This is a genomic window from Streptomyces mayonensis (genome assembly GCF_018982965.1).
Classification (GTDB): Bacteria; Actinomycetota; Actinomycetes; order Streptomycetales; family Streptomycetaceae; genus Streptomyces; species Streptomyces mayonensis.
The window spans coordinates 1-55,571 of record NZ_JACBYP010000039.1 but is presented as its reverse complement, the minus strand read 5'-3'; the positions used below and the strand labels follow the sequence as shown (position 1 = coordinate 55,571).

Below are 55,571 nucleotides of genomic sequence, written 5' to 3'. Positions count from 1 at the left end.
GATGTCCTGGCCCGACGTGGTGGCGCTCCAGGCGTAGTCCTGGCCGCGGCCGAGTTCGACGTACATGCTCAGTCCGGCGAAGGAGGCGCCGCGGGCGCTGATGCCGGGGCCCTGGATCTCCTGGAGCATGAGCAGTTGCGGGGCGAAGTAGCCGGTCTGCGGTCCGAAGACGGCGACCGGGTGGCCGCTGTCCGTGTGCGCGCCGCTGACGACGAGGGCGTTGGACATGCCGCGCCGTGCCGAGGCCGTGGCGGTCTGCGCCGCGGTGCTGGAGGCGCCGGTCGCGTCCGCGTCGGCGGCGCTGCCGGTACGGTCGTACACCAGCGGCTCCGCCTCGACGGACCCGGCGTCGGGCAGGGCGCGGCCCTGCGGGTCGTCCGGCGTGGGCAGGTACGGGAAGCTGCCGTCCTGCTGGGTGAGGACGGCCTCGGGGTCGTTGCGCTGGCGGAAGGACTCCCAGACCTCGGTGCCCTCGGCGACGCCGTACTTCTCCTGGGCGGCGAGCAGGGAGAGCGCGTTGTCGACCTCGCCGCCGCCTCCGGCGCCGAAGAGGGAGCCGATGACCGAGGCCAGCGCGATCAGGTCGGCGCGTTCGAAGTGCTCGATGGTGCCGGCGTTGGTGATCGCGTCCTTGTGGCCGGTCAGGACGTACTCGCCGGGGAAGTAGCGGCCCCGGTCGGAGGCGTCGATGTAGGCGTTGACGCCGGCGAGGTAGGCGTCCACGTCGGCGAGGGCCAGGTCGCCGCGCTCGCCGGCCTTGGCGGCGGCGCTCTCGATCTGGGCCTCCAGGTCGGCCTCGGTGTAGGGGGCGCCGCGCCAGAACTGCTGCTCCAGGCCCTGGTTGGCGGGGGCGCCGCCGGCGAAGGGGGTCAACTGGCCGCGGCCGACGTGCCGGAAGAGGTCCATGAGCCACAGCCGGTCCTGGGCCGCGGCATAGCCCGCGCCGAACTCGGTGCCGTAGCGGGTGGTGCCGGTGATGTGGGGCACGCCGGTCTTCTTGTCGCGGACGATGGTGACGTCGTCGCGGCCGTCGGGGCGGACGGTGGAGGCGGCCTGGCCGTCGGGGACGCCGAAGGAGGCGTCGTTGAAGAAGGTGTTGATCTTGTCGTTGGTGAGGCCGGGGTGGCCGGTGGCGAGGTTCGCGTAGGGGCCGAGCTGGTCCTCGGCGTGCGCGGGCTGGGCGCCGAAGGCCTGGTTGAGGAGGATCTGCGCGAGGGTGGCGTTGCCGTTCTGGCCGGGCGGCAGGATGTCCGAACACTGGCCGCCGCAGTGGTCGTTGGCGGCGGCCCCGGCGGCGGTGACCTCGGCGGACTCCTCGGCGGCGGTCCCGGTGGCCGGCGTCGCGGCGGCCGCCGCCGGGGAAAGCGGTGACAAAAGTCCGGTAAGGAGCGCGCATACGGATGCGGTCTTCAGGAACCCGTGGAGGCCGCGGGGAGTTCTCAGTCTGTCGAGGGCGTTGCGTGGGTTGCGCCGTGGCATGGCAGCTCCTCCCGACGGGGATGTGGCGGGACGTTACCGCCGGTATCCCCGAGTTGGAAGATGAACATGCGTCACTTTCCGGAGTGGGTGGATCGGCTTATGGGGGGCATCGGAAATCGGATGGAGCCGAATCGGTTGTCGATACGTCTATTCGGCGACGTCCGTACGACGACGCCGAAGTGACCGAAGTACAGGTGCAGGTGTGACGGAGGTGCAGGGCTATGGCCGGTTTCCGAAGTCTGGCGAGACAGGTCCGCGATCCACGGTGCGACCTGGCGCTGCGGCGCTATTCGCTGCGCAAGTGCCTTGAGCGTTTCGCCCCTTACGGGCACAGGGCGACCTGGGACCATCTCTGCTCCCGGGCCGGGTTCGGTCCCGAGGACCGCTCCCCCGATCCGGTGCGGCTCGTGGCCGCACTGGAGGAGCTGGAGGAGGCGCGTTCGGTGTGGCTGGCCTACGAGGTCGCCTTCGCCGAGCGGCGCAGGAAGGAGAAGCACGACGGGCTGCGCAGGCCGGGCAGCGTGGACGACTGGCACCGGCTGACCTGGGGCGGGTTCGGCGTGGCCTGGTGCGACGACCCCAGGGTCCATCCCGACGGACCACTGGCGGAGGTGCTGCGCCGGCTGATCTCGGCGCTGGAGCGTGAGCCGGGGTCCGTGTGCCCGGTGTGTGCCGGGGAGCGCCTGATCTGGACGTACGACTTGGACCACGAGCCCTCGACGGGGCCGGTCTGCGCGGACTGCGGCATCCTCGTGCCGCGGCCCGTCCTCACCCCCGACGCGCTGGCGGACGCCCGCCGGGGGCGACTGCTGATGTCGGCGTAGCCGACCGCGGGGGTGCGCCGGGGATGCCGCGCCCCCGACGGCGGTGGCCCGTCAGTCGTCGCAGCACTGGATGTCCCGGTCGCCGCGGGCGCGTTCCGGCGGCGGGCCGCCGCGGGACCCGGCGTCCCGGTGTTCCACCATGAGGCGCGACCCGGCGGCGCGTTGGCCGAAGGCGTCGTCGGGGTTGGACAGGACGCAGGTGTCCAGGGACAGGCAGCCGCAGCCGATGCAGTCGGTGAGGTGGTCGCGCAGCCGGTTGAGCTGCTTGATCCGCTCGTCCAGTTCGGAGCGCCAGGAGCGGGAGAGCCTGGCCCAGTCCCCCTCGGTGGGCGTGCGCTCCTCCGGCAGTTCGGCGAGCGCCTCGCGGATCGTGGCGAGCGGGATGCCGACGCGTTGCGCCGCGCGCACGAAGGCGACCCGGCGCAGCGTGTCCCGGGTGAAGCGGCGCTGGTTGCCCGAGGTGCGGCGGCTGGAGATCAGACCCTTCGACTCGTAGAAGTGCAGGGCGGAGACGGCGGCGCCGCTGCGCGCGGCGAGCTGGCCGACGGTGAGTTCATGGACCTTCTCCGGGATCTGGGGCACCCCACCGACCCTACCGACCCGGCCGCCCGGCCGGTCCGTTGACAGGGGCCCCGCGGACCACCATGCTAAGCAGTCGCTTAGCATGGTCGGACTCGCCGGTCCCGGCGCGCCCCGGGACCGGTACGGCCTGGTACGCCTTGACAGGACTTGGTACGACTTGGGAGGCCGGGACAGCATGGCAGAGCCGAGGATCTTCGCGTCCGCCGACGAGGTGAAGGCGGCGGTGGGAGAGCAACTGGGGTACACCGACTGGCTGGAGGTCGACCAGAAGCGGATCGACCTGTTCGCCGAGGCGACCGGCGACCACCAGTGGATCCACGTGGACCCGGAGAGGGCCGCCGCCGGACCGTTCGGCACCACGATCGCGCACGGCTATCTGACCCTGTCGCTCCTCCCTCTCTTCGGCCCGCAGCTGATCCGGGTCGAGGGCGTGAGGATGGGCGTCAACTACGGAACCAACAAGGTCCGTTTCCCCTCCCCCGTCCCGGTCGGCTCGCGGCTGCGCGCCACGGCCACGATCACCGGCGCCGAGGATGTCGCGGGGGGCGTCCAGGTGAGCGTCGCCTTCACCGTGGAACGCGAGGGCGGCGACAAGCCGGTGTGCGTCGCCGAGTCCGTCTCGCGCTACTACGTCTGAGCGGTGCCGGACCGCTGCCTCGCGGCGTGGGAGGCGTCGGCCCCCACCATCCGCAGCACGAGCACGGCGTAGAGGGCGCCGATCTCGTCGGGCGTCCGGGCACCGTTCACGTTGAACCAGCGGGCCACGTCGATGCAGAGCGACAGGATGGCGAGCGTGGTGCCCTTCACGTCCGGCACGTCGAACTCCCCGGACGCCACGCCGTCCTCGACGATGCCGCGGATCTCGGCGTCGACCTGGCGGCGCAGGGCGAGGATCTCGGCGCGCGCCTCGGGCCCGAGCGCGTCCAGTTCGTACTGGACGACGCGCGCGGTGGTGCGCCGGCCCGCGTGCCAGCGCACGAAGGAGCTGACAGCGTCGGCGAGGCGCTGGGCGGCGCCTCCCTCGCCCTGGGCCGCGGTCCGCAGGATGGCGAGCACCCGGTCGTGGCCGATGCGGCTGATGCGGTGGAGCAGCTCTTCCTTGGTCTTGTAGTGGATGTAGAGCGCGGCGGGACTCATGCCGGCCCGGCCGGCGATGTCGCGGGTCGTGGTCGCGTGGTACCCGCGCTCGGCGAAGGCCTCCACGGCCGCGACCAGGAGCCGCCTGGCCGCGTCGGGCGTGACCTCGTCCCACGGCTCGGTTTCGCCGCCCGCCGTCTCGGCCGCCGTACTCATCGCTCGTTCGCCCCTCTCGGTGACAGGGCCACCACCATACCGGGGAAACTGAGCGAGCGCTTAGGGGCGCGGTCCGGCAGGGGCGCCGCCCGGCTTCTGGAAGGGGTCGTGCTCGACGAGGATCTTGTCCAGCCGCGCCTGGTCGACCCGGCTCACGATCTGGCCGACCTCCTGGCGGTCCCGGATGATCTTGGCCAGCGTGAAGGCCGAGGTGACCAGGTACAGGACGGCGATGGCGAGGAAGGCACGGACCCAGGGGTCGGCCTCGAGCTGGTAGATGCCGATGGCGGTGGCGGCCATGGCGACCGCGAACGACGCGACGGCCTGGCCGTAGAAGGCCGCCGTGTTCTGCTGCTTGACCGCTGTCTCACTCATGGGGACAAGGATCGGCGGATGTGTTCCGGGCCACATCCGCCCGCGTACTCAGTTCCGCTACTCAGGGCCCGGCGCCCGGGTCTGCCGCTCGGGGCGCGGCGTTCGGGTCTGTCACTCGGGGGCCGGCGTTCAGGTCCGCTACTCGGAACCCGGCGTTCAGAAGGCCGAAACGCCGGTGAGCGCACGGCCGATGACCAGCTTCTGGATCTGGCTGGTGCCCTCGTAGAGGGTCATCACGCGGGCGTCGCGCAGCAGTTTGCCCACCGGGTACTCGTCGATGTAGCCGTAGCCGCCGAAGACCTGGAGGGCGTTGTTGGCCGCGCGCACGGCCGCCTCCGAGGCGAACAGCTTGGCCTTGGAGGACTCGACGGCGAAGGGCTGCCCCCGGTCGACCAGGTCGGCGACCCGCCAGGTCAGCAGCCGGGCGGCGTCCACGTCGAGGGCGATGTCGCTGATCAGCTCCTGGACCAGCTGGTGGTGGGCGATGGTCTTCCCGAACTGCTCGCGCTCGCCCGCGTACCGCACGGCCGCGTCCAGCGCGGCCTGGGCTATGCCGACGCAGCCGGCCGCGACCGACATCCGGCCCTTGGCGAGGGCCGACATGGCGACCGAGAAGCCCTTGCCCTCGGGGGCGAGCAGGGCGGAGGCGGGGACGCGGACGTCCTCCAGGACCAGTTCGGCGGTGGCCTGACCGCGCAGCCCCAGCTTGCCGTGGACGGTGCGGCGGGTGAGGCCGGGGGTGTCGGTGGGCACCAGGAAGGCGGAGACGCCCTTGTGGCCGGGGGCGTCGGTGGACCGGGCGAAGAGCAGGACGACGTCGGCCCAGGTCCCGTTGGTGATGAACATCTTGGTGCCGTTGATCACGTAGTCCCCGCCGTCGCGCACCGCGCGGGTGGTGAGGTGGCCCGCGTCCGACCCGGTGCCGGGCTCGGTGAGGCCGAAGCAGCCGAGGTACTCGCCGGAGGTGAGGCCGGGCAGCCAGCGCCGCTTCTGCTCCTCGCTGCCCCAGGCGGCGACTGTCTTGGCGACGAGGCCCAGGGAGACGGAGACGATCCCGCGCACGGAGCTGTCGCCGCGCCCCAGCTCCTCGGTGACCAGGCAGTACGAGAGGTGGTCGCCGCCGGAGCCGCCGTACTCCTCGTCGACGGTGAGCCCGAGGAAGCCGACCTCGCCGAGCTTCTTCACGATCGACCGGTCCACGTTCTCGGCGCGGTCCCAGGCGACGACGTGCGGGGTGATCTCGCGCGCCACGAAGTCCCGCGCGAGCTGCCGCACCGCGCTCTGCTCCTCGCCGAGCTCCAGATTCATGCCGAGTCACCCCACAGCGGACGGACCTTCACCGGTGGATCACCGGACGCACCGGACGGTGCCTTTAAATTAGCACTGCTAGTTAAATGTTCCAGCCCTACTATGTGCGCCATGGCCCGACCGCGCAAGCCCCTGCTCAGCACCGACCGGATCGTCGAGACGGCCCGCGCGCTGGTGGACGCGGAGGGCCTCGCGGCCGTCTCCACGCGCCGGCTCGCCGCGGAGCTGGGAGTGAGCGGACCCTCGCTGTACAACCACTTCCGCACCAAGGACGAGATCCTGGAGGCCGTCGCCGACTCGGTGAGCGCACAGGTCGACCTGTCGATGTTCCAGGACGGGCGGGAGTGGCGGACCGCGCTGCACGACTGGGCCGTCTCCTACCGGGCGGCCCTGCGCGACCATCCCAACATCGTCCCGGTCCTGGCCCACGGTCCCGGCCGCCGCCCGGCCGCCCTGCACCTCGCCGACGCCGTCTACGGCGCGATGGTCGCGGCCGGCTGGCCCCCGGCCCAGGCCACGTCCGTCGGCGCGCTGATGCGGTACTTCGTGATGGGCTCCGCGCTCGGTTCCTTCGCCGGGGGTTTCGTCGACGACGCCGGTGCGTACGACCCCTCCGACTACCCGCACCTCCAGCAGGCCCACCTCCTGGCCGAACAGCAGGAGAAGATCGACGAGCGGGCCTTCGAGACCGGGCTCACCGCCCTCCTCGACGGGCTGGCACAGCAGTACGAGCGGGTACGGCAGGAGCCGTGAGCACGCGAGGCGTACGGGGACGCTTCGGCGCCCGCCGAACCGTGCGGGGCGCATCCTGGAAGGCATGACCGAGAAGGACGCCGAGGCGCCCGGCCTCGCCCGGCTGGCCGCACTGATCGCGGACGAGACGCGCGCCGCCTGTCTGCTGGCGCTGCTCGACGGGCGGGCGTGGACCGGCGGTGAGCTGGCCCGGCACGCCGGGGTGGCCGCCTCGACGGTGAGCGAGCACCTGGGCAAGCTGGTCGCGGGCGGGCTGCTGGCCGAGGAGCGGCAGGGGCGGCACCGGTACGTGCGGCTGGCCGACGACCGGGTGGCGCAGCTGGTGGAGGACCTGGCCGCGCAGGTCGCACCCGGGGCCGGAGCACACCGGCCGCGCACCCTGCGGGCGTCGAGTGCCGGATCCGCGCTGGCCCGCGGACGTACCTGCTACGACCATCTCGCCGGGCGGCTCGGCATCGCGCTCACCGACGCGCTGACCGGCCGCGGGCTGCTGCGCCAGGACACCGGCTTCGCGCTCACCGACGCGGGCCTCGGCTGGTTCGAGTACGCCGGGATCGCCCTGCGGCCCACCGGTCGCCGGCCGCTGGCCCGGGCCTGCCTCGACTGGACCGAACGGCGCCCCCATCTCGCGGGCCTCGCGGGTGCGGCCCTGTGCCGGCACGCCCTGGACGCCGGGTGGTGCGTGCGGATCGGCTCGGGGCGGGCGGTGAAGGTCACGGCGGCGGGCGAGCGGGCGCTGTCCGAACTGCTGGGCACCGAAGCGGCGGAGCTGCGCTGAGCACCGGGCTGTCCGGCTCGCGGACTCCGCGTCCGAAATCCGCCGGTCGTCGCGTTCTTCCCCTCCTAGCCTGAGGAGCATGATGAGCACCGCCCCGTCCGACCCCCCGTACGACTCCGCCCCGTCCGGCCCCGCCTCGTCCGGCCCCGCCCCGTCGCGCCGTCCGGAGCTGCTCGCGACCGCGGCGGCCGCGGTCACCGTCGTCCTGTGGGCCTCCGCGTTCGTCTCCATCCGCAGCGCGGGCGAGGCGTACTCACCCGGAGCGCTGGCACTCGGCCGCCTGCTCTCGGGGTCCCTGGTCCTCGGGGCGATCTGGCTGGTGCGCCGGGAGGGGCTGCCGCCGCGGGCGGCGTGGCGCGGGATCGCGGTCTCCGGGCTGCTGTGGTTCGGCCTCTACATGGTGGTGCTGAACTGGGGCGAGCAGCAGGTGGACGCCGGTACGGCCGCCCTCGTGGTGAACGTCGGTCCGATCCTCATCGCCCTGCTCGGCGCCCGGCTGCTCGGGGACGCGCTGCCGCCGCGTCTGCTGACCGGCATGGCGGTGTCCTTCGCCGGTGCGGTGACCGTGGGCCTGTCGATGTCCGGTGCGGGCGGGTCCTCACTGCTCGGGGTGGTGCTGTGCCTGCTGGCCGCCGTGGCGTACGCGGGCGGCGTGGTGGCGCAGAAGCCCGCGCTGGGGCACGCGAGCGCGCTGCAGGTGACGACGTTCGGGTGCCTGGCCGGGGCCGTGCTGTGTCTGCCGTTCACGGGGCAGCTGGTGCGGGAGGCGGCCGCGGCGCCCGCGACGGCCACGCTCAACATGGTGTTCCTGGGCGTGTTCCCGACCGCTCTGGCGTTCACGACCTGGGCGTACGCGCTGGCCCGTACGACCGCCGGGCGCATGGGCGCGACCACGTACGCCGTGCCCGCGCTCGTCGTCCTGATGTCCTGGCTGGCGCTCGGCGAGGTGCCGGGGCTGCTCACGCTCGCGGGCGGCGCGCTGTGCCTGGCGGGCGTGGCGGTGTCGCGTTCCGGCCGGCGCACGACCCCGGCACCGGGGGCACCCGGATCCGCGACGCCCCCGGAGCCGCTGGCCGAGGACGCACGGGGCCGTTAGAACACCACCAGCGCCCGGCCGCCCCTGCCCGCCAGCATGTTGTCGAAGGCGGCAGGAATGCCGTCCAGGCCGATGCGTTCCGTCACCAGCGTGCCGAGGTCGAGGCGGCCCGCGCGGACGTGCTCGGCCAGGACCGGCAGGTCGCGGGCCGGGTCGGCGTTGCCGTAGACGCAGCCCGAGAGGGTGCGGCCCCAGTGGAAGAGTTCGAGGGCGTTGAAGGTGACCTGCTGGTCCTTGCCGCCGATGCCGACGACCGTGGTGCGCCCGCCGCGCCGGGTGGACTCCCAGGCGGTGCGGATGGTGACCGCGCGGCCGACGCACTCCACGGCGACGTCGACGCCCTGCTTGCCGGTGAGGGCGCGGATCTCGCGGGCGGTGGTGTCGGAGGCCAGGACGTAGTCGGTGGCGCCGGCCGTGCGGGCCAGCTCCTCCTTCTCCGGTGAGACGTCGACGGCGACGATCTTCGAGGCGCCCGCGATCCGGGCCGCCTGGAGGGCAGCGAGGCCCACTCCCCCGACGCCGAAGACCGCGACCGTCTCGCCCTCGCGCACCCGCGCCGAGTGGTGGACGGCGCCGTACCCGGTGAGGACGGCGCAGCCGAGGAGCGCCGCCTCGGTGAGCGGGATGCCCTCGGGGGCGGGCAGGACACAGCCCGCGGCCACCACCGTCTCCTCGGCGAACGCGGCGACGTTCAGGCCGGGGTACAGATCGGCGCCGTCGTCGGCGCGGCGGGCGTGCACCTCGGCGGCGCCGGCCAGGGCGTTCGCGCACAGCCACACCTCGCCGAGCGAGCAGGCGTGGCAGGCACCGCAGGACGGGGCCCAGTTGAGGACGACCTCGTCGCCGGGCGCGACACGGGTGACGCCCTCGCCGACGGCGACGACGGTGCCGGCGCCCTCGTGGCCGAGGACGGCGGGCAGCGGTACGCGCATGGTGCCGTTGGACAGGGACAGGTCGGAGTGGCAGACCCCGGCGGCGGCGAGCCGCACCCGGACCCGGCCGGGGCCGGGCTCGGGCAGCTCGATGTCGGTGACCACCAGCGGGTCGCCGGTGGCGGGTACGACGGCGGCGCGGACTGCGGTACGGACGGCCATGGCGTGGACGGCTCCCCTGCGGGCTGGACCTGTGGACGGGACCTGCGGGCCGACGGGCCGGGCCGGCGGGCTGGACCTGTGGGCCGGCGGGCTCGACGTGTGGGCTGGAAACGGAACGGGCTAGAACTGGAGGGACTTGGTCTGCAGGTACTCCGTGAGGCCGTGCGTGCCCAGTTCGCGGCCGACGCCGGACTGCTTGTAGCCGCCGAAGGGTGCCAGCGGGTTGAACCGGCCGCCGTTGATGTCGACCTGCCCGGTCTCCATCCGGCGTGCGAAGGCCACCGCCTCCGCCTCGTCACCCGCCCAGACGGCTCCGGCGAGGCCGTAGACCGTGCCGTTGGCGATCCGCAGGGCGTCCTCCTCGTCCTCGTAGCGGAGGACGGACAGGACGGGGCCGAAGATCTCCTCCTGGGCGACGGTCATCTCGTCCGTCACCTCGGCGAGGACCGTGGGGCTGACGAAGTACCCCTGCTCGCGCGGGGCTTCGGGGCCGCCCGCGACGAGGCGGGCGCCCTCGGCGACGCCCTTCTCGATGTAACCGCGCACCCGTTCCTGCTGCTTGGCGTTGACGAGGGGGCCGATCCGGTCGCCGTACTTCGCGGCGGCCGCGGCGGCCAGCTCCACCGCCTCGTCGTACTGGTCGCGGTGGACGAGCATGCGCGTCCAGGCGCTGCACGTCTGGCCGGAGTTGGACATGACGTTGGCGACGCCGACGTTCACGGCCCTGGTCAGGTCGGCGCTCGGGAGGATGACGTTGGCGGACTTGCCGCCGAGTTCGAGGGCGACCCGCTTGACGGCGGCGCCCGCGGCGGCGCCGATCCGGCGGCCCACGGCGGTGGAGCCGGTGAAGGAGACCAGGTCGGTGCCGGGGTGTTCGGCGAGGGCCTGGCCCGCGACCGGGCCGAGGCCGGTGACCAGGTTGAAGACACCGGCCGGTACGCCCGCCTCGTGCACCGCCTCGGCGAAGAGCTGAGCGGTGAGCGGGGTGTCCTCGGCGGGCTTCAGCACCATCGTGCAGCCGGCCGCCAGCGCCGGGGCGGCCTTGGCGACGATCTGGTGGAGCGGGTAGTTCCAGGGGGTGATGGCCCCGACGACCCCGACCGGCTCGTGGTGGACGACGGAGTTGCCGACCTTCTCCTCGAAGGCGTACGTGGCCGCCAGTTCGGCGTAGGACCCGGCGACCGCGATGGGGGCGGCGGCGTGCACGGCCTGCGAGAACTTCAGCGGGGAGCCCAGTTCCGCGGTGACCGTCGCGGCGATCTCGTCCTTGCGGGCCACCAGGACGTCCCGCAGGGCGGCCAGGCGGGCGGCGCGCTCGGCGGGCGGGGTGGCGGCCCAGCCGGGCAGGGCTGCGCGGGCGGCCCGTACGGCGGTGTCGACGTCCAGGGCGTTGCCGGCGGGGACGCGGCCGATCACCTCTCCGTCGGCCGGATTCACGACCTCGATCGGGTCCCGCCCGTCGGCGGGCCGCCAGGCTCCGTCGATGTACATGCCGTCGTGTGCCTTCATCGCATCCCTCCGGGCGGGCCTCGTCGTCCGACCCTCAAACTAGCGCCGATAGTTTTACGGCGCCAGGGGCCTCCCGGCCTCCCCGACGGTGGCGTGGCTCACCTTCCCGGGGAGTGCGGTGCCGGCAGGGCCACTCGCCGTGCGGGGCCGGAACACCGTCGCGCAGCCGGCTCACGCTGCGGGACGTCAGCCGTCCGAACCGCCGCCCGTGGAGGTGTCGCCGCCGCTGTTCCGGCCGCCGTTCGAGGGGCGGACGCGGACCAGTTCGCCCGCCGCCATCGTCATGCCGGCGACCACACGGGTCCAGGGCGGACCGCCGCGGGCGGCCCACACGACGCAGGCGCAGCCGCCCACGACGAGGACGAGGATCACGGACAGAATGATCAGGAGCATGCTCAGCCCTTCGTCTCCCGGCACGGCCGGCCGCCGCCGGCCCGGTCCGGGACATCCTGCCCGACCGCCGCGCGCCGCGGGTCGGCGGCGCCCACCGCGGGGGCCCGCAGGGCGACTCCGGAGGAGCCCAGGAGGAGCGCCCCCAGCATCACGAACGGTGCCGCCACCCCGGCGACGCCCGCGATCAGGCCCGCGGCGGCGGGCGCGGCGACCTGGCCGAGGCGGTTGCCGGTCAGGCGCAGGGCGAGGGCCGTCGAACGCGCCCCGTCGGGGGCGGCCTGGACGACCGTCGTCATGGAGAGCGGCTGGCCGACGCCCAGGCAGAAGCCGAGGACGACCAGCATCACGGCGAGCGCCCACACGGGCACGGGCAGCGCGACCCCGGCGCACAGCAGGGCGGCCAGCAGGCAGGTGGACGTCAGCAGGGCCGTGCGGCCGAGCAGCCGCAGCAGCGGCGTCAGCACCAGGCGGCAGGCGATCGTGGCCGCCGCGCGCAGGCTGAGCAGTACGCCGATCACGGCCGGGGAGATGCCCCGGTGCTCACCGACCACCGGCAGGTACGCGGTGAGGATGTCGGTCGCGGACAGCACGGAGAGGCTGATCAGGATGCCCGCGGGTACGCCCCGGGCCCGCAGGATGGTACCGACCGGGACCCGCGCACCCTGCCCGGTACGGGACGCGGCGGCCCCCGGGCGCTCTATGCGCCACAGGGACGTGAAGGCGACGGCCGCGCCCGCACCCGCCACCACCAGCGCGAGGGCGCTGCTGCGCGCCATGTCGGGGCCGCCGATCAGCGCGCCCGCCGCGATGGGACCGACGAGCTGGCCGAGCGAGGCGCCGATGGTGAAGTGGCCGAAGTTGCGGTCCTGTTCGTGCGGCGCCGACTGGCGGGCCACCAGTGACTGGGCGCCGATGACGAAGCAGAGGTGCCCGAGGCCCATGACGCCGCTCCACAGGGCCATCGTCCACAGGGACCCGGCGGCGCCGCTCAGCGCACAGCCGCCGGCGATGAGCACCACGCCCACCGGCAGCAACGGCGCACAGCGGCCGTGGTCGGTGCGCCGGCCCAACGGGACGGCGGCGAACAGCGGCAGCAGGGCGTACACACCGGCGATGACACCGACCGCCCGCTCGTCGGCGCCCAGCGCGAGGGCCCGGTAGGAGACTGCGGGCCGGGCCATCGACACCGCCCCCTGCGCGAAGCCGAAGGCGATGACGAGGCGGAGCAGCCAGCCGCGGTTCCCACCGGGCGTCATGATCTTGTCCTTCCGATCATCAGATGATGCCGAACAGGATGCCCGATGCAAGAATCACCAGACTCGTCAGGACCGCCCACTTCACGACGAACCGCGTGTGGTCGCCGAACTCGACCCTGGCCATGCCGACCAGGACGTACACGGCCGGGACGAGCGGACTGGACATGTGCAGCGGCTGCCCCACGATCGAGGCGCGGGCGATCTCCAGCGTCGACACCCCGTGCGCCTGTCCGGCCTCGGCGAGCACTGGCAGGACACCGAAGTAGAAGCCGTCGTTCGACATGAAGTAGGTGAGCGGCAGGCTCAGCAGGCCGGTGACCAGGCCCATGTGCGGGCCCATGCCGTCGGGGATCGTGTCCACGAGCCAGGTGGCCATGTGGTCGACCATGCCGGTGCCGGTGAGGACGCCCGTGAAGACGGCCGCGGCGAAGACCATGCCGGAGACGTTGAGGACGTTGTCGGCGTGGGCCGCGATGCGGGCCTTCTGGTCGGGGATGTGCGGGAAGTTCACGGTGAGCGCGAGCGCGGCGCCGAGCAGGAAGAGCACCGGGATCGGCATCAGTTCCGTGATCATGCAGGTGAGCAGCGCGACCGTGAGCAGCGCGTTGAACCAGTACAGCTTGGGACGGAGGGTCGGCCGGTCCGGGTCGAGGCCCTGGAAGTCGTCGGCGGCGGCCGCGCCGTCCCGGTCCGCGGGACCGCCCGGCGCGCCCGCGCCGCCCGACTCGCTCGCGCCCTCGGTGCCCTTTGTGCCGTCCGTGCCTCCGCTCCCGGCCTTGCCCGCACGAGCACCGGCACCGGCACCCGCACCCGCACCGACCAGCACGGTCTCGGTCTCCTGCTCCGGCTCACGCACCAGTGCCTCGTCCAGCGACAGCGTGCCCAGCCGCCTGCGCTCGCGCAGACCGAGCACGTACGCGAGGACGACGACCGCGAGCAGTCCGACGGCCAGGGCGGGGATCATCGGGACGAAGATGTCGGTGGCGTCGACCTTCAGCGCGGTGGCGGCACGGGCGGTGGGGCCGCCCCAGGGCAGCGTGTTCATCACGCCGTTGGCCATCGCGGCGACGCCGGTCATCACGACGAGGCTCATCTTCAGCCGCTTGTACAGCGGGTACATGGCCGAGACCGTGATCATGAAGGTGGTGGAGCCGTCGCCGTCCAGGGAGACGATCGCGGCGAGCAGGGCCGTGCCGACGACGATGCGCATCGGGTCGGCCCTGCAGAACCTCAGGATGGCCCGGACGATCGGGTCGAAGAGCCCGACGTCGATCATCACCCCGAAGTAGACGATCGCGAACATGAGCATCGCCGCGGTGGGGGCGAGGCTGGACACGCCGTCGATGACGTAGTCGCCGAGGTGGGCGCCCTTGCCGACGAACACGCAGAACAGCGCGGGGATCAGCACGAGCGCCGCGATCGGCGACATCTTCTTCATCATGATCAGGACCAGGAAGGTCGCGATCATGGCGAAGCCGAGGATGGTCAGCATGAGTGAGTACCTAACGTTCGCCCTTGAACATTCCACCGTGGGCAGGCGGTGCGAGCGACGTTAGGGGCCGTGAAGTCGCGTTAACAAGACGTTGACATGCGAGCAATAAGCGCAAAACTCCAGGTCACAGCGTTGGGACTGCAGGTGTCGCCGCTGTACGCCGCTCCGTGCCGGTCAGTGGGGTCAGCTCGACGGGTACGCCGTTGAGGACCGCGTTGCCCGAGAGCGGGTCGAGCGCGCTGCCGTCGAGGAGCTGGTTGACGTTGACGCCGGGGTCGGCGGCGGCGTGGCGGGTGCGGGTGCCGGGGCGGTCGTGGCCCCAGCCGTGCGGGAGGCTGACCACGCCGGGCCGGACGGAGTCGGTGACCTCGGCGGGGACGGTCACCTCTCCCCCGGGCCCCTTGACGCGCACGGGCCGGGCGTCGCGCAGGCCGAGGCGGTCGGCGTCGTCGGGGTGGACGTGCAGGGTGCAGCGGTTGGAGCCGCCGGTGAGGGCCGGGATGTTGTGCATCCAGCTGTTGTTGGAGCGCAGGTGGCGGCGGCCGACGAGGACGAGTCCGGCGGGGCGCTCGTCCCGGGCCCGTGCGAGGCGGGGCAGATCGGCGGCGACGGGCTCCGGGAGCAGCTCCACCTTGCCGCTGCGGGTCCGCAGCGGCTGAGGCAGGCGGGGGCGCAGCGGGCCGAGGTCGATGCCGTGCGGGTGGGCGAGGAGGCGCTGGAGGGTCAACCCGTCCGGCCGTGCGCCGAAGCCGTCGCCGTAGGGGCCCAGGCGCAGCATCAGGTCGAGCCGCCGCTCGGGGCCGTCCTCGCCGGTGAGCAGGGCTGCCAGGTCGGCCGGGTCGCGGCCGTGCACGGGCGAGTGCGGCTCCCGTACGGCCCTGCCGAGGGTCTGCTCGATCACCATGGTGTCGACGGCGGCCGGATCGGCGCCGTGCCTGCCGGTGACGGCGAGGGTCAGCCGGGCCAGGATCTCCGTCTCGGCCATCCTGCCGGGCTGGAGTGGGACGGCGGGGCGGGTGTAGCGGACCTGGTTGCGCACGGCGAGGGTGTTGAAGGCGAAGTCGTGGTGCGGGCTCTGCGCGGGCGGGGGCGGGGGGAGGACGACGTGCGCGTGGCGCGAGGTCTCGTTCAGGTAGGGATCGACGCTGACCATGAAGTCGAGCGAGTCCAGGGCCTTGTCGAGCCGGTCGCCGTCGGGCGCGGACAGGACGGGGTTGGCGGCCACGGTGAGCAGCGCGCGGACGGGTTCGCCGGTGCCGGTGGCGGTGTCGATCTCCTCGGCGAGGGCGGACAGGGGCAGTTCGCCCTTGGCCTCGGGGTGGGCGCTCACCCGGGAGTGCCAGCGGCCGAGCCGGAATCCGCGGCCGGGTCCGGCGGGGCGCGGCGTGCGGTCGGTGGCGGCCTGCGGGAAGAGGGCGCCGCCCGGCCGGTCGAGGTTGCCGGTGAGGATGTTGAGGACGTCCACGAGCCAGCTGGCGAGGGTGCCGTGCGGGACGGTGCAGCTGCCGATGCGGGCGTAGACGGCGGCGGTGGGGGCGGCGGCGAGTTCGCGGGCGAGGGCGCGGGTCGCGCCGGCGTCCACGTCGCAGGCGGCGGCGACGGATTCCGGGGTGAAGTGCCGCAGGGCGTCCCGTACTTCGTCGGCACCGGCCACGTGCGGGGCGAGGGCGCCGAGGTCGGTCAGGTCCTCTTCGTACAGCACGTGGACCATCGCGGCCAGCAGCAGCGCGTCGGTGCCGGGGCGGATCGCCACGTGCCGGTCGGCGAGTCTCGCGGTGCGGGTGCGGCGCGGGTCGACGACGGTGAGGGTGCCGCCGCGGGCCCTGAGCGCCCTGAGCCGGCCGGGGAAGTCGGGAGCGGTGCACAGACTGCCGTTGGACTCCAGCGGGTTGGCACCGATGAGCAGGAGGTGGTCGGTGCGGTCGAGGTCGGGCACGGGGATGGCGTTCGCGTCGCCGAAGAGCAGTCCGCTGGAGACGTGCTTGGGCATCTGGTCGAGCGTGGAGGCGGTGAAGAGGCTGCGGGTGCCGAGGGCGCCGAGCAGCACGGGCGGGTAGAGGGCGCCGGCCACCGTGTGGACGTTGGGGTTGCCGAGGACGATGCCGACGGCGTGCGGGCCGTACCGCTCGGCGACGGGGCGCACGCCGGCGGCGACCGCGTCGAAGGCCTCCTCCCAGGTGGCCTCGCGCAGTGCGCCGTCCCGCCGCACCAGGGGGGTGCGCAGCCGGTCGGGGTCGGAGTCCAGGGCCCCGAAGGAGGCGCCCTTGGGGCAGACGAAGCCGCGGCTGAAGACGTCGTCGCGGTCGCCCCGGGCGGCGGTGACGGCGGTGCCGTCGACGGTGAGGGTCAGGCCGCAAGTGGCCTCGCACAGGGGGCAGATGCGCAGGGCGGTACGGGACACGGGTCCTCCCGGAAGGCGGCGGTGGCGCTCTCTGGCCGCGAGCATACCGACCGGTAGGCATGCTGGGGAGGGGTACGGGAACGAGAAGCGGCTGCCGCCCGGGCGGACACCGGGCGTCCGGCTCGGCGGGGTGCGGCTCGGTCGTGTACGGACCAGTCGTGTACGGCCCCGTCGCGCACGGACCAGTCGAGTACGGCTCAGTCGAGTACGCGCCCCAGGTAGGCCCGCAGCAGTTCCCGGGCCTCCTCGATGATCTTCTCGTCACCGTCCGGCGCGACCCGGAAGGCGAGCTGGACGAGCGTGTCGGCGGTCTCCACGGCGACGAGGAAGACGCGGCGCAGTCCGTCGTCGGGGCGGCGGCCCAGGTAGCCGGAGAGCAGTTCGGTGAGCCGTTCGGCGACGCGGTGGTTGGGGACGGAGCGGCGGTCGCCGACGGGGATCTGGTTGCCGAAGTCGATCAGGGAGAAGCCGGGCGCGGTCCGCTTCATCGCCAGGTACTCGTCCAGCACCGCGTCCAGCGCGTCGCGCCAGCCGCCGTCACCGGCCTCCGTGAGGCGTTCGGTGACGCGTTCCGCGTAGCGCTCGAGGTTGCGCTGGGCCAGCGCGTCGGCCATCTGCCGCTTGTTGCCGAAGAAGCGGTACACCGACCCGATGGGCACGTCCGCGCGCAGCGCCACGGCCCGGGTGCTCAGCGCGTCGTAGCCGACCTCGTCGAGCAGGTCGGCGCAGGCGTCGAGGATGCGGGTCAGCCGTTCGGCGCTGCGTCGCTGCACGGGGGCCCGGCGCAGCGGGGTCGGGTGGGGCACGGCGCTCATGATGCCCTTCCTCCACGCCCGGGGGAACCGTAGGTTCCGGTACGGCCCGGGGCGCGGCGCCGCGGGGAACGGGCGGCAGCCGCGCTCACGGCGTCGCCGCGGGTCCGCCGGCCGTCCGGACCGTCCCGCCCGGCTGGTTCGTCCCGCCCGGCTGGTTCGTCCCGCCCGGCTGGTTCGTCCCGCCCGGCTGGTTCGTCCCGCCCGGTTGGTTCGTCCGCCCCGTCGCGTGCGTCCGGCTCGTCGCGCTCGTCATCCCCGTCGCGTGCGTCCGGCCCGCCGCACTCGTCCCCGCCGCGTGCGTCCAGCCCATCGCGCTCGTCGTCCCCGTCGCGTGCGTCCGGCCCGCCGCACTCGACATCCCGGTCGCGCCCGCCGCACGCGTCACGCCCACCGCGCCCGTCGCCCTTGTCGCGGCCATCGCACTCGACATGCCCGCCGCAACACCCGTCGCGTTGGCCGGGTCCGCGGCCCCCGCCGCCCCGTTCGCCGGCTCCGCGGCCCCCTCCGTCGCGGCCCCGGACTCGGGCGCCCGCGGCATGCTGCCGGGCTCCGTCGCCCCCGTCGGCTCCGCGTCCGAGGCCGTGATGTCCGCCGTGCTCTCGACGGGCTCGCCGTCGACGGCCCAGACGGTGTCGTCGTCGGCGTACAGCCGGACGGTGACCTGGTGGGTGCCGCGCGGGACGAGGTCGGCGGCCAGGTGGTACCGGGGGCCGCGCAGGTGCGTGAGGAGGTCGCCGTCGAGGAAGAGGCGGGCGGTTCCGCGGCCGGCCACCGCGTCGGTCCCGGTGCCGGACGGGGAGAACCGGAAGCCGCTCAGGGTCAGGCGGACGTCCCAGCTGTCGTCGCTGTCGGGCTGCACCTCGATCCCGACGTCGGGCGCCCGCTCGGCGTCCACCTCGCGGTAGCGCCGGCCCTCGGCGTCGGTGGCGTCGAGCAGCCTGCCCACCGGTGCGGCCGAGGTCCCGGCCTCCGGTTCACCGTCATCACTGGAGCCGCAGCCCGCGGATCCGGTCAACAGCAGGACACAGACCGCGAGCACGGCGGGCACTCTCCGCGTCCACGACATGACGTGAGACTAGAACACGGGTCCGACGATCCGGATCCCCCGGGGGCCTGGTTCCGGTCATCCTCAGGGAGGAGGGCGCAGGGGGGGCGGAGCACGACGGGAGGCGGACGTGACGGGCGGCCGCACGCCCTCTTGCGCGCGGGAAACCGCAATCCTACGGTGTCCCATAGGAATCGGGTGGCGATCGGGTTGCGAGGGAGCGAGCGATGAGCGGGGAAGCGCGGAAGACCGCGGAGGGGCTGGCCTACCTGTCCGGCTTCGGCAACGAGCACAGCTCGGAGGCGGTCCCGGGCGCCCTGCCCGAGGGCCGGAACTCGCCGCAGCGGGCGCCGCTCGGGCTGTACGCGGAGCAGTTGAGCGGCACGGCGTTCACCGAACCCAGGGCGCACAACCGGCGCTCGTGGCTGTACCGGATCCGCCCCTCGGCCGCCCACCCGGCGTTCACCCGTACGGGGAACGGCACGATCGGCACGGCCCCCTTCACCCCCTCGGTGCCCGATCCGAACCGGCTGCGCTGGAACCCGCTGCCGGAGCCCGGGGCCGGGACGGACTTCGTGGCCGGCCTGTGGACACTCGGCGGCAACGGCGACGCGACCCAGCGCACCGGCATGGCCGTGCACCTGTACCACGCGACGGCCTCCATGGAGCGCGTCTTCAGCGACGCGGACGGCGAGCTGCTGATCGTCCCGGAGCGCGGTGGGCTGCTGCTGCGCACGGAGTTCGGGCTGCTGCACGCCGAGCCGGGCCACGTGGCGCTGATTCCGCGCGGGGTCCGCTTCCGCGTCGAACTCCTCGACGACGACGCCCGCGGGTACGTCTGCGAGAACTACGGCGCCCCCTTCCAGCTCCCCGACCTGGGCCCGATCGGCGCCAACGGCCTGGCCAACGCCCGGGACTTCCGGGCGCCGGTCGCCGCGTACGAGGACGACGGGGGGACGGCGGGCCCGGTGGAGGTGGTCAACAAGTTCTGCGGCAACCTCTGGACCGCCGCGTACGACCACTCCCCGCTCGACGTGGTCGCCTGGCACGGCAACCACGTGCCGTACGTCTACGACCTGCGCCGCTTCAACGTCATCGGCACCATCTCGTACGACCACCCGGACCCGTCGATCTTCACGGTGCTGACCTCCCCGTCGGACACCCCGGGGCTCGCGGGCGTCGACTTCGTGGTCTTCGCGCCGCGCTGGCTGGTGGGCGAGGACACCTTCCGGCCGCCGTACTTCCACCGGAACGTGATGAGCGAGTACATGGGCCTGATCGAGGGCGCCTACGACGCGAAGGCGGAAGGCTTCGTACCGGGCGGCGGCTCGCTGCACAACATGATGTCGGCGCACGGACCGGACCGGGAGACCTTCGAGCGGGCGAGCAGCGCCGAGCTGAGGCCGCAGCGGATCGACGACGGGCTGGCGTTCATGTTCGAGACCCGGTGGCCGGTGACCCTCACCCCGCACGCGGCCCGCGCCGAGCACCTGCAGCCGCGGTACGACGACGTCTGGCAGGGCCTGGAGCGGCACTTCGACCCCTCGTCCCGACGCCCCTTGCACTGAGGATTCCCGACCGGTACGGATGGCCCGTGACCTCCTTCGCCCCGGACTCCATCGTCCTGAACCGGAAGCTGCCGCTGTGGTACCAGGTGTCGCAGTCGCTGCGCGCCTCGATACTCGGCCGCTCGCCCCGGGACCCGCTGCGCCTGCCCACCGAGGAGCAGTTGGCCGGCCATTACGGGGTGAGCGTGCTGACCATGCGGCAGGCGCTTAAGGAGCTGGAGGACGAGGGCCTGATCACCCGCCACCGGCGGCGCGGCACGTTCATCGAGCCGGACGCCCGCCGGGGGGCGCCGGTGCGGCTGCTGGGCTCGGTGGACGCCATCGTGGCCCAGCAGTCCGGCATGAAGGCCGAGCTGCTGGACCACGGCAGCGTGCCCGTGCCGCCCGGACTGGCCGACAGCTTCCCGGGGTTGTCCGAGGTCGCGGCGTACCACCGGCTGCGCTGCGACGAGGAGACCGGCGAGCCCACCAACCACGCCCGCAACTACGTCCTTCCCGAACTGGCCGCCCGTATCGACCCGGACGACCTGTCCCGCCGGCCGATGACCAAGGTGCTGCGGGACGTGGTGGGCGTCGCCATCAGCCGGATCACGGACACGGTGGAGGCCAGGCTCGCCGACCCGGAGACGGCACGGCTGCTCGAAGTCCCGCTGCTCAGCCCGATCCTGCACTACACGGGCACCACCTACGACACCACGGGCCGGGTCCTCGACGTGGCCGTCATCCACTACCGGGGCGACCGGTTCTCGTTCACGGTCACCCTGGACGCCACGTGAGGCCGCGGCGCCCCGTCGTACGATGCCCGGCGTGACGCACGACGACGCTCCGCACCTGGCGGACCTCCTGCCGTGGTCCGTCGCACCGCCGCGGCTCGGCCGGGGGTGGCCGACGGCCCCCGACGCGGCGTCCCTGAAGGCCCGCTGGGACACCCTGCTGAAGGCCGAGGGACCCGACCGGGCGACCCTGTTCGAGCCGACCCGTTCGCGCACCCCGCACACGGCGGTCGGACGACTGCCGGGCGGCACCGGCGGCACCGGGCGGCTGGCCCGCGCCGCAGGGCCGTGCCCGGAGCCGGTGCGGGTGCTGCGCGCGCCGTTCGACGAGCAGTGGCTGATCCCGGACCACCGGCTGATCGACGCAGCCCGCCCGGAGCTGTGGCGGGTGGCGGACGAGCGGCAGGTGTTCGTCCTGGAGACCCCCGACGCCACCGGCCCTCCCCTGCTCGTTGCGACCTCGCTGCTGCCGCTGTACGGACCCACCCGCGTCCGGCCGCTGTTCCGCCGCCCCGGCGGCAGCGAGCCCAACCTCGCTCCCGGTCTCCTGGACCACCTGGCCGCCCGGCTCGGGCGGCGGCCGGGCGCGCTGGACGTGCTCGCCTGGTCGGTGGCGGCCGTGCGGCCCGGCCCGGTGGTTCCGCTCACCGCGGACCCCGAGGCGTGGGAGCGCGGGGTCGAGCTGGGCCGGCGCGCCCTGTGGCTGATGCGGCGCGACGGGGAGCGCCCCAAGCTGCCCGGCGGACGGCGCCCGTACGTCCGCGCGCCGCTTCCCGCCCGTCCGCTGACCGTGCGCTACGACCGCGACGAGGAGGTCCTGCACCTGGACGAGGGCCGGGTCTCCCCCGTGCCGCCGGGCGCCTGGGACTTCGAGGCGGGCGGGGTGCGGGTGCTGGAGGAGTGGTTCGCGGCCCGTACCGCCGAGGGCGAGCCGGGGACGCTGGCGGCGATCCGCCCGGCCACCTGGCCGCAGAGCTGGACGTCGGAGCTGCTGGAGCTGATCACGGTTCTCGCCCTGCTCGCCGAAGTGCGCGCCCGGTGCGTGGAGTTGGCACGGACGCCGGTGGCCGCGGAGATCACGGCGGCGGAGCTGCGCGAGGCGGGCGTCCTGCCGGTGCCCGCGGCGGCCCGGCGCCCGGCGTCGGTCCTGGAGGAGCCGGAGGAGGGACCGGAGGGGCAGCTGGCGCTGCTGTGACCCCTGGCGCCCACGCATCCTCCGGGCAGTGCTGCGACCCCCGGCGCCCACGCATCCTCCGGGCAGTGCTGCGACCCCGGCACTCGCGAATCCTCCGGGCAGTGCTGCGACCCCCGCTCAGGTGAAGCCGTCCAGCACCCGCGTCAGCGCCCGTTCGAAGACCGCTTCCAGGTCGATGGGGCCGGCGTCCTCGGCGAAGGACGCCGCGAGCCTCGGATAGGCGCCGCTCGCGATCTGCCGCCCGAGGTAGGCAATGCGCGTGGCGTTCTCCTGCTCCTGCGACCACGGCAGCGAGCGGGTGCGCTCCGCGGTGGAGATCTCGTTGGTGACGTACGTCGTCACGACGCCGTTCACCATGGCGACCAGCTCCATCTTGGTGCCGTACGGCGCGTCGAAGGGGTCGAGGCAGGCCAGGCAGTGCTCCAGGTAGCGCAGGGCGTTGGGGCTGAAGCCGTAGACCGGGGACATCAGGCGCGGCAGCCAGGTGTGGCGGTGCATCAGCGCCCGGGTCTGGTGGGCGACCCGGACCATGTCGGCACGCCAGTCGCCGCTCGGCTCCCACAGCTCGTGCTCGCCGCTGACCGCGTCCATCATCAGCTCGTACAGGTCCTCCTTGCGGGGGACGTAGTTGTAGAGCGACATGGTGCCGCAGCCCAGCTCCCCGGCGACGCGGCGCATGGAGACCGCGTCCAGGCCGTCGGCGTCGGCGATCCGCACGGCGGCGGCGGCGATGTCGGCGCGGGTGTACGCCGGTCTCGGACCGCGGCCGGTGCGCTCGGGGCGCGACCAGATCACTTCGGGTACGGCCGCTCGGCCCGCCATCGTGCATCACCTCGGCCACCATCCTAGTTACGTACAGCGTACGTAGTGCGCTATGGTCGACCCATGACTACTACGTACGCTGTACTTAGTGAGGGTCTGGAGAAGCGTTTCGGCGCGGTGCGCGCCCTGCGCGGTCTTGACCTCGCGGTGGCCGAGGGCACGGTCTGCGGGCTGCTGGGGCCGAACGGGGCGGGCAAGACCACGGCGGTGCGGCTGCTGACGACGCTGCTGCGGCCGGACGCGGGCTCGGCACGGGTGGCCGGGCACGACCTGGTCCGCGAGGCCGCCGCCGTCCGGCGCCGGATCGGGGTCACCGGGCAGTACGCGTCGGTGGACGGCGACCTCACCGGGCGTCAGAACCTCCGGCTCTTCGCCCGGCTGCACCGGGTGCGGGACGCGGCGGCGCGGGCCGGGGAGCTGCTCGACCGCTTCGGCCTGGCCGAGGCCGCCGACCGCCCGGCGTCCACCCTGTCCGGCGGGCTGCGGCGCCGTCTCGACCTGGCCGCGAGCCTCGTCCGGCGCCCCGACGTGCTCTTCCTGGACGAGCCGACGACCGGCCTCGATCCGGCCAGCCGCAACCGGATCTGGGAGGCCGTGCGCCTGCTGAAGGACGAGGGCACGACCGTGCTGCTCACCACGCAGTACCTGGAGGAGGCCGACCGCCTGGCCGACGACATCGTGCTGGTGGACCGGGGCCGGGCGGCACACACCGGGTCGCCGGCCGAACTGAAGGCGCTGGTGGGGACCTACGCAGAGGCGGTCGTCGGCGACGCGGACGCCGTGCCGCGGGCGGCCGCGGTCCTGGACCGGCTGACCGGCACCGAGCCCGTACTGGACCACGAACGGCGCACCGTGGGCGCCGTCAGCACCGATCCGACCCTCACCCTGCCCCGCCTGGTGCGCGAACTCGACGCGGCGGGCGTGCCCCTGCTGGACGCGAGTCTGCGCCCGCCGACCCTGGACGACGCCTTCCTCCGCCTGACCGGAAGCAAGGAGACCGCCGCATGAACCCGCCGACGAACACCGCACGGAACACGAAACGGGACACCGCGCGGGAGGCGGCTTCGGACGCCGCGCGCGACACGGCGCAGGACACCGCACGGGACACCGCACGGGACGGGACGCGGGAGGCGGCGCGGGACACCGCACGCGACGCGGCGACGGACGCGGTGCCGCCCGCGTACGGCCTGTTGCGGGACGGATCGGCCATGCTGGGCCGTCAGTTGCGGCGGGTCCGGAACAACCCCGGCCTGCTGATCCTCACCCAGACCATGCCGATCACGATGCTGCTGTTCTTCGGCTACGTCTTCGGCAGCGCGCTGGCGATGCCGGGCGCGGAGTACCGCGCGTTCCTGGTGCCGGGCCTGCTGGTCGCGACGGCCGCGAACGGCCTCATGACCGGCATGTTCCAGGCGGCCCAGGACGCCCACCGGGGCGTCACGGACCGGCTGCGCACGCTTCCGGTGAGCCGGGCGGCGGTACCGCTGGGGCAGTCCGTCGCGGACGTGCTGGTCACGGCCGCCGGGACGGTGCCGGTACTGCTCGTCGGGCTCGCGGTGGGCTGGCGGGTCGAGGGCGGCGCGGCCGGCGCCGTGGGCGCGGTGGGGCTGTTGTTGCTCTTCCGGTTCGCGACGACGTGGATCGGGATCTTCCTGGGGCTGCTCACCCGTAATGAGGAGGCCGCCGGTCAACTGGGCGGCGCGACCTTCATCCTGCCGCTGCTGTCCAACGCGTACATTCCGACCGAGGGGCTGCCGGGGTGGCTGCGCACGGTAGCGGAGTGGAACCCGATCAGCGCGGTGACCACGGCGCTGCGGGACCTGTTCGGCAACGCGCCCGTGCCGGACGGCGCGGCCTGGCCGGTGGCGCATCCCGTCGCCGGTTCGCTGGGCTGGTGCGCGCTGCTGCTCGCGGTGTTCGTCCCGCTCGCCGTACGCCGGTACGCACACGGCGGGCGCTGAGCGGACCGCGGAGGGACCCTCGCCGACCGGCCCCGGGTGCGGGTGCGTCACCGACCGTGGGGAGACGGCGGGACGGAAGGCGGACGGAGGCGGGACGGAGCGGGTGCGGGCCTACGGGGGGCGGGGGGGAGGCGTACCGGGCAGGGAGAAGGCGTACGGGCGGCGTACTCGGCCGGTTCTCCCGGGGGACTCCCGCGCCCGGGAACACACCGGGGCGCCGCTGCGTGCCGTGGGGATGACGGCCGGGTGCGCGGCGCCGCGCCGGGACGGTGTGACCGCCGGAGCGCGGGGCTCAGTTGCGGGGCTCAGTTGCCGCCGAACAGCGAGCGGCGCAGTCGGCGCAGCGGCGCGAACAGCGAGACGCGGCGCACCCTGGCACCCCTGCCACTGCGCTTGTGGGCGGGCTCACGCGCGGTCAGCTCACGCATCAGCGACGTCGCCTCCACCGTCTCCCGCTGCGGGAGGGCAGGCCCTCCGAGCACCGCGAGATGGCGGTCGAGGCGCGAGCTGCTGGCGCTGCTCCCGCAGGTGATCGCAGGGACCCTCGCCCTGCTGTGCACTGTTATCTGATTCATGTCACTCCCCACCCGTACGAGTCCACCCGGCCCGGGCAGAGTAACCCTATCGCCCCGGTACGGCATGCGTGTATCGCGGTCACAGGATTCACCTTCCCCGTAAGGGGGTTGACGATTACTCTCCGAATCCGACAGATTCCAGGGTGAGTTGGACCACCGGGCTGCTGGTCGGCTGCTTCGAGCCGCCGCCGGGTTCGACCGTCACCGCCAGTGACGTCGCGGACCGTTCGAGGCCGGAAGCGATCAGGGGCGTGTCGCCGTCGAAGAGGCCCAGGGAGCGCGGCTGCGCGCCGGGGCGCATGAGCCACAGCTGGCGCACGCGGTCGTCCGGCGGCGCGCCGTATCCGCTCAGGGTGATCACCGCGCGCCCCTCCGCCGCCGAGGCGACGACCGTGACGGCGCGCCCGCGGTCGTCCGTGTCGCTCGTCGCGCGGGCGTCCGGTGCCGCCAGAACGTGTGCGATCTCACGTGCCCGGTCCTGTGCGGTGTCCAGCTCGTCCCGGGTCCGGTCCGCCTGGACGGCGAAGAGCGAGGCGACGACGAGCGCCGCGGCGGCCGTCGCCGTGGCGAGTGGCACGAGCAGGGGCCGGGGCCGGGGCGCGCCGGAACGTTCGGCCGGCCGTCCGCCCCAGACGTGCGCCGGCAGCCGGGACACGGGCCCGCGCCCCGGCCCGCGCCCCGGCGCGGGCTCCTGCGCGGTGGTGCGTACGGCGGCCAGGACCCGGTCGCGCAGCGCGGCCGGGGGCGGGGCGGCCGCGGACCAGGCCAGCCGGACGGCGTCCTCGGACAGGGCCCGCACCTCGGCGGCGCAGCGGCCGCAGCCCTCCAGGTGCCGCTCGAAGCGGTCCCGTTCGTCGTCCTCCAGGGCGTCCAGGGCGTAGGGAGCGGCCAGGGAGTGGAGGGCGCCGCGGCGCGGCAGCCGGCCGAAGAGGTTCATGCGGCACCTCCCAGGCAGTCGCGCAGCCGGTTGAGTCCGTCGCGCATCCTCGTCTTCACCGTGCCCAGCGGCAGGGACAGGCGCTCGGCCACCTCACGGTAGGTGTAGCCGTCGTAGTAGGCGAGGGTGACCGACTGGCGCTGCAGGGCGGTCAGCCGGTCCAGGCAGCGGCGCACCCACTCGCGTTCGAGCCCCGCCTCGACCTCCTCCGAGACCTGGTCGAAGGCGGGGTGGTGGGCGCGCCGGGCCTCGCGCCGCTCGCGTTCGCCGGCCGCGCGGGCACTGCGCACCCGGTCGACGGCGCGGCGGTGGGCGACGGTGAGGACCCAGGACAGGGCGCTCCCCCGGCGCGGGTCGAACCGCGCGGCGGACCGCCAGAGTTCGAGCAGCACCTCCTGCGCCACCTCCTCCGACTGGGCGGGGTCGCGCACCACTCGCCGTACGAGTCCGAACACCGGGCCGGAGACCAGCCCGTACAGCTCCTCGAAGGCCTTCTGGTCGCCGTCCGCCACGAGCATCAGCAGCTCGTCCGCCTCCACCCGCTCCCCCTCTCCGCGGACCGCGCCCGGCCCGTCGCCGTCTGTGCCGGGCGCACGCGGGCGCGCCCTCCGGCTGGAGTTACGGACGGGCGGCCCGAAAACGCCAGTCGGCCGGGCACGGAATCAGTTTTCCGACGGGTCCGGAGGCGGTTCGCCGGGCCAGGAGGCGTGGGAACCCGGAGGCGGTTCGCCGGGCCCGGAGGCAATTTCCGGGTCCGACCAATCCGGCCCCGGGGATGCTCCGAATGCCGGTGCGTCAGGGAAGTCGGCACATCGGCACAGAGGACGGACGGCATGACTCCTATCTCCCAGGGCGCCGGGACGAGGCTCCGGCGCGTGGCCACACTGCTCTGCGGCGCGCTGGCCGCCGGCGGGCTCGCGGCCGCCGGGACGACCGCGCTGGAGCCGGGGGCGGCGTCCGCCTCCAGCCACCGGGAGGCACCACTGATATCGGGGACGCCGCAGTACGACAACACGGACCTGTACGCCTTCGTCAGCCCGGACCGGCCGGACACCACGACGCTGGTCGCGAACTGGATCCCCTTCGAGGAACCGGCGGGCGGGCCGAACTTCTTCACGTTCGCCGAGGACGCCCAGTACGACCTGAACGTCGACAACGACGGCGACGCACTCGGCGACCTGGTGTTCCGGTACACGTTCACCACCCACACGAAGAACGACAAGACGTTCCTCTACAACACCGGCGAGGTCACCGGCCTCGACGACCCGGACCTCAACATCACACAGACCTACGACCTCGAACTGATCGAGCTGCACGGCGGGAAGGAGGCGTCCCGCACTCCGCTCGCCCACGGCGTCCCGGTGGCGCCGTCGAACGTCGGCAAGGCGTCCATGCCGGACTACGGCACGCTGCGGAAGCAGGCGGTCCACCAACTGGAGGGCGGCGCGCAGACGTTCGCCGGGCAGGCCGACGACCCGTTCTTCCTCGACCTGCGCGTCTTCGACCTGCTGTACGGCGGGAACCTGTCGGAGGTCGGCAACGACACCCTCAAGGGCTACAACGTCAACTCGATCGCCCTCCAGGTCCCGAACCACATGATCGTCCAGTCGGCGGAGCAGCCGGTGGTGGGCATCTGGTCCACGACCCGGCGCAAGAACGCCCAGGGGGAGTTCACCCAGGTCTCGCGGCTCGGCAACCCGCTGGTGAACGAGGTCGTCAACCCGTTGAAGGACAAGGACACGTTCAACGCCTCCGAGCCGGCGGACGACGCGCAGTTCCTGGCGAACGTCACCAACCCGGAGCTGCCGAAGCTCGTCGAGGCGGTCTACGGCATCGAGGCGCCCGCCGAGCCGCGCGACGACCTCGTCGACGTCTTCCTCAAGGGCGTGGCGGACCTCAACCAGCCTCCCCACGTCACCCCTTCCGAGCAGCTGCGCCTCAACACCTCGGTCGCACCGGCGGCCGAGCCCAAGCGCCTCGGCGTCCTCGACGGCGACAACGCGGGCTTCCCCAACGGACGCCGGCTGACCGACGACGTGCTCGACGCCGCCCTCCAGGTCGTCGAGGGCGAACTGGTCGGCTCCGCGAACGACCTGGGCGACGCGGTGGACGCCAACGACAAGGAGTTCGAGCAGGCCTTCCCGTACGTGGCCCAGCCGACGGAGGGTTCGCGCGGCCCGCTCGCCGACGGCACCGGCGACGGCAACGACGTACGCAACCAGCTCGGCGACGCGCTGCGCCCGGGCGACTCCGGCAACACGCCCCTCGTCGCCGCGTCGGCGGGCGCCGGGGCCGTCGGCATCCTGCTGATCGGCGGAGCCGTCGCCTGGTGGCGCCGCGCCCGGGGCCGCGCGTACTGACTCCCGCCCCCGTCCCAGACGTTGAGGAGAGGCATGGCCTCGTACGAGAAGCACGACAAGCACGACAAGCACGACAGGCACGAGCAGCACGAGAAGGAAGAGAAGGAAGAGAAGGACGACGCGCCCGGGACGCGGAGCGTCCCCACCGCAGACGCCGACGCAGACGCAGACGCCGACGCGCCCAAGGTGACCGCCGTGCGGCGCTACGCGGCGGCCGCCCGCCGTTGGCGGGGCCTCCGGGCCACCGCCTGCGCCGCGCTCCTGGCCGTCGCCCTCACCGCGGGCGCCGTCGCGGTCGACGGAACCCGGCAGCCCGCGGGCGCCACCACCGCGCCGCACCCCGCGGTGCCGATCGGTGCCGGGGCGCCCCTGGACGTGCCGGCGATCGAGGCCCGGCTGAAGGCCCAGCCGCGGGACTTCACCGGCTGGGCGGCCCTCGGTCTCGCCCACGTCGAACGGGCCCGCACCGACGGCGCCCCCTCGCGCTACCCGAGGGCCGAGCGGGCGCTGGAGCGCTCCCTCGAACTGGAGCCGGGCAACGACCAGGCCCTGTCCGGCCACGCCGCGCTCGCCGCCGCCCGGCACGACTTCGCGGGCGCGCTGGCGTACGCCGACCGCGCCCTGAAGGCGAACCCCTACAACGAACGCGCCCTGTGCTCCCGGGTCGACGCCCTGGTCGAACTCGGCCGCTACGACGACGCCGCACGGGCCGCCGGCACGGCCGACACCCGGCGTCCGGGCGTCCCGGTCTTCACCCGGTACGCCTACGTGCGGGAGCTGCGCGGCGACACGGACACCGCGCGCCGGGTCCTGGAACAGGCGCTCGCGGGTGCCGCGTCCCCCGGCGACGTCGCCTACGTCGCCACCCAGCTCGGCCGCCTGGCCTGGAACCGGGGCGACCACCGGGCGGCCCTGCGCCACTACGCCCGCGCACTCGCCGCCGACGACACCTACCTGCCCGCGCTGGAGGGCCGGGCCAGGGCGAAGGCCGCGAGCGGTGACCGGGACGGGGCGGTCGGGGACCTGGAGGCGGTCGTCGCCAGGGCCCCGCTGCCCGGTCCGCTCGTCGCGCTCGGCGAGCTGTACGAGGCGCGCGGCGACGGGGCGGCGGCGCGCGAGCAGTACGCCCTCGTCGACGCGTGGACGGCGCTCGCCCGGGCCGGCGGCGTCGACGTGGACCTGGACACGGCCCTCGCCGCCGCCGACCACGGCGACCGGAATGCGGCACTGCGCGCGGCCCGCGCCGAGTGGGACCGCCGCCGCACCGTGCACACGGCGGACGCGCTCGCCTGGGCGCTGCACGTCAACGGCCGGGACCGGGAGGCGTTGCCGTACGCCCGCCGGGCCCTCGCCACGGGGTACCGCGACGCCGCGTTCCTCTACCACCTGGGCATGATCGAGCGGGCCGTGGGACGGGAACGGGACTCCCGCGGCCATCTCGCGGCGGCGCTGGAACTCAACCCGGGCTTCTCCCCGCTCGGCGCCCGCGAGGCCCGCACGGCGCTGGCGGAACCGACCGGCCCGAAGGAAGCGCAGGCGACCCGGTGACTCCCAGCCGTCTCCCGGCCCGGGGGCTTCCCCGGCGTCTCCTCGCCCGCGGTGCCGCCGTGCTCACCGCGGTCTGCGCGCTCGTCCTGCTCCCGTCGCCCGGCGCGGGCGCGCATCCGCTCGGCAACTTCACCGTCAACCGGTACGACGGTCTGGTCGTCGCACCCGGCGAACTGCGCGTCGACCACGTGGAGGACCTCGCCGAGATCCCGGCGACCCAGGCGGCCCCGGACGTCGAACGGCTCGGTGCGGCCGAGTGGGCGCGGCGCCGTTGCGAGCAGGCCGCGCGGGACAGCCGCCTCACCGTCGGCGGCCGAGCCGTCGCCCTCGCCGTCCGGCACGGCCGGGCCGAGGTGCGGCCCGGCCAGGCCGGGCTCGACACCCTGCGGCTGGAGTGCCGGCTGACGGCGCCGCTTCCCGGGTCCGGCGCGGTGACCGTCGGTTTCCGGGCCTCCGGTGCCTCGTCGGGGCCCGGCTGGCGGGAGATCACCGCACGCGGCGACCGTACGACGCTCACCGCGTCGGACGTACCCGAGGAGTCGGCCTCGCACGAACTGACCCGGTATCCGCAGGAGTCGTTGTCCTCCCCGGCCGACACCGCGAGCGCGTCCCTGCGGGCGGTCCCCGGCGGTCCCGCGCTGGACCGGGAGCGGCAGGACACCCCTGCCGCCTCCGTGCTGCCCCGCGGCGCCGACCGGTGGACCCGCGCCCTGGACTCGCTGGTCGCGCGGCACGACCTCACCCTCGGCTTCGCCGCACTCTCCCTCGTCGTCTCGGTCGCCCTCGGTGCCATGCACGCGCTGGCACCGGGGCACGGCAAGACGCTGATGGCGGCGACGGCGGCAGCTCGGGGCGGCGGGGCACGCCTGAAGGACGTCCTGCCGATGGCGGCCTCGGTGACGGTGACGCACACCCTGGGGGTGGTCGCCCTCGGCCTGCTCGTCACGGCCGGCTCGGCGGCCGCGCCCTCGGTCGTCGCGTGGCTCGGTGTCGTCAGCGGCGTCCTGGTGGCACTGGCGGGTGCGAGCCTGGCACGCCGCGCGCTCCGCAAGGCCCCCCACACCCGCCACGCGCACGACCACCCGCACGCGCACCCGCACCCGCACCCGCACCCGCACCCGCACGACCACTCCCACTCACATCAGCACACGCACTCCCACTCCCACCCGCATCCGCACCCGCACCCCGCGTCCCCGACCCTCCGCGGCACGATCCTGATGGGGTTCGCGGGCGGGCTCGTGCCGAGTCCGTCGGCCGTGGTGGTGCTCGTCGGCGCGGCGGCGCTCGGGCAGGCGTGGTTCGGACTGCTCCTCGTGGTGGCGTACGGCGTCGGGCTCGCCCTCACACTCACCGCCGCCGGGGTCGCCGTCGTCCGGCTCGGCGGTGGCGTGGGCCGCCTGCTGCGGCGGCGTCCCCGGTGGACGTCCGGCCCGCTGGCGGCGACGCTGCGCCGGGCCACTCCGCTCGGGTCGGCGTGCGTCGTCGTGGCGCTCGGGGCCGGATTGGTGTTCAGGGGGGCGGCATCCGCACTCGGCTGAGCTACTTTTGGGAGGAAAGCGGGAGGAACCACGGGCCCGTTCCCGGGAATTGTCCGAGCGAGACCTCGCAGGAGGGCGCCGGTGACCGAGGAACCCGCCGGTGAGCGCGTGATCGCCGGCCGCTACCGTCTTCTGTCCCCTCTGGGCGAGGGCGGCATGGGCACGGTGTGGCGCGCCCGCGACGAGGTGCTGCGGCGCGAGGTGGCCGTCAAGGAGGTGCGGGCGCCCGCCGGGCTGCCGGGCAGCGACGTGCGCCGGATGTACGCCCGGCTGGAGCGCGAGGCGTGGGCGGCCGCCCGGGTCACGCACCCGAACGTGGTCACGGTGTACGACGTGGCCACCGACGGCGACCGCCCCTGGATCGTGATGGAGCTGGTCCGCGGGCTGTCCCTCGCGGATCTGCTGGACGCCGAGGGCCCGTTGGAGCCGCGGCGCGCCGCGCTGATCGGCGCCGAGGTGCTGGCGGCGCTGCGGGCCGCGCACGCGGCCGGGGTGCTGCACCGGGACGTGAAGCCCGCCAACGTGCTGCTGGCCGACGACGGCCGGGTGGTGCTCACCGACTTCGGGATCGCCCGGGTCGAGGGCAGCTCCGCACTGACCATGACCGGCGAGGTCGTCGGCTCCCCCGAGTTCCTCGCGCCGGAACGGGCGCTGGGGCGCACGCCCGGTCCCGAGTCCGACCTGTGGTCGCTGGGCGTGCTGCTGTACGCGGCGGTGGAGGGTGTCTCCCCGTTCCGTCAGGAGACGCCGCTGAGCACTCTGCGGGCGGTCGTCGACGAGGAGTTGCCGCCGCCGCGACGGGCCGGCGCGCTCGCGCCGGTCGTCGGGGGACTGCTGCGCAAGGACCCGGCCGAGCGCCTTGCGGCGGAGCGGGCCGAGCAGGACCTGCGGCTCGTGGGCGCCGGAGGTGCGCCGGCGGGCGCGCCCCCGGCGCAGACCGGCGCGTACGCGGAAACGGTCGCCGTCCGTCCGGCACCGGAGACCGCGCCGATGCCTCCGGCGCCCGTCCCCGTGCCGGCGCCGGGGACCGGGGCCGCGTCCGCGTCCGCGTCCAGCGCGGCCACTGCGCCCGGCACGCCCGGCAGTCCACACGGCCCGGTCGGCCGGGACCGGCGTGCGCGGATCGTGCTGCTGGTGGGGCTGGCCGTCGTCGCGCTGGCCCTGGCCGGGCTGACGTACGCACTGCTGAACGGCTCGGACGGCTCGGACGGCGGTGGCGGGGCGGCGGGTTCGGGCGACGGCGGGAGCGCCGGGCCGGGGTACTCGTCGACGGGCCCGAGCGAGGGCGGCGCCGGGGCGGGCACGGCGACGGACTCGGATCCCGACCCGGACGCGGGCGCGGGCTCGGACGGCCACGGCGGGGGGAGCAGCCCGGCGCCGCAGTCGGTGAAGGTGTCGGTCGCGGGCTCGCACACCCACTACTCGGGGCCCTGTCCCCCGGCACACGACGACGCGCCCGCGTTCACGGCGACGTTCACGGTGGGGCGGCTGCCCGCGGAGGTCGGCTACCGCTGGGTGACGGCGGACGGATCGGTCTCCGACCCGGGGTGGCGGACGCTGTCCTTCCCGTCGGGCGGGGAGCGTTCGCGCCAGGACTCGGTGGTGGTGACGACGAAGGCCGACAGCGGCGCGTTCGAGGGTGCGGTGCGGGTGGAGGTGCGGGCTCCGGTGCAGGTCACGTCGAACGCGGTGGCGTTCTCCGTGACCTGCGCGACCGGTACGGGGACGGAGACTCCGACGGGCGGAGCCTCCCCCTCCTCTTCCGCTTCTCCCTACGGTTGAGCCCCGCCCTTCCTGCGGTTGGGGCCCGTCCACCGGGTCAGGCGGCGCCGTTGAGGACCGGCAGGTAGCCGCCGGACTGACCGGCGGCGGTCGGGTGGTACGACTCGCCGATGTTCAGCCAGTTGACGCTGTGCAGCCAGGAGTCGCCGGAGCAGAGCTCGTGGCCGGTGAAGGTGGTGCGCACGTCGCCGAAGGTGAAACCGTGGGCGGCGGCGCGCTGGGCGATCTCGGTGTTGAGGAGGTCGGAGGCGTCGTTGATCGCCTTCCGCTTGGCCTCGGAGAGGCCGACACAGGTGGTGCCGAGCTGGTAGAAGCGCGGGTAGCCGATGACGACGACGTGGGCGTTCGGGGCCTTGCTGCTGATCGCCGAGTAGACGCCGTCGAGTTTGCCGGGCAGCGTCGAGTCGACGTACGCCCTCGCGGTGGCGATCCGCGAGAGACAGGCGCTGTCGGACTGGAGCACACAGGTCGTCATGACGTCGGCGAAGCCCGCGTCGTTGCCGCCGATGCTGATCGACACGAGGCCGGTGGCGGCGCCGAGGGGGCCGAGTTGTCCGGCGAGAACATCACCCGTACGGGCGCCGGAACAGGCGGTGAAGTCGAACGTCGAGGGTGAGTGGGCGGCCGCCCACAGGTACGGGTGGGCCTTGGTGCTGCGCTTGCAGTCGCCGCTGGAGCCGATGTAGCTGCCCGCTCCGACCCCGGAGGAGTAGGAGTCGCCGAGCGCCACATAGCCCTCGGCTGCGGCGAGTTGGTCCGCCTGGGCGGTCGCGGCCCCGGTGAGGGCGGCGCCGGCGGCGAGGAGGACTGAACTCAGGAAGCCGACAAGTCGGAAACGTCTCATGGAACCTCCCTTAGCAGGATCTCTGCCATAACGGTGGTACCCACTACGCGCGTTGACACTACGTGTGCATGCCAATAAATGGCTGACACTCGTTCAAATTCGGACGAAAGTCAGGGGGAACGCCAGTGCGCCCTTGACGCTCCGACGCGCGCTGCGCCACATTGAGGCCCGTCCAAAACGACAAAAACGTGAGACCTGCTTCCAGGTCTTGCCATACGACTTCAATCGTCAATACCGTCATACATCTCCCGTATCGGTGCGTCGGCAAGCGGCTCAGGGGAGGGCTCGAGGCCGCGGCGGACCGGGACGGGATGCGCGGTAGGGGGGTGTCGTGCTCGGTGACCACGCCGGTCGCCGGGCCGTGCCGCGCGGTCGGCTGCCGTTTTCTTCGCGGCGCCGACGGGCTTTGCCGGCTCGCCCGGCACGCACGGAGCAGGATCGCGGCGTGCCGTGAGTGAGAACCCCCCTTTCGAACCGGACACAGAGCCGGACCGCCCCTGGGGCGGGCGGTCCACCGGACGAGAGGGACCAGACCCATGAGCTCAGTTCTGCAGCCGGTGTCCACGGGCGGCGATCCGTCGCCCGGTGCATCGCCCGGTACGTCGCACGACGCGTCGTACGATCCGTCATCCGGCCCGTCGCCCGCCGGCAAGTACCGGCCCGTCTCCTCGCACCTGGCCATAGCACCGCCGGTGAGCGTGGTGATACCCGCCATGAACGAGGCGGAGAACCTTCCCTACGTCTTCAAGACGCTGCCCGACTGGATCCACGAGGTCGTCCTCGTGGACGGCAACTCCACCGACGCCACCGTCGAGGTCGCCCGGGAGCTGTGGCCCGGCGTCAGGATCGTCGGGCAGCGCGGCAAGGGCAAGGGGGACGCGCTGATCACCGGGTTCGAGGCGTGCACCGGCGACATCGTCGTGATGGTCGACGCCGACGGCTCCGCCGACGGGCAGGAGATCGTCTCGTACGTCTCCGCGCTCGTCTCCGGCGCCGACTTCGCCAAGGGCTCCCGCTTCGCCAACGGCGGCGGCACCGACGACATGACCTTCATCCGCAAGCTCGGCAACCGCGCCCTGTGCGCGGTGGTCAACCGGAAGTTCGGCGCCCGCTACACCGACCTGTGCTACGGCTACAACGCGTTCTGGCGGCACTGCCTCGACGAGATCGACCTCGACTGCACCGGCTTCGAGGTCGAGACGCTGATGAACATCCGGGTGGTGAAGGCCGGGCTGAAGGTCCAGGAGATACCGAGTCACGAGTACCTGCGCATCCACGGCGTCAGCAACCTGCGCGCGGTGCGGGACGGGTTGCGGGTGCTCAGAGTCATCCTCGGCGAGCGCTCCAACCGGCGGGCGCTGCGCAGCCGTACGCGCGCGACGACGCTGGCCGCCGTCGGACCGGTCCCGGAGAAGGCGTCTTGAGCGCTCCCGCCGTCTCCCGCGCCTCCGTCTCCCCCACCTCACCAGCCTCCCCCACGTTCTCGGTGGTGATCTGCGTCTACACCGAGGACCGCTGGGAGGACATCCTCGCGGCGGTCTCCTCGGTACGGGCGCAGTCCCGCCCGGCCCTGGAGACGCTGCTGGTCGTGGACCACAACGAGGCACTGCGGGAGCGGCTGCTGACGGAGTACGCGCAGGGGGACGACGCGGAACACGGGGCGGGCCGGGAGGTGCGGGTGCTTGCCAACGCGGGCCCCCGCGGCCTCTCCGCCGGCCGCAACACCGGAATCGCCGCCTCGCGCGGCGAGGTGATCGCCTTCCTCGACGACGACGCCGTGGCCGAGCGGGACTGGCTCGGGCACTTCGCCGAGGGGTACGCCGACCCGGCGGTCGTCGCCGTCGGCGGGCGCACCGTGCCCGTCTGGGCGTCGGGGCGCCGGCCCGACTGGTTCCCCGAGGAGTTCGACTGGGTGGTGGGCTGCACGTACCGCGGCCTGCCGCCCGGCCGGGTCCGGGTGCGCAACGTGCTGGGCGGCAACGCCTCCTTCCGGCGCGAGGCGTTCGACGCGGCGGGCGGCTTCGCCACCGGCATCGGACGGGACGGCGACAAGCGTCCGCTGGGCTGCGAGGAGACCGAGCTGTGCATCCGGCTCTCCCGCGCCCGGCCCGGCGCCGTGCTGCTGATCGACGACCGCGCGGTGATCCACCACCGGGTGCCGGAGCCGCGCGAGCACTTCGCCTACTTCCGCGCCCGCACCTACGCGGAGGGCCTGTCGAAGGCCCTGGTGGCACGCAGCGTCGGCGCGGAGAAGGGGCTGGAGTCCGAACGCCGGTACGCCACCCGGGTGCTGCCCGCCGGGGTGGTGCGCGGGCTGCGCGACGCCGTACTGGCCCGGCCGGGCGGTGCGGGCCGGGCGGGCGCGATCGTCGCCGGGGTGCTGACGGCGGCGGGCGGCTACGCGGTGGGGAGCCTGCGGGCGCGGCGCGGCGGAGCCGCCTTCTCCTCAGCGCCGGTCGGGGAGGGCGCACATGGCTGAGGAGGTCCGCGAGGCCGACACGCGGGTGCCGGTCCTCATGTACCACGCGGTCGCGGCCGGTCCCAACGACGCGACCCGTGCGCTGTCGGTGACCCCTCGGGCGTTCGCCGAGCAGATGGCGGCCATCGCCGACCGGGGCCGCACCCCGGTCGGCACGGCGGAGCTGGCCGCCGCCTGGCGCTCCGGCCGGCCGCTGCCGAGCCGGCCCGTCCTGATCACCTTCGACGACGGCTACGCGGGCGTGCACCGCCACGCCCTGCCGGTCCTCGCCCAGCACGGCTTCCCGGCCACCCTGTTCGTCACCACCGGCTGGCTGCGGGGCCCGTACGGCAGCGGGGGCGCCCCGGACACCATGCTCGACTGGGACCAGGTGCGCGAACTGGCCGCCGCGGGCGTGGAGATCGGCGGGCACAGCCACACCCATCCGCAGCTCGACCAGGTCGGCGAGGAGCGGCTGCGGCACGAGCTGATCCACAGCAAGGAGATCGTCGCCGACCAACTGGGCGCCGTACCGGCCTCGTTCGCCTATCCGTACGGGTACTCCGACCGCCGGGTGCGGCGGGCGGTGCGCGAGACGGGGTACGCGCAGGCGGTCGCGGTCGGCAACGGCCTGGCCCGCCGCGGCCAGGGGCCGTACGCCCTGCGGCGGGTGACCGTGCGCCGCTCGACGGGGCCCGAGGAGTTCGCGCGGCTGGTCGAGGGCCGCGCGATCGCCCGGACCTTCGCCGTGGACCGGGCCCTGACCAAGGGGTACGCCGTACTCCGCAGAACACGGCAGGCACGGCGGAAGGTGTCGGGGGCCGGCGCCTGAACCACCGTGCGCCTGGTCCGGCCGGCACCGGGCGCCGGTCCGGCCGCCACCGTGCACCGGCCCCGGCGCCACCGCGGTCCGTAGGCACCGCCTGCGCCCGGGGAAGCCGGGGAAGCCAAGGAAGGGGCCGTGCCCCTCGCCCGGGAACCCGGGGAAGGGGCTGCGCCCCGGAGGACGTGCGCGCGCCTGGGAAACCGGGAGCGCTGGAAACCGGGAGCGCTGGAAACCGGGTGCACGCGGCGGCCGGGTGCCCGATCATGGCGGCATGTCCGTGAACCCGCACGAAGCCCTGCCGATCCGGCTCAACGTGGACGACAGCGACTCCCCGTCGGATGTCGTCGACGCGCTGTTCCTCGGCCGTTTCGCCACGGGCGAGCAGCCGTACTCGCACGCGGCGAACATCGACCGCGTACGGTCCGGCGCCACCCTGCTGCCGCCGGGCGCGCACGTGCTGCGGATCGCCCGCGACGACGACCGCAGCGCCACCCTGGCCGAGGGCGACGGCTGGACGCTGCTGATCTCGCGCTGGAACCGGGGCGCCGACGTGACCGTGACGGCGACCAGTGCCGACCTGGCCGAGAAGGTGCTCGGCGAGGCGACGGACGGAGCGGCGGACGAGCCCGAGCCGCAGCCGGAGAACGTGACGATGGGTTTCTGGTACGTCTCCCCGCGGCGCGGCCCGCACCGCACCACCCGCCAGATCGCCGCGGGCACCTGGGACGAGGTACGGGCCAACTACACGGCGCCGGTCGCCGACGCGATGGACGGGCTGATGAAGACGACGCCCGAGGACATCGCGGGCCGGCTGCTGCTCCTGCACGGGCCGCCGGGCACCGGCAAGACCTCCGCACTGCGCACCCTGGCCCGTTCCTGGCGGGACTGGTGCCAGGTGGACTGCGTCCTCGACCCGGAGCGGCTCTTCTCGGACGTCGGCTACCTGATGGACATCGCCATCGGCGAGGAGGACGCAGCGGGCAAGGGCCGCTGGCGGCTGCTGCTCCTGGAGGACTGCGACGAACTGATCCGCGGCGAGGCCAAGCACACGGCGGGCCAGGCGCTGTCCCGGCTGCTGAACCTGACGGACGGTCTCCTCGGCCAGGGGCGCAACGTCCTGGTCGGCGTCACGACCAACGAGGACCTGGAGCGTCTCCACCCCGCCGTCGTCCGCCCCGGCCGCTGTCTGGCCCGCATCGAGGTCGGCCCGCTCACCCGCCGGGAGGCGGTGGACTGGCTCGGTGACGAGGTCGAGGGCCGGGAGGAAGCGGTCGGCCGGGAGGGCGCCACGCTGGCGGAGCTGTACGCGCTGCGCCGGGGTACCTCGCCGACCGCGCTGCCGGAGCCGCGGGCGGGCGCGGAGGCCGGGCTGTACCTGTAGCCGTCCGGTGCTTTGATGGGGGTATGCCCCTGTTCGTCGGCACGTCGGGCTGGCAGTACCGCGACTGGCGGGGCGCCTTCTACCCGCCCGGTCTGCCCGTCCGGCGCTGGCTGGAGCACTACGCGGCCGGCTTCGCGACGGTCGAGATCAACAACGCCTTCTACCGCCTGCCCTCCTGGGAGACGTTCGCCGGGTGGCGCGAGCGGCTGCCGCCGGACGCCGTGGTCGCGGTCAAGGCGAGCCGCTACCTGACGCACGTCAGGCGCCTGCGGGACCCGGCGGAACCGGTCGGCCGCCTGCTGGCCCACGCGGCCGGCCTGGGCGACCGTCTGGGCCCGGTCCTGCTGCAACTGCCGCCCACCCTGCGCGCCGACGCGGCCCTCCTGGACACCTGCCTGTCCTGCTTCCCGCCCGGCGTCCGGGTCGCGGTGGAGCCCCGGCACGCGTCCTGGTGGACACCCGAGGTCCGCGAGGTGCTCGTGTCCCGGCGTGCGGCCCTGTGCTGGCCGGACGTCCGCTCGCGCCCGGTCGCCCCGCTCGTGCGCACCACGGACTGGGGCTACGTCCGCTTCCACGAGGGCCGGGCGGCACCCTGGCCGCACTACGGCCGCAGGTCACTGGCGGCATGGGCCGGCCGGGTCGCGACGGCCTGGCCGGACGGCGAGGACGTGTACGCGTACTTCAACAACGACCCGAACGCGGCGGCGGTGACCGACGCGGCGGCGTTCGCCGCACTGGCCCGCGCGTCGGGCCTGACGGTGACCCGGACACCGCCGGCGGCGCGGGGCTGACACCTGTGCGGCCGCATGTGCGGCCGGACCGCGTGGCCGCGACCGGCCGCGGCCCACCGCCGGGGCAGCCGCAGGCCCGTGCCCGGACGGCACTCACTCCCCGAAGGCCGCCCGCAGGGCGTCCCGCGCCGCGTCGAGCGCCTCGGCCTCCGTGAGCCCGAGCCGCCGGGCCCGCTCGGCATAGCCCTGGGCCGCGGACGCCACCTCCCGCTGGGCCGCGGAGCCCGCGGCGGCGACGAACGTGCCGTTGCGTCCGCGGGTCTCGATCACCCCGTCCGCCTCCAGTGCGCGGTACGCCTTGGCGACCGTGTTCGCGGCGAGCCCGAGGGACTCGGCCAGTCCGCGTACGGTCGGCAGCCGGTACCCGACCGGCAGGGCGCCCGAGCGCGCCTGTTCGGAGATCTGCGCGCGCACCTGCTCGTAGGGCGGCGTGCCGTCGTCGATACGGATCTTCAGGGTCACCCGGCGATTGTCGCGCATCCCGCGAAAATCAGAGGCACCGGAGCGCACGGGCGCCGTAGTGTGCGTCCTCATGACCGTTCTCGTACGTGATCTGCGGGTCGACGACCCGGCCGACGTCGCGGCCTTCGCGCAGGTCCGCCATCGCAGCGTGCCGTTCATCCTGTGGACGCCCGAGGCCGTCGTGCACCGGCTCGTCCACACGCACCCGGACGCCCGGAGCCGGTCCCTGGTCGCGGAGGAGGACGGGCAGGTGATCGGCACCGCCCAGATCGGGCTGGTGCACGACAGCCCGGAGCCCGGTCAGGCCTCACTCACCGTCTACGTCGACCCGGGGCGGTTCCGGCGCGGTGCCGGGGGCCTGCTGGTGCGGACGGCCGAGGAGTACCTGACCGGCGAGGGCGCGACGAAGCTGTACTCCTGGGTGCTCGACGACCCCGCCCACCTGCGCTTCGCCGAGCAGCACGGCTACGAGCGCCGCCGCACCGCGCACTTCCTGCGGCTGGACCTGGCGCACGGCACGCTCCCGCCCCTGCCGTCCCTGCCCCCGGGTGCCGAACTGCGCACCGCCGCCGACTACGCGGACGACCCCAGGCCCCTGTTCGAGCTGGACGCGGAGACGGTGGCGGACGAACCGGGCGACGTGGACGTCGAGTTCACGGACTACGAGGCCTGGCTGGCGGAGAGCTGGCAACACCCGCTGCTCGACCGGGAACTGACCACGGTCGTGGCCGTCGACGGCCGCCCGGCCGCCTTCAGCGTCGCCTACACCGACGGCACCCGGTACTCCACGGCGATGACCGGCACGGTCCGCGCCCTGCGCGGCCGGGGCCTGGCCAAGCTCGCCAAGACCGCCTCCCTGCACCGGGCGCGTGCCGCCGGGTGCACGGAGGCGTTCACCGGCAACGACAGCGACAACGGCCCGATGCTCGCCGTCAACAAGTGGCTCGGGTACGAGATCTGCGCGACGGAGGTGCGCCATGTCCGCGAAGTCGGCTGAACCGCCCGCCGAGGTGGACGTGGTCCTGGTCAAGGCAGGCCGCACGAAGATCCGGTACCCGGCGACGCTGCTGCACGACGACGGCACCCGCCTCGCCGTCCGCGCCCCCTGGGCCGGCGACGGCGTACGGGACTTCGGCTTCGTGCGCTTCGAGGCCGGGGACGTCTTCACCGAGTACTACTGGCGCGACCGGTGGTACTCGGTGAAGGAGGTCCGCACGGCGGCCGGTGTGCTGAAGGGCTGGTACTGCGACATCACCCGCCCCGCCGTCCTGACCGGCACGGAGTTGGTCTCCGAGGACCTGGACCTGGACCTGTGGCGCTCGGCGGACGGCACGGACGTACGCCGCCTCGACGAGGACGAGTTCGCCGACAGCGGCCTGCCGACCCGTGACCCAGAGGCCGCAGCCGCCGCCCGAACCGCCCTCAACGAACTGACCGAACGGGCCCACACCCCCGACTTCACCGCCTTGCTGGCCTAGGCTCCGTCGTCACTTTTCCGGCTGCCGGGCCCCGGGCCGTCCGCAGGTCGCCACCACGGCATACCGCTCGTCCGCCACCTCTTTGCCCCACAGTGCCGGGTCGTCCGACAGCCGTTCCACACGCGCCTGTCCGGCGAGCGGACCGAGGAGGGCGGTGAGCCGGTCGGCGGGTATGCCGACGGGGGCGACGCTCCCCCACACGCCCTCGACCAGGACCAGCCGTCCGCCCGGACGCAGCAACTCCTGCCAGTGCCGCAGGGCCCGGCCGGGGTCGGGCAGCGTCCACAGCACGTGCCGGACGAGCACGGCGTCGAAGCGCTGTTCGCCCACGGGCGGCGCCGCGGCATCACCGGTGAGGAACGCCGCGTCACGACCGGCAAGTTTGCTCCTGGCCAATTCCACCATCGCCGGGGAGAGGTCGACGCCGGTGACGCGGTGGCCCTGTTCGGCCACGAGGAGTGACAGGCTGCCGGTGCCGGAGCCCAGGTCGAGGACGTCGCCGGGTCGCTCGGGCAGCCAGGAGGCCAACCGGGCGGCCCACGCCCGGCGTACCCCCGCGTCGCGCAGGCCGTGGTCCGGCTCGTCGTCGAAGGTGGCGGCCAACGCCTCCCAGTCGACATCCGACGCACTCGTTCCGTGACTGTTTCGTCGCATGTGCTCAGGGTGACAGCCGCCACTGACAACGGAGTCGGGGTGGCTGGACGTGAGAACCGCCACTGACAGGGATGCTTCGATGAGTGAGTCTCGGGGAAAGGGTCTACCTCCGTGAGAACGCGGAACCCGGTGGATCCGTAAGGAGGCAGCCATGCGCCGTCTGACCGTGCAGAAGCCCCTGAAGAAGTCCGACGCCCGCCGAGTCCGCGAGGAGGCGGACGAGCGTCCCTCGGGGCGTCCGGAGGTCCGCAAGGACATCGCGCGCACGTGGTGGCCGGAGGGCTGAGCGGGCGGGCCGGCCCATGAGACGTGTCAGAGCAGCCGCTTGCGGTAGTGGACGCGGTCGTAGGGCCCGTCCACCCGGCGGTCCACGACGTCGTACCCGTACCTCGGGTAGATCTCCTGGTTCTCCCACATCAGCGCGTGCGTGTAGAGCCTGACCTCGGGCAGGCCCAGCGCACGCGCGTGTGCGTCCACGAACCGCAGCAAACGCCGTCCCACGCCCCTGCCGTGCGCGTCGGGGTGGACGGCGATGCTGTCGAGGAACAGGTGATCCGCGTACGCCTCGACGACGACGGCGCCCACGAGGCCCGCGAGTTCCGCCAGGCCCGTGCCGGGCTCTTCGGTGACGAACACCTTCCCCGCCGCCACGTTCGCCGCGTGGTCCGCCCCCATGGGCTGCGGCACCGTCCCGATGCGCGCGACGTAGGGGCGGTACGCGGCGTCGGTGACCGCCTTCAGGGCCGGTACGTCCGAGGCCTCCGCCTGCCGGATCCGCTGTCGTTCCATGCCGCGAACGGTAGCTGCCTGAGCCCAGCCTGAGCGCTCCCTTAACGCGACCATAAGGATCTCCGTCACCCGCCTCCAACGGGCGACCTCACGGTGTCCTGGGGCTAGTTTGCTGATCAACCCGCCGGGTTCCGGCCCGAGTTCACCCAGTCCCCCGTGATCGTCCGAGGAGTCCCCATGCCCGCACCGTCCGTGTCCCGCAGGGCCGCAGCCGTCGCCGCCGCCGGTCTCGCCCCGCTCGCCCTGACCACGCTGGCCGCGGCCCCCGCGGCGGCGCACGGCTCGATGGGCGACCCGGTCAGCCGGGTGTCGCAGTGCCACGCCGAGGGCCCCGAGAACCCGCAGTCGGCCGCGTGCAAGGCCGCGGTCGCCGCGGGCGGCACACAGGCGCTCTACGACTGGAACGGCATCCGCATCGGCAACGCCGCGGGCAAGCACCAGGAGCTGATCCCGGACGGCAAGCTGTGCAGCGCCAACGACCCGGCGTTCAAGGGCATGGACCTGGTCCGCGCCGACTGGCCCGCGACCAGTGTGAGCAGCGGCTCGTACACCTTCAAGTACCGGGTGACGGCACCGCACAAGGGCACCTTCAAGGTGTACATCACCAAGCCCGGCTACGACCCGTCGCAGCCGCTGGGCTGGGGCGACCTGGATCTGTCCGCCCCGGTGGCGACCTCCACCGACCCGGTCGCCGAGGGCGGCTTCTACACGTTCTCCGGCACCCTGCCGGAGCGTTCCGGCAAGCACCTGCTGTACGCGGTCTGGCAGCGTTCGGACAGCCCGGAGGCGTTCTACTCCTGCTCGGACGTCGCCTTCGGCGGTGACAGCGGCGGTGGCGCCGCCGCCGGTGACGACGCCGCGTCCGGCGACACGAACGGCGACGCCAAGGGCGACACGGCCGGTGGCGCCGCCCCGGCGCCCGAGGCCTCCGCGCCGTCCGAGGAGCAGCTCTCGGCCGCGGCCGAGAAGTCGACGATCGAGCACCACGGTCACGGCGACCAGGACGCGGAGACCACCACGGACCCGACGGCCCCGGCCGCCGCCCCCGGCGCTCCGGAGGAGGCGCCCGACACCGCCGCCGAGCCCAACCAGGTCAAGGCCGCCGGCGGGAGCACCGAGAACCTCGCGGAGACCGGCGGGGACAGCACCACGCCCTACATCGCGGTCGGTGGCGCCGCCGCCCTGGCGCTCGGCGCGGCCGCCCTGTTCGCGTCGGTCCGCCGGCGCGCGACGGCCGGTGGCCGGCACGGCCGCTGACGCGGGGGACCCACGGGGGCTCGGGGGACCCACGGGGGGACGCGGGTCCCGTCCGGCGGCTCGGGCCGGACGGGACCCGCGTTGCGTGCGCCGGGGCGCGGGTCAGCCGAGGACCGCGGCACAGGTGGTCGGGGTGGCGTGCGCCGGGTCCAGGGCGCCCGCGACCGCGTGGAAGGCGATCCGGTCGAACAGCCCGACCGCCAGGTGCTCGGAGAGGTCGAGCGGGCACAGGTCCTGCAGCAGTATGTTCCGCACGCCGGGTCCGTCGAGGAACTGGCTGCGGTACGGCGTGACCACCTCGTCGTACTTCGTGGCGAGGACGGTGTAGCGCACGCCGGGCACGGTGTCTCCGCCCGCGTTGAGCCTGGTGAGGACGTCGGAGCCGACGACCTGGTCGGCGAGTGCGGGGGTGTGCTCGTTCAGCAGGTCCCCGACGCCGGGGAAGTACGGCAGCAGGCGGGTGAGGCCGGACAGGGTGGTGCCGTGGTTGCTGGGCGCGATGCCGACCAGGGCGTTCACCTTGGCGGCTCCGCCGAGGAACTTCAGGTAGTACCGGGGCATCATGCCGCCCTGGGAGTGGCCGACGAGGTCGGTCTCGGCGGCGCCGGTCGCGGTGAGCACCTTGTCGACGTGGGCGGCCAGTTGCTGCGCCGACTCCTCGACCGGGCCGAGTCCGTGGAAGAACGGGACGCCGGGCAGCCGGCCGTAGTCGAGGGAGAAGACGCAGTAGCCGCGGTTCTTCAGGTAGGGCGCGAGGCCCAGCCAGTTGTCGACGGAGTTCCCGAAGGTGCCGTGGACGAGGACGACGGGACGGGGGTGGGCGGCGGAGGGCTTGCAGGTGTAGTCGTTCCAGCCGGTGCTGGGGCGTGCGTCCGCGGCGGGCGCGGCGGCGGCGGTGGCAGCGGCGGTGGCGGTGGCGGTGGGGAACAGGACGGCCGCGGCGGTCAGCAGCAGTGCGGTCAGTGCTCTCGGCACTCGGCTCCAGGGCAGCATCGGGTGATCTCCTTGCGGATCTGGGGAGTTGCGGCGGCAGGACGCCCTGTGATCCGGATCACGGGATGCTGTTCACTCTTCAAGTTACGGGTGAGTAGCCCAGGGGTGAAGTTACGCGTCAGTAAAAACTTCCAGTGGTAGTCGGCACCGCAGGTGATGTGCGGCCCGCCGATGGCGGGGCGGCGTACGGCACGGGCGCGTCACGCCGCCAGCGATCCCGGCATCACCGCCCGGGGCCCGAACTTCGCCCGCACGCGGTCCGCGACCTCCTCGATCCGGCGGACCTTCTCGTCCACGGGGTCGAAGGTGAGCTGGTGGGAGGCCTGTTCGGCGGGCGTGAGGCCCTCGGCGCGCAGGGCGAGGGAGCGGACCCGGGCGCGCTGGAGGCCGAGCGCCTCGTACATGTCGTACGCGGCGCGGGTCAGGGCCGCCGAGTGCGCGGTCGGTTCGGGCAGGGTGCGGCTGCGGGTGGTGGCAGACCGGTCGGCGTAGCGGACGGTCAGGGTGAGGGTGCGGCAGACCTTGTCCACGGCGCGCAGCCGGGCGCCCAGTTCCCCGGCGGCCGAGAGCAGGGCGCGGCGGTGCCGGTCGGGGTCGAGTTCGTCGCGGTCGAAGGGACGGTCGGCGGCCAGGGACCGGGAGACGCCGTTGGGGACGACCCGGCCTCGGTCGACGCCGTTCGCCCTCTCGTGCAGCTCGCGGCCGGTCTTCGCGCCGACCAGGCGCTGGAGCGTGGGCAGCGGCGCGGCGGCGACCCGGCCGAGGGTGTCGAGGCCGTACTCGCACAGCGTGCGGGCGGTCGCGGTGCCGACGCCGGGCAGCGCGGCGACGGGCCGGCCGGCGAGAAACTCCCGCTCCCCGCCGCCGGGCACCGCGCGGGTCAGTCCCGGCCGCGCGTCGCGCAGCGCCATGCGGGCCAGCATCGGGCCGGGCCCGGCGCCGATCACGCAGTCGACGCCGTGCAGCGCGAGGGCGCGCACCCGGATCACCGAGGCCAGTTCCACGGCGTCGCGCCCGAAGTACCGTTCGGCGCCGCGCAGGTCGGCCAGCGCGCCGTCGGGCGGCAGCGCCTCGACGACCGGTGTGAACTCCTCGATCAGCCCGAGCAGTTCGGGCAGGGCCGCCTCGTACATCGGCGGCAGCTGGAAACGTACGCAGAGGATCGTCATCCCGCACTCCCCGGACTCTGGTGCCACAACTTCCTTCCGGCCGCGGGCCCTTCGCCCGCGGGGCGCAGATCGGCCCAGGGGTGCATCTCGTACCCGGTGGACATGCGGATCGTCCGCTGCTCCATCGGGTCCCGGGCCGCGGAACCGGCCGGCGCGGGCCGCCCGTCCGAACCGGCGAGGCGGCGGCGCGCCGGTCCGCCGCCGGGGTCGTCGCCCTCCTGGCCCCCGCCCGCCGCGGCCAGCCGGGCGGCGACGCCCTCCAGGCCCTCCTCCCGGCGCACCTCCAGCAGGTCGGCGAGGTTCCAGGCCGCGGAGCCGACCACGCTGAGGCTGCGCGGGCCGCGCCGCTGCACCACCCCGCGCACCAGCAGCAGCCAGGAGTGAAAGACGGTGTGCGCGCACGCGTCGTGGGAGTCGTCGAAGAAGGCGAGGTCGACCAGGCCCGAGCCGTCGTCGAGGGTGGAGAAGATGACGCGGCGGCCGGAGCGGATCGGCGGCGTCTGGGTGGCCGCCTTGGCACCCGCGACCAGCACCGTCTCCCCGTGCCGTGCCTCGCGCAGCCGCTTGGCCGACACCACGCCCAGCTCGCGCAGGAAGGTGCGGTGGTCGTCCATCAGGTTGCGCGAGGCGTCCATGGACAGCACACCGAGTTCGGCGCTGAGCCGCTCCGCCGAGGTGAGGTCGGGCAGCCCGGCGGAGGCGGTCCTGCGGCCCCCGGCGAGGGGGAGCTGGTCGCCGCGTCCGCCCCGGGCGCCGCGGTGCAGTTCGGTCAGGTGCAGTTGCAGGTCGCGGCGGTTGGCGCCGAACGCGTCCAGCGCGCCGACCTGGGCGAGCCGTCCGGCCAGCGGCCTGCTGGGGCGGGCCCGTTCCCAGAAGTCGAGCAGGGAGGCGTAGGGCTGCCCCTCGGCGATCCGTTCCGCCTCGGCCTCGCTGATGCCGTGCACGTCCAGGAGGGCTAGGCGGAGTCCCCAGGTCCTCGCCCCGCGCGGCTTACGCGATTCAGACACCAGTTCGATCCTGTGTGCGACCCCCGACCCGTTCACGTCCAGCGGCAGGATCGGCACCCCGCGCCGCCGCGCGTCCGCAAGGAGCAGCCGCTTGGGGTACATGCCGGGGTCGTGGGTGAGCAGGCCCGCGTAGAAGGCGGCCGGGTGGTGGGCCTTCAGCCACGCCGACTGGTACGTCGGCACCGCGAAGGCGACGGCGTGCGCCTTGCAGAAGCCGTAGCTGCCGAAGGCCTCGACGATCTCCCAGGTCCGCTGAATCGTTTCCGCGTCATAGCCCCTCGCCGCCGCGTGCTGGGCGAACCACACCTTGATCCGCCCCTGCGACTCCGGGTCGGACAGGCCGCGCCGCACCCGGTCGGCCTCGCCGCGCCCGCAGCCGGTCATGATGTCGACGATGTCGATGATCTGCTCGTGGAAGACGACGACCCCGTAGGTGCTCTCCAGCGGCTCCGCCAGGTCCTCGTGCGGGTGGCGCACCGGCGCCCGTCCGTGCCGGGCCTCGATGAAGGGCCGCACCATGTCGGCGGCGACCGGTCCCGGCCTGAAGAGCGAGATGTCGACCACGAGGTCGTGGAAGGTCGACGGCTGGAGCCTGCCGACCAGGTCCCGCTGGCCCGGCGACTCGATCTGGAAGCAGCCCAGCGTCTCGGCGGAACGGATCATCCGGTACGTCGCCGGGTCGCCCTCCGGTACGGCGTCCAGGTCGATCCGCTCCCCCGTCGCCCGCTCCACCTCGGTGACCGCGTGCGCCATCGCCGACTGCATCCGCACCCCGAGCACGTCCAGCTTGAGCAGCCCGAGGTCCTCCACGTCGTCCTTGTCGAACTGGGCCATGGGGAAGCCCTCGCCGCTGGTCGGCACGACCGGCGTGCGGGAGAGCAGGGAGGCGTCGGAGAGCAGGACGCCGCAGGGGTGCATGGCGACGCCGCGCGGGAGGGCGTCGAGTCCCTCGACCAGCTCCCAGAGCCTGCCGTACCGCCCCCCTCCTTCCTGCCCTTTCCGCCCTTTCCGCCCTTCCCGCTCTTCCCGCCGGGTCTCCTCCGCCAGCTCCTTCAGCTCGGGCAGTTCCTCCAGGGCCGCGCGGGCGTCGCGGGCGCGGATGTGCGGGAAGGACTTGGCGACGCGGTCGATCTCGGCGGGGTCCATGGACAGGGCGGCGCCCACGTCGCGGATGGCGTGGCGCACCCGGTAGGTCTCCGGCATGGCGACGGTGGCGACGCGCTCGGTGCCGAAGCGGCCGATGATCGCGCGGTAGACCTCCAGGCGGCGCGCGGACTCCACGTCGATGTCGATGTCGGGCAGGACCACCCGCTCCTTGGACAGGAACCGCTCCATCAGCAGCCCGTGCTCGACCGGGTCGGCGTGGGCGATACCGAGGAGGTGGTTGACGAGCGAACCCGCGCCGGAGCCGCGCGCGGCGACCCGGACGCCCATGTGCCGCACGTCGTCCACGACCTGGGCGACGGTGAGGAAGTACGAGGCGAAGCCGTGGTGGGCGATGATGTCCAGCTCGTGGTGCATCCGCTCCCAGTACTCGCGGTGGCCCGGCCGCCGGTCGTAGCCGCGCCGCACCATGCCCGCCGCCGCCCGGGAGGCGAGCGCCCGCTGGGCGGTGCGGCGGCCCGCGCCGACGAGGTGCGGTTCGGGGAAGTGGACGGCGCCCATGCCGAGGTCGTCCTCGGGGTCGACCAGGCACTCGGCGGCCGTGGCCCGGGTCTGCTCCAGCAGGCGGTGGGCGGTGTCGCGCCTGAAGCCCGCGGACTCGACGATCCGCTCGGCGGCGTCCCGCATCGCGCCGGCGTCCTTGAGCCAGGCCTCGCCGGAGTCCAGTTCCCCGGTGGCGTCGATCGGGACGAGGCGGCGGGCGGCGTCCAGGACGTCGGCGACCCGGCCCTGGCCGGGGTCGGCGTAGCGGACGGCGTTGGTGAGCACCGGCCGGACGCCCTGTTCGGCGGCGAAGCCGACGGTGCGGGAGGCCAGGCGCAGGGAGCCGGGGCCGGTGCCGGTACGGCCGTGCCAGACGGCCTCCAGGCGCAGGGCGCCGCCGTAGACCTCCCGCCAGGGGGCGAGGAGCCGCGCGGCGCGGTCGGGGCGGCCGGCGGCGAGGGCGCGGCCGACGTCGGAACCGGGGCCGAGCAGGACGGTCAGGCCGTCGGCGTGGTTGTCGGGCCAGGACAGCAGCGGGGTGCCCTCGGCCGTGTGGGCGGCGGAGACGAGGCGGCACAGGTCGGCCCAGCCGCGGGCGCCGTCGCGGGCGAGGAAGGTCACCCGCGGGGCCGACTCGTCGACGAAGGCGCCCCCGCGCACCGGGGCACGGCGCCGGTCCCGGCGTACGGAGGTCTCCGTGCGGCCGGCTCCTCCGGGCGCGGGGGCGGCCACCGCCAGCTCCGCGCCGAACAGCGGCCGGACGCCCGCCTTCGCACAGGCCTTGGCGAAGCGGACCGTGCCCGCGAGGGTGTCGCGGTCGGTGAGGGCGAGGGCGTCCATGCCCCGCTCGACGGCCCGCTCGGCCAGCCGCTCCGGGTGGGAGGCGCCGTAGCGGGCGGAGAACCCGGAGACGGTGTGCAGATGCGTGAAACCCGGCATCACGCACCTCCCGACTCATGAACCACGACGCCTTATCGAACGTCTGTTCCCAACTACCTCACCCCCACCATAGACCAATTTTCGAATACGTGTGCGACATCCGTTCGGCCCTGCCCCACCTGCGCAAACACCCGTCGGCCCGGACCGTTGGGGACATGTCGCACACCCCGGTCACCGACCGTCGCAGCGGCTCCTTCCTCGGTGAGGTGAAGGACGCCGTCACCCTGCGGGCCACCCTGCTCGTGATCGGCGTGATCGCGCTCCAGCTGCTGTTCATCGCCTCCTACGTGGGAGCGCTGCACGACCCGCGGCCGAGGGACGTGCCCTTCGGGGTGGTCGCGCCGGGGGCGGCCGCCGGGCAGACGGTGGACCGGCTGGAGCGGCTGCCGGGCTCACCGCTGGATCCGCGCACGGTGGCCGACGAGGCCGACGCCCGGCGGCAGATCGAGAACCGGGAGATCGACGGCGCCCTGATCGCCGATCCCTCCGGCCGCACCGACACCCTGCTGGTCGCCTCCGGCGGCGGCACCGTCCTCGCCACCACGCTGGAGGGCATCGTCGGCAAGGCGGAGCGGTCCGAGGGGCGCGCGACGCGGACCGTCGACGTGGCCCCGGCCTCCCCCCACGACTTCGACGGGCTGTCGTCCTTCTACCTGGTCGTGGGCTGGTGCGTCGGCGGCTACCTGTGCGCCTCGATCCTGGCGATCAGCACCGGCGCCCGGCCGGCGAACCCGCGCCGCGCGGCGATCCGGCTGATCGTGATGGCGCTGGTCGCGATCGTCGGCGGACTCGGCGGCGCGGTGATCATCGGGCCGATCCTGGGCGCGCTGCCCGGCAGCGTGGTGGACCTGTGGGGGCTCGGCGCGCTGATCACCTTCGCGGTGGGCGCCGCCACGCTCGCCCTCCAGGGCGTCTTCGGGATCGTCGGCATCGGGCTGGCGATCCTGCTGGTGGTGATCGCGGGCAACCCGAGCGCGGGCGGCGCCTTCCCGCTGCCGCTGCTGCCGCCGTTCTGGCAGGCGATCGGACCGGCCCTGCCACCGGGAGCGGGCACCTGGGCGGCCCGTTCGATCGCCTACTTCAAGGCGAACGACGTGACCTTCTCCCTGCTGGTGCTGTGGGCGTGGGCGGTCGCGGGGACGGTGATCACGATGCTGGCGGCCGCGCTGCCGGGCGGACGGCAGGAGGGGGAACCGCCCGCGCGGGCCGGCTGACCCGCCTCACGCACACGTCGCACGGACGCGCCTTACCCGCACGTCGTACGCACACGTCGTACGGACGCGCCCGGGAGCAGCGCCCGTACACATGCGGGAGTCCCGCACATGCGGGAGTCCCGCCCCTCGCGCGCGGGACGGGACTCCACAGGTGGTGCGGGTGTCGCTCAGCCGATCTCCGTGCCGGTGGCCTCCAGGGCCTCCGTCACCGGCTGGAAGAAGGTCTCGCCGCCGCCGGTGCAGTCGCCGCTGCCGCCGGAGGTGAGGCCGATGGCCTGGTCGCCCGAGAAGAGCGAGCCGCCGCTGTCGCCGGGCTCGGCGCAGACGTCGGTCTGGATCAGGCCGTTGACGATGTCACCGTTGCCGTAGTTCACGGTGGCGTCCAGGCCGGTCACCGTGCCGTCGTGCACCTGGGTGGTGGAACCGCTGCGGGTCACCTCCTGGCCGACGGTGGCCTCGGAGGCGCCCGAGATGGCCTGCGAGGAACCGTCGTAGAGGTTCACCTCGCTCGGGTGGTCCACGTCGCCGGTGTACTTGACCAGGCCGTAGTCGTTGTCCGGGAAGCTGGACGACTCGTTCTCGCCGATGACGTTCCCGGAGGAGTCCGACCAGCTGGAGATGGACTCGGTGCAGTGGCCGGCGGTGATGAAGTACGGCTCGCCGCCCTTGGTCACGTTGAAGCCGAGCGAGCAGCGCCCGCCGCCTCCGGTGATGGCGTCGCCACCCGCGATGAAGGGCTTGTACTCGCCCTTGGTGCGCTTGAGCTCGGCCTTGGCGCCCAGCCCGTCCACCACCTTGGTCAGCTTGGCCAGTTCGGCCTTGGAGACCGTGCGGTCGGCGGTGACGACGACCTTGTTGGTGGTCGGGTCGGTCGCCCAGGAGGTGCCCGGGATGGTCGCGTCCTCGGTGAGGGTGGTGCGGGCGCTCTTCAGGTCGGCGAGCGAGTTCTCGACGATTCTGGCCTTGGCGCCGGCCTCCTCGACGGTCTGCGCGGCGCTCTGGTCGAGCACGTTGACGACGAGGCTCTTGGCCTGCGCGTCGTAGTACGTGCCCGCGGCGTCGCCGCCGAGGTCGCCGATCAGCGTGGAGGCGAGCTTTCCGGCCGCCGTGACCGACAGGGTCTCGGGCGCGGAGGTCGGCTCGGACTCGCTGGCGTTCGCAGTCTGGAAGGTGACTCCCGCGGCGACCAGTGCGGTGATACCCGCACCCACCACGGCGACCCGTCGCCTGGGTATGCGTCGGTGCTTCAACTCACGTCCTCCTGTGGGGGGTCGGCCCGAGAGGTTGTGGGGACCTCGCGAACCGGAAGGCTGGTTGACAAGCGCTAACTCTTCCGATTCCACAGGGCGCACACAAGGTCGAGATCAGGACGTGCGCACGACAACTCCAGCGCGGTCACACGTCCTTCACCATTCATGTCCCTTCCAGCAGGATTCACGGCGCGAACGCACCAGCAAACACTACGGGCGAGTAATCGAAGTCCGGCCGAACGGCTCTTCCCCTGTCCTGAATTCACCTCTTGCGAACCGGGCCCTCTACGTGCGTCTACGCGCGCTGGTGGCGTCGCGGACCGAACAGAGCGGCGAACCGCACCCGCTCGCGCGCCGACCGGGCGCGCAGGAGCCCCCGCACCGTTCGGGTGCGGGGGCTCGTCGCGCTGCCGGCTGCGCGTGCTGTGCGTACTGCGGTTGCGTGCGTGCGTGCCGGGGTCGACTAGTAGACGCTGACGCCGTAGGCGCTCAGGGCCTCCGTCACCGGCTGGAAGAACGTCGTACCGCCGGAGGAGCAGTTGCCGCTGCCGCCGGAGGTCAGACCGTACGCGGTGCCGTTGCTGCCGTAGAGCGGGCCGCCGGAGTCGCCGCCCTCGGCGCAGACCGTGGTCTGGATCAGCCCGTAGACTATGTCGCCGCTGCCGTAGTTGACGGTGGCGTTGAGGGCGGTGACCCGGCCGCTGTGGGTACCGCTGGTGGAGCCGTCGCGGATGACGGTGGTGCCCACGCTCGGGGTGGCCGCGCGGGTGATGTCCACGCCGTTGGCGGTACCGGGCCGGGAGACGGAGCCCGTGTACTGCACGATGCCGTAGTCGTTGCCCGGGAAGCTGGAGCCCGCCGTCTGGCCGATGACGGTGCCTCCGGAGCTGGAGCGCCAGGCGCCTGCGCCGTCGGTGCAGTGACCGGCGGTCAGGAAGTACTCGGTGCCGCTGCTGGAGCGGACGTTGAAGCCGAGGGAGCAGCGCCAGCTGCTCGCGTAGATGGCGTCGCCGCCCTGGATGAGCTTGTTGAGCTTGCCGGGGGTGCGCTTGATCGTGAGCGCGTCGGACTTGTCGCCCGCCTGCTCCTTGATCTTCGCGATCTCGGCCTGGGAAACCGTGCTGTCCACGGTGACAAGCACCCGGCCGGACTCGCTGTCGACGGCCCAGGCGGTGCCCGGGACGTCGGCGTCGAGCACCGCATCGCTCGCGCTGCTCAGTTCGGCGGCGCTGAAGGTGGCCGGGGTGGGTGCCGCGTTGGCGCTGGGGATCGCCACGGCGGCGGCGGCCACGAGGCCGGTGGATACGGCGATCAGCCGAGTCCGTCTCGTGATGCCGCTTCGGGGGGTGGTGCGCTTGATCCTCACTTTTCGTTCCTCCACAGGGGAAGTCGGGGGCCCCTCGTGTGGGGTCGGGGCCCGTGAGGCGCAGCCAGGGACGGACCTCCGGGTTCCGGATACGTCGTGCCCCTGACAAGCGCTGAGGTTGGAGTATTCGGCCGAACGACCGGTCGGCGCAAGAGTGCCTTTCGGCCGTCGCCCTCGGAACGACGTTCATCCATCCCCATGCGGCAGCGCACGGCACCCGTCGTCGCGGGCTCAGTCCTTCCGCACCGGATCGGCCAGACCGAGGTGCGAGCGCAGGGTGGTCCCCTCGTACGCGGTACGGAACGCGCCGCGTTCCTGCAGCAACGGGACCACCCGGTCCACGAACTCGTCCAGACCGCCCCGGGTCGGATGCGGTACGAGGACGAAGCCGTCGGCGGCGTCCCGCGCCACCGACTCCACCAGTTCGGCGGCGACTTCCCCGGGGGTACCGACCAGGAACTGCGGGGCGCCCCGCGTCAGCGGCGCGGTCTGCGGGGAGGCCTGCTGCCGGCGGATCTCCTCGGCCCGCTCGTGCGCCTCGGCCGCGGTGTCCCCGAGGACGACCGTGACGCCGGACATGATCTTGAGGTCGTCGGGGCCGCGGCCGTACTTCGCCAGGCGGCGCTTCACGTCGGCGTAGAACGCGCGGTCCGCCTCCAGAGCGCCGTGCCTCGTGCTGTGTTCTCCCGGGGGACGGCCCCCGGACCCCCAGCCGGAAAAGATCACGTCGGCCGAGGACGCGGCGAACTCCCGGCCCTCGTCGGAGTCCCCCTCGCCGTCTCCCTCCTCGAAGTCGCCCGCCCGGACGACCACCGGATGCCCCTGCGGCGGGCGGGGCAGGCCGAACTCCCCCGCGATGTCGAAGTGCCGCCCCTGGTGGGCGAAGGGGCGGGGCGTGCCGTCGGGGGCCCAGGAGTCCCACAGCTCCCGGGCGGTGGCCACGAACTCGGCGGCGCGGGTGTACCTTTCCGCCCGGTCCCGAAAGCCGCCGCGCCGGAAGTTCTCGCCGGTGGACGCGTCGGAGGAGGTCACCACGTTCCAGGCCGCCCGCCCGCCGCTGAGGTGGTCCAGGGTGGCGAGCCTGCGGGCCAGTTCGTAGGGCTCGTTGAAGGTGGTGCCGGCCGTGGCGGCGAGACCGAGCCGGCCGGTGACGGCGGCGAGGGCGTTCAGCAGGGTCAGGGACTCCGGGCGGCCGGCCACGTCCAGGTCGTGGATGGTCCCCTCGTGCTCGCGCAGCCGCGGCTTCTCGGCGAGGAGGAGTAAGTCGAACAGGCCGCGTTCGGCGGTGCGCGCGAGCCGCTCGAAGGAGGCGAAGTCGATCCGCGGGCCCGAGCGCGGATCGGCCCGGACGTCGGTGTCGCCGGCTCCGGGGACGTGCGCGGCGAGGTGCATCGGCCTCGCCCGCCCCGGCTCCGCCCGCCCCGCACCGCCGCACCCCCCGGCCCCGCACCGCACCACCAAGAAACGCCGCCCGGAAAAGCCAAGACGCGCAAC

The 55,571-nt window shown here is 73.8% G+C and carries 51 protein-coding genes (1 of these 51 running past the window's edge); 24 read left to right on the top strand and 27 right to left on the bottom strand.

Translation table 11 applies throughout. The annotated features are described in order from the left end of the window. Positions 1 to 1,479, bottom strand: partial view of a penicillin acylase family protein gene (locus tag HZS56_RS17250; RefSeq protein WP_216721588.1) — the 5' portion only. Its footprint begins 1,356 nt before the window's first position; the window shows 1,479 of its 2,835 coding nt (coding positions 1–1,479); the start codon lies at positions 1,477 to 1,479; its stop codon lies off the left edge, out of view. Positions 1,480 to 1,700: 221 nt separating this feature from the next. Here HZS56_RS17250 and HZS56_RS17245 point away from each other — a divergent pair, with 221 nt between their 5' ends. Continuing rightward, complete coding sequence (locus tag HZS56_RS17245; RefSeq protein WP_216721587.1) at positions 1,701 to 2,303, top strand: hypothetical protein; 603 nt, start codon at positions 1,701 to 1,703, stop codon at positions 2,301 to 2,303. A gap of 51 nt (positions 2,304 to 2,354) precedes the next feature. Here HZS56_RS17245 and soxR read toward each other — a convergent pair whose 3' ends face one another. Further along, positions 2,355 to 2,885, bottom strand: coding sequence for a redox-sensitive transcriptional activator SoxR (gene soxR / locus HZS56_RS17240; RefSeq protein ID WP_216721586.1), 531 nt, complete (start codon positions 2,883 to 2,885; stop codon positions 2,355 to 2,357). Positions 2,886 to 3,060: 175 nt separating this feature from the next. Between soxR and HZS56_RS17235 the strand changes: the two genes are divergently transcribed. Continuing rightward, a complete protein-coding gene (locus HZS56_RS17235) occupies positions 3,061 to 3,522 on the top strand; it encodes a MaoC family dehydratase (protein ID WP_216721585.1) in 462 nt (153 codons plus the stop codon). Here HZS56_RS17235 and HZS56_RS17230 read toward each other — a convergent pair. From HZS56_RS17230 to HZS56_RS17220, 3 genes are all read right to left on the bottom strand, one after another. Beyond that, positions 3,513 to 4,178, bottom strand: a complete 666-nt coding sequence (locus HZS56_RS17230) for a TetR/AcrR family transcriptional regulator (protein ID WP_216721584.1) — start codon at positions 4,176 to 4,178, stop codon at positions 3,513 to 3,515. The two genes, HZS56_RS17235 and HZS56_RS17230, sit on opposite strands and share 10 nt — an antisense overlap. 60 nt (positions 4,179 to 4,238) lie before the next feature. Further along, the gene (locus tag HZS56_RS17225; protein WP_216721583.1) at positions 4,239 to 4,553 is read right to left on the bottom strand and encodes a YiaA/YiaB family inner membrane protein; all 315 of its coding nucleotides are present in this window, start codon (positions 4,551 to 4,553) and stop codon (positions 4,239 to 4,241) included. Between the two features lie 156 nt (positions 4,554 to 4,709). After that, complete coding sequence (locus HZS56_RS17220) at positions 4,710 to 5,861, bottom strand: acyl-CoA dehydrogenase family protein (protein WP_216721582.1); 1,152 nt, start codon at positions 5,859 to 5,861, stop codon at positions 4,710 to 4,712. 111 nt (positions 5,862 to 5,972) lie between these two features. Between HZS56_RS17220 and HZS56_RS17215 the strand changes: the two genes are divergently transcribed. From HZS56_RS17215 to HZS56_RS17205, 3 genes are all read left to right on the top strand, one after another. Further along, on the top strand, positions 5,973 to 6,614 hold the full coding sequence (locus HZS56_RS17215) for a TetR/AcrR family transcriptional regulator (protein WP_216721581.1): 642 nt from the start codon (positions 5,973 to 5,975) through the stop codon (positions 6,612 to 6,614). A gap of 64 nt (positions 6,615 to 6,678) precedes the next feature. Then, complete coding sequence (locus HZS56_RS17210) at positions 6,679 to 7,392, top strand: ArsR/SmtB family transcription factor (RefSeq protein ID WP_216721580.1); 714 nt, start codon at positions 6,679 to 6,681, stop codon at positions 7,390 to 7,392. A gap of 79 nt (positions 7,393 to 7,471) precedes the next feature. Then, positions 7,472 to 8,488, top strand: coding sequence for a DMT family transporter (locus tag HZS56_RS17205; protein WP_253914400.1), 1,017 nt, complete (start codon positions 7,472 to 7,474; stop codon positions 8,486 to 8,488). On the opposite strand, the gene HZS56_RS17200 is transcribed toward HZS56_RS17205, so the two are convergent. The 8 genes from HZS56_RS17200 to HZS56_RS38250 all read right to left on the bottom strand — a co-directional run bounded on the left by HZS56_RS17200 (position 8,485) and on the right by HZS56_RS38250 (position 18,514). Next, positions 8,485 to 9,582: a Zn-dependent alcohol dehydrogenase gene (locus tag HZS56_RS17200; RefSeq protein ID WP_216721579.1), complete on the bottom strand. Its 1,098-nt coding sequence runs from the start codon at positions 9,580 to 9,582 to the stop codon at positions 8,485 to 8,487. The genes HZS56_RS17205 and HZS56_RS17200 overlap by 4 nt on opposite strands. 120 nt (positions 9,583 to 9,702) lie before the next feature. After that, a complete protein-coding gene (locus HZS56_RS17195; protein WP_216721578.1) occupies positions 9,703 to 11,091 on the bottom strand; it encodes an aldehyde dehydrogenase family protein in 1,389 nt (462 codons plus the stop codon). A gap of 186 nt (positions 11,092 to 11,277) precedes the next feature. Beyond that, complete coding sequence (locus HZS56_RS17190) at positions 11,278 to 11,484, bottom strand: hypothetical protein (RefSeq protein ID WP_216721577.1); 207 nt, start codon at positions 11,482 to 11,484, stop codon at positions 11,278 to 11,280. A gap of 2 nt (positions 11,485 to 11,486) precedes the next feature. Then, positions 11,487 to 12,740: an MFS transporter gene (locus HZS56_RS17185; protein ID WP_216721576.1), complete on the bottom strand. Its 1,254-nt coding sequence runs from the start codon at positions 12,738 to 12,740 to the stop codon at positions 11,487 to 11,489. A gap of 19 nt (positions 12,741 to 12,759) precedes the next feature. Then, positions 12,760 to 14,232 (bottom strand): CitMHS family transporter, encoded by a 1,473-nt coding sequence (locus tag HZS56_RS17180; RefSeq protein ID WP_216721575.1) that lies wholly within the window; start codon positions 14,230 to 14,232, stop codon positions 12,760 to 12,762. Between the two features lie 124 nt (positions 14,233 to 14,356). Beyond that, complete coding sequence (locus HZS56_RS17175; RefSeq protein WP_216721574.1) at positions 14,357 to 16,633, bottom strand: molybdopterin-dependent oxidoreductase; 2,277 nt, start codon at positions 16,631 to 16,633, stop codon at positions 14,357 to 14,359. Between the two features lie 197 nt (positions 16,634 to 16,830). Then, the gene (locus HZS56_RS17170; protein ID WP_216721573.1) at positions 16,831 to 17,448 is read right to left on the bottom strand and encodes a TetR/AcrR family transcriptional regulator; all 618 of its coding nucleotides are present in this window, start codon (positions 17,446 to 17,448) and stop codon (positions 16,831 to 16,833) included. A gap of 85 nt (positions 17,449 to 17,533) precedes the next feature. Further along, the gene (locus tag HZS56_RS38250; RefSeq protein ID WP_253914398.1) at positions 17,534 to 18,514 is read right to left on the bottom strand and encodes a hypothetical protein; all 981 of its coding nucleotides are present in this window, start codon (positions 18,512 to 18,514) and stop codon (positions 17,534 to 17,536) included. Positions 18,515 to 18,720: 206 nt separating this feature from the next. Between HZS56_RS38250 and hmgA the strand changes: the two genes are divergently transcribed. From hmgA to HZS56_RS17150, 3 genes are read left to right on the top strand one after another with little or no spacing between them, the layout of a single operon-like run. After that, positions 18,721 to 20,061, top strand: a complete 1,341-nt coding sequence (gene hmgA, locus HZS56_RS17160; RefSeq protein ID WP_216721572.1) for a homogentisate 1,2-dioxygenase — start codon at positions 18,721 to 18,723, stop codon at positions 20,059 to 20,061. Positions 20,062 to 20,087: 26 nt separating this feature from the next. Further along, the gene (locus HZS56_RS17155) at positions 20,088 to 20,837 is read left to right on the top strand and encodes a GntR family transcriptional regulator (protein WP_216721571.1); all 750 of its coding nucleotides are present in this window, start codon (positions 20,088 to 20,090) and stop codon (positions 20,835 to 20,837) included. Between the two features lie 22 nt (positions 20,838 to 20,859). After that, complete coding sequence (locus HZS56_RS17150; RefSeq protein WP_216721570.1) at positions 20,860 to 22,029, top strand: type ISP restriction/modification enzyme; 1,170 nt, start codon at positions 20,860 to 20,862, stop codon at positions 22,027 to 22,029. 117 nt (positions 22,030 to 22,146) lie between these two features. On the opposite strand, the gene HZS56_RS17145 is transcribed toward HZS56_RS17150, so the two are convergent. Continuing rightward, a complete protein-coding gene (locus tag HZS56_RS17145; protein ID WP_216721569.1) occupies positions 22,147 to 22,851 on the bottom strand; it encodes a TetR/AcrR family transcriptional regulator in 705 nt (234 codons plus the stop codon). 63 nt (positions 22,852 to 22,914) lie between these two features. Between HZS56_RS17145 and HZS56_RS17140 the strand changes: the two genes are divergently transcribed. Together HZS56_RS17140 and HZS56_RS17135 are read left to right on the top strand one after the other, a co-directional pair. After that, the gene (locus tag HZS56_RS17140; RefSeq protein WP_216721568.1) at positions 22,915 to 23,859 is read left to right on the top strand and encodes an ATP-binding cassette domain-containing protein; all 945 of its coding nucleotides are present in this window, start codon (positions 22,915 to 22,917) and stop codon (positions 23,857 to 23,859) included. A 200-nt stretch (positions 23,860 to 24,059) separates the two neighbouring features. Beyond that, positions 24,060 to 24,812, top strand: coding sequence for an ABC transporter permease (locus HZS56_RS17135; RefSeq protein WP_253914406.1), 753 nt, complete (start codon positions 24,060 to 24,062; stop codon positions 24,810 to 24,812). A gap of 305 nt (positions 24,813 to 25,117) precedes the next feature. On the opposite strand, the gene HZS56_RS17130 is transcribed toward HZS56_RS17135, so the two are convergent. The 3 genes from HZS56_RS17130 to HZS56_RS17120 form a co-directional block, all read right to left on the bottom strand. Continuing rightward, positions 25,118 to 25,387, bottom strand: coding sequence for a hypothetical protein (locus HZS56_RS17130; protein ID WP_031040890.1), 270 nt, complete (start codon positions 25,385 to 25,387; stop codon positions 25,118 to 25,120). A 115-nt stretch (positions 25,388 to 25,502) separates the two neighbouring features. Further along, positions 25,503 to 26,324, bottom strand: a complete 822-nt coding sequence (locus HZS56_RS17125) for an anti-sigma factor (protein ID WP_216721567.1) — start codon at positions 26,322 to 26,324, stop codon at positions 25,503 to 25,505. Next, positions 26,321 to 26,863, bottom strand: a complete 543-nt coding sequence (locus HZS56_RS17120; RefSeq protein WP_216721566.1) for a sigma-70 family RNA polymerase sigma factor — start codon at positions 26,861 to 26,863, stop codon at positions 26,321 to 26,323. The genes HZS56_RS17125 and HZS56_RS17120 overlap by 4 nt, the downstream gene beginning before the upstream one ends. Before the next feature lie 294 nt (positions 26,864 to 27,157). Here HZS56_RS17120 and HZS56_RS17115 point away from each other — a divergent pair, with 294 nt between their 5' ends. From HZS56_RS17115 to HZS56_RS17100, 4 genes are all read left to right on the top strand, one after another. Next, positions 27,158 to 28,684, top strand: coding sequence for a DUF4331 domain-containing protein (locus HZS56_RS17115; RefSeq protein WP_216721565.1), 1,527 nt, complete (start codon positions 27,158 to 27,160; stop codon positions 28,682 to 28,684). A 33-nt stretch (positions 28,685 to 28,717) separates the two neighbouring features. Further along, positions 28,718 to 30,232: a tetratricopeptide repeat protein gene (locus HZS56_RS17110; RefSeq protein ID WP_253914397.1), complete on the top strand. Its 1,515-nt coding sequence runs from the start codon at positions 28,718 to 28,720 to the stop codon at positions 30,230 to 30,232. Further along, positions 30,229 to 31,770, top strand: coding sequence for an urease accessory protein UreH domain-containing protein (locus tag HZS56_RS17105; RefSeq protein ID WP_216721564.1), 1,542 nt, complete (start codon positions 30,229 to 30,231; stop codon positions 31,768 to 31,770). The genes HZS56_RS17110 and HZS56_RS17105 overlap by 4 nt, the downstream gene beginning before the upstream one ends. An 81-nt stretch (positions 31,771 to 31,851) precedes the next feature. Then, positions 31,852 to 33,552, top strand: a complete 1,701-nt coding sequence (locus HZS56_RS17100) for a serine/threonine-protein kinase (RefSeq protein ID WP_216721563.1) — start codon at positions 31,852 to 31,854, stop codon at positions 33,550 to 33,552. 37 nt (positions 33,553 to 33,589) lie between these two features. On the opposite strand, the gene HZS56_RS17095 is transcribed toward HZS56_RS17100, so the two are convergent. Next, positions 33,590 to 34,396 carry an SGNH/GDSL hydrolase family protein gene (locus HZS56_RS17095; protein WP_216721562.1) on the bottom strand — a complete coding sequence of 269 codons (807 nt, stop codon included), beginning with the start codon at positions 34,394 to 34,396 and terminating at the stop codon, positions 33,590 to 33,592. A 536-nt stretch (positions 34,397 to 34,932) separates the two neighbouring features. Here HZS56_RS17095 and HZS56_RS17090 point away from each other — a divergent pair. From HZS56_RS17090 to HZS56_RS17070, 5 genes are all read left to right on the top strand, one after another. Further along, positions 34,933 to 35,820 carry a glycosyltransferase family 2 protein gene (locus HZS56_RS17090; RefSeq protein ID WP_216721561.1) on the top strand — a complete coding sequence of 296 codons (888 nt, stop codon included), beginning with the start codon at positions 34,933 to 34,935 and terminating at the stop codon, positions 35,818 to 35,820. Then, complete coding sequence (locus HZS56_RS17085; RefSeq protein WP_253914396.1) at positions 35,817 to 36,875, top strand: glycosyltransferase family 2 protein; 1,059 nt, start codon at positions 35,817 to 35,819, stop codon at positions 36,873 to 36,875. Before HZS56_RS17090 ends, HZS56_RS17085 begins: the two co-directional genes overlap by 4 nt. Beyond that, complete coding sequence (locus HZS56_RS17080; RefSeq protein WP_216721560.1) at positions 36,868 to 37,686, top strand: polysaccharide deacetylase family protein; 819 nt, start codon at positions 36,868 to 36,870, stop codon at positions 37,684 to 37,686. The genes HZS56_RS17085 and HZS56_RS17080 overlap by 8 nt, the downstream gene beginning before the upstream one ends. Before the next feature lie 265 nt (positions 37,687 to 37,951). Beyond that, positions 37,952 to 39,061 (top strand): DUF5925 domain-containing protein, encoded by a 1,110-nt coding sequence (locus HZS56_RS17075; protein WP_216721559.1) that lies wholly within the window; start codon positions 37,952 to 37,954, stop codon positions 39,059 to 39,061. A 23-nt stretch (positions 39,062 to 39,084) separates the two neighbouring features. Continuing rightward, complete coding sequence (locus HZS56_RS17070; protein WP_216721558.1) at positions 39,085 to 39,852, top strand: DUF72 domain-containing protein; 768 nt, start codon at positions 39,085 to 39,087, stop codon at positions 39,850 to 39,852. A gap of 93 nt (positions 39,853 to 39,945) precedes the next feature. Here the strand turns inward: HZS56_RS17070 and HZS56_RS17065 are convergent, their stop codons facing one another. Continuing rightward, positions 39,946 to 40,314 carry a GntR family transcriptional regulator gene (locus HZS56_RS17065; RefSeq protein ID WP_216721557.1) on the bottom strand — a complete coding sequence of 123 codons (369 nt, stop codon included), beginning with the start codon at positions 40,312 to 40,314 and terminating at the stop codon, positions 39,946 to 39,948. A gap of 70 nt (positions 40,315 to 40,384) precedes the next feature. Here HZS56_RS17065 and HZS56_RS17060 point away from each other — a divergent pair, with 70 nt between their 5' ends. Next, a complete protein-coding gene (locus tag HZS56_RS17060) occupies positions 40,385 to 41,311 on the top strand; it encodes a GNAT family N-acetyltransferase (protein ID WP_216721556.1) in 927 nt (308 codons plus the stop codon). Beyond that, complete coding sequence (locus HZS56_RS17055; RefSeq protein ID WP_216721555.1) at positions 41,292 to 41,792, top strand: ribonuclease FAU-1 family protein; 501 nt, start codon at positions 41,292 to 41,294, stop codon at positions 41,790 to 41,792. The genes HZS56_RS17060 and HZS56_RS17055 overlap by 20 nt, the downstream gene beginning before the upstream one ends. Before the next feature lie 9 nt (positions 41,793 to 41,801). Here HZS56_RS17055 and HZS56_RS17050 read toward each other — a convergent pair whose 3' ends face one another. After that, positions 41,802 to 42,446: a class I SAM-dependent methyltransferase gene (locus tag HZS56_RS17050; RefSeq protein ID WP_216721554.1), complete on the bottom strand. Its 645-nt coding sequence runs from the start codon at positions 42,444 to 42,446 to the stop codon at positions 41,802 to 41,804. 151 nt (positions 42,447 to 42,597) lie between these two features. Between HZS56_RS17050 and HZS56_RS38735 the strand changes: the two genes are divergently transcribed. Further along, positions 42,598 to 42,732 (top strand): hypothetical protein, encoded by a 135-nt coding sequence (locus HZS56_RS38735; protein ID WP_301543040.1) that lies wholly within the window; start codon positions 42,598 to 42,600, stop codon positions 42,730 to 42,732. Positions 42,733 to 42,758: 26 nt separating this feature from the next. Here the strand turns inward: HZS56_RS38735 and HZS56_RS17045 are convergent, their stop codons facing one another. After that, entirely contained in the window at positions 42,759 to 43,235 is a 477-nt protein-coding gene (locus HZS56_RS17045; RefSeq protein ID WP_216721553.1) for a GNAT family N-acetyltransferase, read from the bottom strand. A 177-nt stretch (positions 43,236 to 43,412) separates the two neighbouring features. Between HZS56_RS17045 and HZS56_RS17040 the strand changes: the two genes are divergently transcribed. Then, the gene (locus HZS56_RS17040; protein WP_216721552.1) at positions 43,413 to 44,492 is read left to right on the top strand and encodes a lytic polysaccharide monooxygenase auxiliary activity family 9 protein; all 1,080 of its coding nucleotides are present in this window, start codon (positions 43,413 to 43,415) and stop codon (positions 44,490 to 44,492) included. Between the two features lie 102 nt (positions 44,493 to 44,594). Here HZS56_RS17040 and HZS56_RS17035 read toward each other — a convergent pair whose 3' ends face one another. The 3 genes from HZS56_RS17035 to HZS56_RS17025 all read right to left on the bottom strand — a co-directional run bounded on the left by HZS56_RS17035 (position 44,595) and on the right by HZS56_RS17025 (position 50,247). Beyond that, positions 44,595 to 45,485 (bottom strand): esterase/lipase family protein, encoded by an 891-nt coding sequence (locus HZS56_RS17035; protein WP_216721551.1) that lies wholly within the window; start codon positions 45,483 to 45,485, stop codon positions 44,595 to 44,597. A 200-nt stretch (positions 45,486 to 45,685) separates the two neighbouring features. Then, positions 45,686 to 46,654, bottom strand: a complete 969-nt coding sequence (locus tag HZS56_RS17030) for a DNA polymerase Y family protein (RefSeq protein ID WP_216721550.1) — start codon at positions 46,652 to 46,654, stop codon at positions 45,686 to 45,688. After that, a complete protein-coding gene (locus HZS56_RS17025; RefSeq protein WP_216721549.1) occupies positions 46,651 to 50,247 on the bottom strand; it encodes a DNA polymerase III subunit alpha in 3,597 nt (1,198 codons plus the stop codon). Before HZS56_RS17025 ends, HZS56_RS17030 begins: the two co-directional genes overlap by 4 nt. A gap of 155 nt (positions 50,248 to 50,402) precedes the next feature. Here HZS56_RS17025 and HZS56_RS17020 point away from each other — a divergent pair, with 155 nt between their 5' ends. Then, positions 50,403 to 51,461, top strand: a complete 1,059-nt coding sequence (locus HZS56_RS17020) for an ABC-2 transporter permease (protein WP_216721548.1) — start codon at positions 50,403 to 50,405, stop codon at positions 51,459 to 51,461. Between the two features lie 167 nt (positions 51,462 to 51,628). Here HZS56_RS17020 and HZS56_RS17015 read toward each other — a convergent pair whose 3' ends face one another. From HZS56_RS17015 to HZS56_RS17005, 3 genes are all read right to left on the bottom strand, one after another. Next, complete coding sequence (locus HZS56_RS17015) at positions 51,629 to 52,711, bottom strand: S1 family peptidase (protein ID WP_216721547.1); 1,083 nt, start codon at positions 52,709 to 52,711, stop codon at positions 51,629 to 51,631. A gap of 463 nt (positions 52,712 to 53,174) precedes the next feature. After that, complete coding sequence (locus HZS56_RS17010; protein WP_216721546.1) at positions 53,175 to 54,077, bottom strand: S1 family peptidase; 903 nt, start codon at positions 54,075 to 54,077, stop codon at positions 53,175 to 53,177. A gap of 231 nt (positions 54,078 to 54,308) precedes the next feature. Beyond that, the gene (locus tag HZS56_RS17005) at positions 54,309 to 55,469 is read right to left on the bottom strand and encodes an LLM class flavin-dependent oxidoreductase (RefSeq protein WP_216721545.1); all 1,161 of its coding nucleotides are present in this window, start codon (positions 55,467 to 55,469) and stop codon (positions 54,309 to 54,311) included. Positions 55,470 to 55,571 lie beyond the last annotated feature (102 nt).

Bases quoted from the DNA above. Each gene is read 5' to 3' on its own strand.
- HZS56_RS17245 (WP_216721587.1), top strand. From the start codon at position 1,701: ATGGCCGGTTTCCGAAGTCTGGCGAGACAGGTCCGCGATCCACGGTGC.
- HZS56_RS17235 (WP_216721585.1), top strand. From the start codon at position 3,061: ATGGCAGAGCCGAGGATCTTCGCGTCCGCCGACGAGGTGAAGGCGGCG.
- HZS56_RS17230 (WP_216721584.1), bottom strand. From the start codon at position 4,178: ATGAGTACGGCGGCCGAGACGGCGGGCGGCGAAACCGAGCCGTGGGAC.
- HZS56_RS17225 (WP_216721583.1), bottom strand. From the start codon at position 4,553: ATGAGTGAGACAGCGGTCAAGCAGCAGAACACGGCGGCCTTCTACGGC.
- HZS56_RS17220 (WP_216721582.1), bottom strand. From the start codon at position 5,861: ATGAATCTGGAGCTCGGCGAGGAGCAGAGCGCGGTGCGGCAGCTCGCG.
- HZS56_RS17215 (WP_216721581.1), top strand. From the start codon at position 5,973: ATGGCCCGACCGCGCAAGCCCCTGCTCAGCACCGACCGGATCGTCGAG.
- HZS56_RS17210 (WP_216721580.1), top strand. From the start codon at position 6,679: ATGACCGAGAAGGACGCCGAGGCGCCCGGCCTCGCCCGGCTGGCCGCA.
- HZS56_RS17205 (WP_253914400.1), top strand. From the start codon at position 7,472: ATGATGAGCACCGCCCCGTCCGACCCCCCGTACGACTCCGCCCCGTCC.
- HZS56_RS17200 (WP_216721579.1), bottom strand. From the start codon at position 9,582: ATGGCCGTCCGTACCGCAGTCCGCGCCGCCGTCGTACCCGCCACCGGC.
- HZS56_RS17195 (WP_216721578.1), bottom strand. From the start codon at position 11,091: ATGAAGGCACACGACGGCATGTACATCGACGGAGCCTGGCGGCCCGCC.
- HZS56_RS17190 (WP_216721577.1), bottom strand. From the start codon at position 11,484: ATGCTCCTGATCATTCTGTCCGTGATCCTCGTCCTCGTCGTGGGCGGC.
- HZS56_RS17185 (WP_216721576.1), bottom strand. From the start codon at position 12,740: ATGACGCCCGGTGGGAACCGCGGCTGGCTGCTCCGCCTCGTCATCGCC.
- HZS56_RS17180 (WP_216721575.1), bottom strand. From the start codon at position 14,232: ATGCTGACCATCCTCGGCTTCGCCATGATCGCGACCTTCCTGGTCCTG.
- HZS56_RS17170 (WP_216721573.1), bottom strand. From the start codon at position 17,448: ATGAGCGCCGTGCCCCACCCGACCCCGCTGCGCCGGGCCCCCGTGCAG.
- HZS56_RS38250 (WP_253914398.1), bottom strand. From the start codon at position 18,514: ATGTCGTGGACGCGGAGAGTGCCCGCCGTGCTCGCGGTCTGTGTCCTG.
- hmgA (WP_216721572.1), top strand. From the start codon at position 18,721: ATGAGCGGGGAAGCGCGGAAGACCGCGGAGGGGCTGGCCTACCTGTCC.
- HZS56_RS17150 (WP_216721570.1), top strand. From the start codon at position 20,860: ATGCCCGGCGTGACGCACGACGACGCTCCGCACCTGGCGGACCTCCTG.
- HZS56_RS17145 (WP_216721569.1), bottom strand. From the start codon at position 22,851: ATGGCGGGCCGAGCGGCCGTACCCGAAGTGATCTGGTCGCGCCCCGAG.
- HZS56_RS17140 (WP_216721568.1), top strand. From the start codon at position 22,915: ATGACTACTACGTACGCTGTACTTAGTGAGGGTCTGGAGAAGCGTTTC.
- HZS56_RS17135 (WP_253914406.1), top strand. From the start codon at position 24,060: ATGCTGGGCCGTCAGTTGCGGCGGGTCCGGAACAACCCCGGCCTGCTG.
- HZS56_RS17130 (WP_031040890.1), bottom strand. From the start codon at position 25,387: ATGAATCAGATAACAGTGCACAGCAGGGCGAGGGTCCCTGCGATCACC.
- HZS56_RS17125 (WP_216721567.1), bottom strand. From the start codon at position 26,324: ATGAACCTCTTCGGCCGGCTGCCGCGCCGCGGCGCCCTCCACTCCCTG.
- HZS56_RS17115 (WP_216721565.1), top strand. From the start codon at position 27,158: ATGACTCCTATCTCCCAGGGCGCCGGGACGAGGCTCCGGCGCGTGGCC.
- HZS56_RS17110 (WP_253914397.1), top strand. From the start codon at position 28,718: ATGGCCTCGTACGAGAAGCACGACAAGCACGACAAGCACGACAGGCAC.
- HZS56_RS17095 (WP_216721562.1), bottom strand. From the start codon at position 34,396: ATGAGACGTTTCCGACTTGTCGGCTTCCTGAGTTCAGTCCTCCTCGCC.
- HZS56_RS17090 (WP_216721561.1), top strand. From the start codon at position 34,933: ATGAGCTCAGTTCTGCAGCCGGTGTCCACGGGCGGCGATCCGTCGCCC.
- HZS56_RS17080 (WP_216721560.1), top strand. From the start codon at position 36,868: ATGGCTGAGGAGGTCCGCGAGGCCGACACGCGGGTGCCGGTCCTCATG.
- HZS56_RS17075 (WP_216721559.1), top strand. From the start codon at position 37,952: ATGTCCGTGAACCCGCACGAAGCCCTGCCGATCCGGCTCAACGTGGAC.
- HZS56_RS17070 (WP_216721558.1), top strand. From the start codon at position 39,085: ATGCCCCTGTTCGTCGGCACGTCGGGCTGGCAGTACCGCGACTGGCGG.
- HZS56_RS17060 (WP_216721556.1), top strand. From the start codon at position 40,385: ATGACCGTTCTCGTACGTGATCTGCGGGTCGACGACCCGGCCGACGTC.
- HZS56_RS17055 (WP_216721555.1), top strand. From the start codon at position 41,292: ATGTCCGCGAAGTCGGCTGAACCGCCCGCCGAGGTGGACGTGGTCCTG.
- HZS56_RS17050 (WP_216721554.1), bottom strand. From the start codon at position 42,446: ATGCGACGAAACAGTCACGGAACGAGTGCGTCGGATGTCGACTGGGAG.
- HZS56_RS38735 (WP_301543040.1), top strand. From the start codon at position 42,598: ATGCGCCGTCTGACCGTGCAGAAGCCCCTGAAGAAGTCCGACGCCCGC.
- HZS56_RS17045 (WP_216721553.1), bottom strand. From the start codon at position 43,235: ATGGAACGACAGCGGATCCGGCAGGCGGAGGCCTCGGACGTACCGGCC.
- HZS56_RS17040 (WP_216721552.1), top strand. From the start codon at position 43,413: ATGCCCGCACCGTCCGTGTCCCGCAGGGCCGCAGCCGTCGCCGCCGCC.
- HZS56_RS17035 (WP_216721551.1), bottom strand. From the start codon at position 45,485: ATGCTGCCCTGGAGCCGAGTGCCGAGAGCACTGACCGCACTGCTGCTG.
- HZS56_RS17030 (WP_216721550.1), bottom strand. From the start codon at position 46,654: ATGACGATCCTCTGCGTACGTTTCCAGCTGCCGCCGATGTACGAGGCG.
- HZS56_RS17025 (WP_216721549.1), bottom strand. From the start codon at position 50,247: ATGCCGGGTTTCACGCATCTGCACACCGTCTCCGGGTTCTCCGCCCGC.
- HZS56_RS17020 (WP_216721548.1), top strand. From the start codon at position 50,403: ATGTCGCACACCCCGGTCACCGACCGTCGCAGCGGCTCCTTCCTCGGT.
- HZS56_RS17005 (WP_216721545.1), bottom strand. From the start codon at position 55,469: ATGCACCTCGCCGCGCACGTCCCCGGAGCCGGCGACACCGACGTCCGG.